The organism is Heyndrickxia sp. FSL K6-6286 (assembly GCF_038630395.1).
Lineage (GTDB): Bacteria > Bacillota > Bacilli > Bacillales > Bacillaceae_C > Heyndrickxia > Heyndrickxia oleronia.
The window spans coordinates 1,270,757-1,328,427 of record NZ_CP152029.1 but is presented as its reverse complement, the minus strand read 5'-3'; the positions used below and the strand labels follow the sequence as shown (position 1 = coordinate 1,328,427).

The 57,671-nt window shown below is 35.2% G+C and carries 49 protein-coding genes (1 of these 49 cut by a window edge); 3 read left to right on the top strand and 46 right to left on the bottom strand.

The window, feature by feature from the left end; translation table 11 throughout:
- The 9 genes from rapZ to hprK form a co-directional block, all read right to left on the bottom strand.
- On the bottom strand, positions 1–742 hold the 5' portion of the coding sequence (gene rapZ, locus MHI39_RS06540) for an RNase adapter RapZ (RefSeq protein ID WP_058002865.1). It extends 137 nt beyond the left edge of the window; 742 of the gene's 879 nt are visible here — the first part of the coding sequence; its start codon is at positions 740–742; its stop codon lies beyond the left edge, outside the window.
- 36 nt (positions 743–778) lie between these two features.
- Positions 779–1,237: an 8-oxo-dGTP diphosphatase gene (locus MHI39_RS06535; protein ID WP_058002866.1), complete on the bottom strand. Its 459-nt coding sequence runs from the start codon at positions 1,235–1,237 to the stop codon at positions 779–781.
- Positions 1,238–1,504: 267 nt separating this feature from the next.
- The gene (gene trxB, locus MHI39_RS06530; protein ID WP_058002867.1) at positions 1,505–2,458 is read right to left on the bottom strand and encodes a thioredoxin-disulfide reductase; all 954 of its coding nucleotides are present in this window, start codon (positions 2,456–2,458) and stop codon (positions 1,505–1,507) included.
- A 151-nt stretch (positions 2,459–2,609) separates the two neighbouring features.
- Positions 2,610–4,124 (bottom strand): tetratricopeptide repeat protein, encoded by a 1,515-nt coding sequence (locus MHI39_RS06525; protein ID WP_259549363.1) that lies wholly within the window; start codon positions 4,122–4,124, stop codon positions 2,610–2,612.
- A gap of 149 nt (positions 4,125–4,273) precedes the next feature.
- A complete protein-coding gene (locus tag MHI39_RS06520; RefSeq protein WP_259549362.1) occupies positions 4,274–4,798 on the bottom strand; it encodes an acyltransferase in 525 nt (174 codons plus the stop codon).
- Complete coding sequence (gene ppaX, locus MHI39_RS06515) at positions 4,798–5,448, bottom strand: pyrophosphatase PpaX (RefSeq protein ID WP_280616627.1); 651 nt, start codon at positions 5,446–5,448, stop codon at positions 4,798–4,800. Before ppaX ends, MHI39_RS06520 begins: the two co-directional genes overlap by 1 nt.
- A gap of 303 nt (positions 5,449–5,751) precedes the next feature.
- On the bottom strand, positions 5,752–6,699 hold the full coding sequence (locus MHI39_RS06510; protein WP_259549359.1) for a nucleoside recognition domain-containing protein: 948 nt from the start codon (positions 6,697–6,699) through the stop codon (positions 5,752–5,754).
- Between the two features lie 24 nt (positions 6,700–6,723).
- Positions 6,724–7,533 (bottom strand): prolipoprotein diacylglyceryl transferase, encoded by an 810-nt coding sequence (gene lgt / locus MHI39_RS06505; protein ID WP_058002872.1) that lies wholly within the window; start codon positions 7,531–7,533, stop codon positions 6,724–6,726.
- Positions 7,534–7,568: 35 nt separating this feature from the next.
- A complete protein-coding gene (hprK, locus tag MHI39_RS06500) occupies positions 7,569–8,507 on the bottom strand; it encodes an HPr(Ser) kinase/phosphatase (protein WP_071977027.1) in 939 nt (312 codons plus the stop codon).
- A 377-nt stretch (positions 8,508–8,884) separates the two neighbouring features.
- Here hprK and MHI39_RS06495 point away from each other — a divergent pair, with 377 nt between their 5' ends.
- Complete coding sequence (locus MHI39_RS06495; RefSeq protein WP_259549356.1) at positions 8,885–9,580, top strand: N-acetylmuramoyl-L-alanine amidase; 696 nt, start codon at positions 8,885–8,887, stop codon at positions 9,578–9,580.
- A 135-nt stretch (positions 9,581–9,715) separates the two neighbouring features.
- On the opposite strand, the gene MHI39_RS06490 is transcribed toward MHI39_RS06495, so the two are convergent.
- From MHI39_RS06490 to allC, 21 genes are all read right to left on the bottom strand, one after another.
- A complete protein-coding gene (locus MHI39_RS06490; RefSeq protein ID WP_342540923.1) occupies positions 9,716–10,069 on the bottom strand; it encodes a phage holin family protein in 354 nt (117 codons plus the stop codon).
- A 176-nt stretch (positions 10,070–10,245) separates the two neighbouring features.
- A complete protein-coding gene (locus tag MHI39_RS06485) occupies positions 10,246–11,379 on the bottom strand; it encodes a DUF4097 domain-containing protein (protein ID WP_259549354.1) in 1,134 nt (377 codons plus the stop codon).
- A gap of 20 nt (positions 11,380–11,399) precedes the next feature.
- Complete coding sequence (locus MHI39_RS06480; protein WP_280616626.1) at positions 11,400–11,714, bottom strand: DUF4870 domain-containing protein; 315 nt, start codon at positions 11,712–11,714, stop codon at positions 11,400–11,402.
- Positions 11,715–11,941: 227 nt separating this feature from the next.
- Positions 11,942–12,742, bottom strand: a complete 801-nt coding sequence (gene tagH, locus MHI39_RS06475) for a teichoic acids export ABC transporter ATP-binding subunit TagH (protein WP_212944581.1) — start codon at positions 12,740–12,742, stop codon at positions 11,942–11,944.
- Between the two features lie 20 nt (positions 12,743–12,762).
- Complete coding sequence (locus MHI39_RS06470) at positions 12,763–13,593, bottom strand: ABC transporter permease (RefSeq protein WP_058002879.1); 831 nt, start codon at positions 13,591–13,593, stop codon at positions 12,763–12,765.
- Between the two features lie 146 nt (positions 13,594–13,739).
- A complete protein-coding gene (locus MHI39_RS06465) occupies positions 13,740–15,857 on the bottom strand; it encodes a CDP-glycerol glycerophosphotransferase family protein (protein WP_342540920.1) in 2,118 nt (705 codons plus the stop codon).
- Between the two features lie 92 nt (positions 15,858–15,949).
- A complete protein-coding gene (locus MHI39_RS06460; RefSeq protein ID WP_236036465.1) occupies positions 15,950–17,047 on the bottom strand; it encodes a CDP-glycerol glycerophosphotransferase family protein in 1,098 nt (365 codons plus the stop codon).
- 67 nt (positions 17,048–17,114) lie between these two features.
- Positions 17,115–17,513, bottom strand: a complete 399-nt coding sequence (tagD, locus tag MHI39_RS06455) for a glycerol-3-phosphate cytidylyltransferase (protein WP_058002882.1) — start codon at positions 17,511–17,513, stop codon at positions 17,115–17,117.
- Between the two features lie 647 nt (positions 17,514–18,160).
- The gene (gene uvrA / locus MHI39_RS06450) at positions 18,161–21,028 is read right to left on the bottom strand and encodes an excinuclease ABC subunit UvrA (RefSeq protein ID WP_342540918.1); all 2,868 of its coding nucleotides are present in this window, start codon (positions 21,026–21,028) and stop codon (positions 18,161–18,163) included.
- A 7-nt stretch (positions 21,029–21,035) separates the two neighbouring features.
- Positions 21,036–23,015 (bottom strand): excinuclease ABC subunit UvrB, encoded by a 1,980-nt coding sequence (uvrB, locus tag MHI39_RS06445; protein WP_071977035.1) that lies wholly within the window; start codon positions 23,013–23,015, stop codon positions 21,036–21,038.
- 372 nt (positions 23,016–23,387) lie between these two features.
- On the bottom strand, positions 23,388–23,645 hold the full coding sequence (locus MHI39_RS06440) for a CsbA family protein (RefSeq protein ID WP_058002885.1): 258 nt from the start codon (positions 23,643–23,645) through the stop codon (positions 23,388–23,390).
- A gap of 83 nt (positions 23,646–23,728) precedes the next feature.
- A complete protein-coding gene (locus MHI39_RS06435) occupies positions 23,729–24,373 on the bottom strand; it encodes an HD domain-containing protein (protein ID WP_058002997.1) in 645 nt (214 codons plus the stop codon).
- A 164-nt stretch (positions 24,374–24,537) separates the two neighbouring features.
- Entirely contained in the window at positions 24,538–25,794 is a 1,257-nt protein-coding gene (locus tag MHI39_RS06430; protein WP_071977037.1) for an MFS transporter, read from the bottom strand.
- A gap of 594 nt (positions 25,795–26,388) precedes the next feature.
- Positions 26,389–26,769, bottom strand: coding sequence for a Rid family detoxifying hydrolase (locus tag MHI39_RS06425; protein ID WP_058002887.1), 381 nt, complete (start codon positions 26,767–26,769; stop codon positions 26,389–26,391).
- Between the two features lie 92 nt (positions 26,770–26,861).
- Complete coding sequence (gene arcC / locus MHI39_RS06420) at positions 26,862–27,800, bottom strand: carbamate kinase (protein WP_058002888.1); 939 nt, start codon at positions 27,798–27,800, stop codon at positions 26,862–26,864.
- A 103-nt stretch (positions 27,801–27,903) separates the two neighbouring features.
- Positions 27,904–29,178, bottom strand: a complete 1,275-nt coding sequence (locus MHI39_RS06415; RefSeq protein ID WP_058002889.1) for a DUF1116 domain-containing protein — start codon at positions 29,176–29,178, stop codon at positions 27,904–27,906.
- Positions 29,179–29,238: 60 nt separating this feature from the next.
- On the bottom strand, positions 29,239–30,987 hold the full coding sequence (fdrA, locus tag MHI39_RS06410) for an acyl-CoA synthetase FdrA (RefSeq protein WP_058002890.1): 1,749 nt from the start codon (positions 30,985–30,987) through the stop codon (positions 29,239–29,241).
- A gap of 103 nt (positions 30,988–31,090) precedes the next feature.
- Complete coding sequence (gene allD, locus MHI39_RS06405; protein ID WP_342540917.1) at positions 31,091–32,140, bottom strand: ureidoglycolate dehydrogenase; 1,050 nt, start codon at positions 32,138–32,140, stop codon at positions 31,091–31,093.
- Positions 32,141–32,190: 50 nt separating this feature from the next.
- Positions 32,191–33,240 carry an ureidoglycolate dehydrogenase gene (allD, locus tag MHI39_RS06400; protein WP_058002892.1) on the bottom strand — a complete coding sequence of 350 codons (1,050 nt, stop codon included), beginning with the start codon at positions 33,238–33,240 and terminating at the stop codon, positions 32,191–32,193.
- A gap of 25 nt (positions 33,241–33,265) precedes the next feature.
- Complete coding sequence (allE, locus tag MHI39_RS06395; protein WP_058002893.1) at positions 33,266–34,030, bottom strand: (S)-ureidoglycine aminohydrolase; 765 nt, start codon at positions 34,028–34,030, stop codon at positions 33,266–33,268.
- A gap of 44 nt (positions 34,031–34,074) precedes the next feature.
- Positions 34,075–35,337, bottom strand: coding sequence for an allantoate deiminase (allC, locus tag MHI39_RS06390; protein ID WP_216384709.1), 1,263 nt, complete (start codon positions 35,335–35,337; stop codon positions 34,075–34,077).
- 395 nt (positions 35,338–35,732) lie between these two features.
- Here allC and MHI39_RS06385 point away from each other — a divergent pair, with 395 nt between their 5' ends.
- The gene (locus MHI39_RS06385; protein WP_278891604.1) at positions 35,733–36,608 is read left to right on the top strand and encodes an alpha/beta hydrolase; all 876 of its coding nucleotides are present in this window, start codon (positions 35,733–35,735) and stop codon (positions 36,606–36,608) included.
- Between the two features lie 214 nt (positions 36,609–36,822).
- Here MHI39_RS06385 and MHI39_RS06380 read toward each other — a convergent pair whose 3' ends face one another.
- Positions 36,823–38,094, bottom strand: coding sequence for a uracil/xanthine transporter (locus tag MHI39_RS06380; protein WP_342541426.1), 1,272 nt, complete (start codon positions 38,092–38,094; stop codon positions 36,823–36,825).
- Between the two features lie 102 nt (positions 38,095–38,196).
- Entirely contained in the window at positions 38,197–39,093 is an 897-nt protein-coding gene (locus MHI39_RS06375; protein WP_342540916.1) for a DUF2877 domain-containing protein, read from the bottom strand.
- 280 nt (positions 39,094–39,373) lie between these two features.
- Between MHI39_RS06375 and MHI39_RS06370 the strand changes: the two genes are divergently transcribed.
- The gene (locus tag MHI39_RS06370; RefSeq protein WP_058002897.1) at positions 39,374–41,017 is read left to right on the top strand and encodes a PucR family transcriptional regulator; all 1,644 of its coding nucleotides are present in this window, start codon (positions 39,374–39,376) and stop codon (positions 41,015–41,017) included.
- A 73-nt stretch (positions 41,018–41,090) separates the two neighbouring features.
- Here MHI39_RS06370 and MHI39_RS06365 read toward each other — a convergent pair whose 3' ends face one another.
- From MHI39_RS06365 to MHI39_RS06300, 14 genes are all read right to left on the bottom strand, one after another.
- Entirely contained in the window at positions 41,091–42,425 is a 1,335-nt protein-coding gene (locus tag MHI39_RS06365) for an allantoinase (RefSeq protein WP_058002898.1), read from the bottom strand.
- A 130-nt stretch (positions 42,426–42,555) separates the two neighbouring features.
- Complete coding sequence (allB, locus tag MHI39_RS06360; RefSeq protein ID WP_342540915.1) at positions 42,556–43,911, bottom strand: allantoinase AllB; 1,356 nt, start codon at positions 43,909–43,911, stop codon at positions 42,556–42,558.
- A 227-nt stretch (positions 43,912–44,138) separates the two neighbouring features.
- Positions 44,139–45,536 (bottom strand): NCS1 family transporter, encoded by a 1,398-nt coding sequence (locus tag MHI39_RS06355; RefSeq protein WP_071977042.1) that lies wholly within the window; start codon positions 45,534–45,536, stop codon positions 44,139–44,141.
- A gap of 539 nt (positions 45,537–46,075) precedes the next feature.
- Positions 46,076–48,157, bottom strand: coding sequence for a heavy metal translocating P-type ATPase (locus MHI39_RS06350; RefSeq protein ID WP_278891597.1), 2,082 nt, complete (start codon positions 48,155–48,157; stop codon positions 46,076–46,078).
- 124 nt (positions 48,158–48,281) lie between these two features.
- Positions 48,282–48,611: a metalloregulator ArsR/SmtB family transcription factor gene (locus MHI39_RS06345; protein WP_058002902.1), complete on the bottom strand. Its 330-nt coding sequence runs from the start codon at positions 48,609–48,611 to the stop codon at positions 48,282–48,284.
- A gap of 353 nt (positions 48,612–48,964) precedes the next feature.
- The gene (gene phoU, locus MHI39_RS06340; protein ID WP_342540914.1) at positions 48,965–49,621 is read right to left on the bottom strand and encodes a phosphate signaling complex protein PhoU; all 657 of its coding nucleotides are present in this window, start codon (positions 49,619–49,621) and stop codon (positions 48,965–48,967) included.
- A 28-nt stretch (positions 49,622–49,649) separates the two neighbouring features.
- Positions 49,650–50,435 (bottom strand): phosphate ABC transporter ATP-binding protein PstB, encoded by a 786-nt coding sequence (gene pstB / locus MHI39_RS06335; protein ID WP_278891595.1) that lies wholly within the window; start codon positions 50,433–50,435, stop codon positions 49,650–49,652.
- Between the two features lie 71 nt (positions 50,436–50,506).
- Entirely contained in the window at positions 50,507–51,334 is an 828-nt protein-coding gene (gene pstB, locus MHI39_RS06330) for a phosphate ABC transporter ATP-binding protein PstB (protein WP_259549333.1), read from the bottom strand.
- Between the two features lie 17 nt (positions 51,335–51,351).
- Positions 51,352–52,236, bottom strand: a complete 885-nt coding sequence (gene pstA / locus MHI39_RS06325) for a phosphate ABC transporter permease PstA (protein WP_058002905.1) — start codon at positions 52,234–52,236, stop codon at positions 51,352–51,354.
- The gene (gene pstC, locus MHI39_RS06320) at positions 52,236–53,183 is read right to left on the bottom strand and encodes a phosphate ABC transporter permease subunit PstC (RefSeq protein ID WP_058002906.1); all 948 of its coding nucleotides are present in this window, start codon (positions 53,181–53,183) and stop codon (positions 52,236–52,238) included. The genes pstA and pstC overlap by 1 nt, the downstream gene beginning before the upstream one ends.
- 189 nt (positions 53,184–53,372) lie before the next feature.
- Positions 53,373–54,284, bottom strand: a complete 912-nt coding sequence (locus MHI39_RS06315) for a phosphate ABC transporter substrate-binding protein PstS family protein (RefSeq protein ID WP_058002907.1) — start codon at positions 54,282–54,284, stop codon at positions 53,373–53,375.
- A 198-nt stretch (positions 54,285–54,482) separates the two neighbouring features.
- Positions 54,483–55,052, bottom strand: coding sequence for a GNAT family N-acetyltransferase (locus MHI39_RS06310; RefSeq protein WP_251345357.1), 570 nt, complete (start codon positions 55,050–55,052; stop codon positions 54,483–54,485).
- 122 nt (positions 55,053–55,174) lie between these two features.
- Positions 55,175–56,947, bottom strand: a complete 1,773-nt coding sequence (locus MHI39_RS06305; protein WP_342540913.1) for an ATP-binding protein — start codon at positions 56,945–56,947, stop codon at positions 55,175–55,177.
- The gene (locus tag MHI39_RS06300; protein WP_259549330.1) at positions 56,940–57,647 is read right to left on the bottom strand and encodes a response regulator transcription factor; all 708 of its coding nucleotides are present in this window, start codon (positions 57,645–57,647) and stop codon (positions 56,940–56,942) included. Before MHI39_RS06300 ends, MHI39_RS06305 begins: the two co-directional genes overlap by 8 nt.
- Between the last annotated feature and the right edge of the window lie 24 nt (positions 57,648–57,671).

Below are 57,671 nucleotides of genomic sequence, written 5' to 3'. Positions count from 1 at the left end.
CTAACTGGCTTTTTCCCTCACGTTTATAATGTGGGAGCATAAATGTAAGTAAATCAATCACTTTTTCTAAAAACTTACTTGTTTCATTCCATTTTAAAACATAGTCATATACATCTTTATCTAATCCTGTTTTTGGACGCATGTTTTCTATATAATATGGATTTGGTAAGAAGCGGACATCAAATACTAGATCCGCATCAATTGGAAGACCATGCTTAAATCCAAATGACATGACATTAACAGTAAATGTCGATTGTTTGTTGATGGAAAACTCTGTTAGAATTTTTTCCCGCAACTCCTTGGGTTTAATCCCTGAAGTATTAAAGATAATTTGTGCTCGACCCTTAAGCTCCTCTAACAACGTCCGTTCCTGTTTAATACCTTCTAAAGGCAAGCCAGTTTGAGATAAGGGATGTAACCGTCTTGTTTCTTTATATCTTCTAACCAATACAGAATCATCTGCATCTAAAAAGAGTATACGTGGAGAAACCCAAGAAGTTTCAGCTAAATCATCTAATGCTTTAAATAAATGATCAAAAAATTCACGCCCGCGTAAATCCATTACAAGCGCGACCTTATTCATTTGATTATTCGCATCCTTCATCAATTCCAAAAACTTTGGTAGCAGTGTCGGTGGCAAGTTATCAACACAAAAAAAGCCAAGATCTTCAAAGCTTTGAATAGCTACTGTCTTGCCAGCGCCAGACATCCCGGTTATGATCACTAATTGAACACTGCTCATAAATTTCTCCCCCTATATCAAATGGTAATAAAAAAATTAACTAGGATCTAATCGATAAGATAGTAATTCAAACTCTGAAGTGTAAGTAAAATTACCATAAATTATTCCATTTCCATGAATTAAGTAATCTAAAATATGGTGATCCCCCTCCGCCATTGATAATTGATTGATTTCATCAATGGAGTGCCACTCAAGAATTCCTTCTTCAGACTGCTCTAAAGGAGTTCCATCACCATCTGTTGCTTTAAATGAGAACATCATCCATTCCGAGATAATATCATTTCCTTCTTTTATATTAATTGTAAAAATCCCTTTTAGTGAGGGCTGTTTTATATAAATTCCTGTTTCTTCTCGAAACTCCCGAATAACTGATTCACGAATGGTTTCTCCTTGTTCCATCTTGCCTCCTGGAGCAACCCACCAATTTCGACGAGGTTTTTGCAGAAGCAAAATTTTATTGTCCTTTATATATAAGCAATTCGTTACACGTTGCAAATTAATCACCTCGTTACTCATCATAAATATGTAGTCATTTATCCATATATCTACTCATTATATTATACTATCTTTCCCGATGGCTAACAATGAAAGACCCCATGATGAATATGCTACATCATACGAATGTTTAGAACGTTTCCTGTGCAAAAAAAAGCACAGGCATCACCTGTGCTAAAAGGGGTATTATTAAAAAAAGGGGGTCAATTTCAACTATCTATATCTTAACCCATGATTATTTCAACGGCATTACAGAAATATGACTTTTTAGTTATTTTTCACATGAAGCTTTTCTTTTAATTCTTCTACATAAACCTGTGCATTCTGTGCTGCGATACTGCCATCACCTGTTGCAGTAACAATTTGTCGTAATGTTTTTTCCCTAACATCCCCAGCAGCAAAAATTCCAGGGATTTTTGTCACCATATTTTCGTCCGTTACAATATAGCCTGCTTCATTTGTAATTCCTAAGCTTGCAAATGGTTTCGTTAGTGGAACCATTCCAATGTAAATAAACACACCATCTGTTTTAAATTCTTGTTCTTCTCCGTTTTCAGTAGAAATTAATGTAACAGAGCTTACTTTCCCATTTTCTTCATGAATTTCTTTCAAAGTATGATTCCAAATGAAATCAACCTTTTCATTTGCAAATGCTCTATCTTGAAGAATTTTTTGAGCTCGAAGCTGATCACGTCGGTGAATAATGGTAACTTTGCTTGCAAAGCGAGTTAAATAAACTCCTTCTTCAACAGCTGAATCTCCTCCACCAATAACGACTAATTCTTTATTTTTAAAGAATGCACCGTCACAAACAGCACAATAAGAAACTCCACGTCCGCCTAGTTCCTTCTCGCCCGGAACACCTACTTTTTTATACTCAGCACCTGTAGCAATAATAATGGCTCTCGCCTTATATTCCTTTGAACCAGCATTAATGGTTTTGTATTCTTCTCCATCAATTATTTCCTTAATATCACCATAGGCATATTCTGCTCCAAATTTCTTCGCATGCTCGAACATTTTATTAGAAAGATCTGGTCCAAGAATATGGTCATATCCTGGATAGTTCTCAACTTCCTCGGTATTTGCCATTTGTCCTCCTGGAATTCCACGTTCAATCATTAAGGTAGACAAATTAGCACGAGATGTATAAACAGCTGCGGTCATTCCAGCAGGACCCGCACCAACAATTATAACATCATAAATTTTTTCCTCTGACACAATCAACACTCCTTTTACAAATGACAATAACTTAGTAGATGTAGGCAATGACCTAGTCATAAAAGTTACACGTCTATCCACATAGATGGTGATAGCATTCCCTAACTACTTATATCCTATAAGACAATGACGTTTCCGTCCATACATCTGCTTACTGGTAATAAGATCTGATAACTTTTGTATACTTTTGTAAAGTAGATGTTGATATTTTATATTTATTCGAGATTTCTGCTTGTGATTTTTTCTCATTTTTCAACTGGTGCCAAACATATTCTGTTGCAGCAGCAAATGCTTGTTGGTTAGAAAACTCTTGTCCTCTTTTAACCCCTTCAAGGAATATAGAAAACCACATTAGGAATAATCCAGATGATACTGCACTAATTGGGTGATGGTTTTCATAGAGGATATTTGCAACATGATGTGCTTTAGATATTACTCCATCTGGATCAAATTGATCTTTTAGTTCGGAATCAAGTACATTGGCTAAATAAACCTTTTCCGTTAAAGAAAACTCTTCTAATGATTTAAAGTCAGGATGTCCGATCATCTCTTCTTTCCGCTTAGATTTGGATAAAATAAAAATCCCAAATAAACGTTCTTCCATATACTCACTACGCAATTTTTTTATGGTAGAAGTAACATGATCCTCAAAACCTACATCAATTTTTGCCAGGTCATTCCACGGTTCTTGTCCTGCTTTTTCAGGATTTATTTCCACTACTTGTTTCCATGCATTCTTTGCCGTTTGTTCATGGCCAGTATAATGGGCTGACTGGGCCAACCAATAATAGTAACTAGAATCACCATCAAATCCGATTTTTTTCAACTTATTAAGCCATTGATAGGCCTGTTGATATCTTCCGATTAATGCAAATGTTGCACCAAGCTTGTACTGATGCTCTATTAGTATTGGTTGAACTTTTTCTAGCCCTTTGAGCAAATCATCCAATTCAATATCTCTTCGTTGGTGATAAAGAAAAACTGCCAAATTGCAAATCCCATGTAAATTACCAGGATTTTTAACAAGGAGATCATCCAAGACTTTGGCAGCCATCTCCATTTCGCCAAGATAGAAATAGCCTAAAGCTAAATTATTATATGCCGACCAAAAATCTGGGAACTCTTGAATAACTCCCTTAAGAATTTCAACTGCTTTTTGAAAATTGCCTGATTCTAATAGTTGCCGTGCTTTATCTTGCTTTAGAATCAATTCATCTTTTATAAGAAAAGAATCTTCGCCATCCTCGTCTTCAGTTCCAATTATATATAGTAAATCTTCCGCATCTTCAACAAAATCACCGTATGGATCGGCTTCTAAATAAGCAGTCACATGTTTATGAGCTTCATTAAATAGCCCAAGCTCTGCATAGTTATTTGCTAAAAAATATAAACACTCTGCCATGCTTGGATCCAACTCATCAATAATACGTTTAAATAATTCATTAGACTGTTGATATTCTTCTAACTGCATATAGACCAATCCAAGCTGACAGGCAATCATCGGTTCGTAAGGATCTAAATGGACCGCACGCTCCAAATATTTTTTCGCTCCTGCCAAATCATGGCGATTAAATGCGTTTAATCCTTTATTAAAATAATATTCTCCTGTCGGTATAAATGACAGGACTACTCCATTCTCCTGTCTAACCTTTGAGTCTTTTGCCATGATAGTCCCTCACAAATCGTACATAGTTAACTTCTGTAGTATAACATATAAACTAAAAATGATTAACAGGTAAACTGATTAAGTATAATGACAAAACGTTTCTTTCTCCCTTAGATCAAGAAAACCAAGGAGGATTCCTTTTTAAAAGGTTATCCACCCTGGTTTTCATTTTTTTGACGTTCTATCATTTCTTCTTTTGTATAAATAATCCTCATCGGATTGCCACCAACAAATGAGCCTGAAGGGACATCTTTGTGAACAAGTGTCCCTGCGGAAACGATCGCTCCGTCCCCAATAATAACTCCAGGTAATATCGTTGTATTGGCACCAATCATTACTTCACTGCCTATTTTCACTTCACCTAGACGATATTCTTTTATTAAGTATTCATGGGCAAGAATCGTTGTGTTATAGCCAATTACAGTATTTTTGCCCACTGATATTTTTTCAGGAAACATAACATCCAACATGACCATTAATGCAAATGAAGTTTGCTCTCCTATTTTCATTCCCAGGAAGTTTCGATATAGCCAATTTTTCACTGATAGAAATGGTGTATACCTTGCAAGTTGGATGATAATAAAATTCTTCACTACTTTCAAGAAAGGAACCGTCTTATATACATGCCATAGTGAATTAGCACCAGTAACAGGGTAACGGGTTGTCCGTCTCATTAAGCAGTCACTCCGAGAATCTTCAACAGATCGGCCATTTCGTCTAAAATATAATCCGGTTTAAAGCTCTCAATATACTCTCGTCCCTTTACAGACCAGGCAACACCAACAGAGGCAGTTCCAGCATTCTTCCCTGCTTCAATATCATGATAATTATCTCCAACCATCATTGCCTCCTGTGGTGTAGAGTTTAATAATTTTAAAGCTTTTTCAATTGGTTCTGGATGTGGTTTTTCATGCTCTACTTCATCTAATGAGATGATCACTTTAAAAAACGGATCGAGTTTCATTAGCTTCAATCCCTTAATAACGGTATCTCTTTTTTTAGTAGATACAATCCCCAATTTATACCCCTTTTCATCCAAGGTTTTAATCGTCTCAAACACACCTTTAAATTCTTTAACCAATGAATCATGATGTTCAATATTATAGGTACGATATTTTTGAATCATCTCTTCTGTTCGATCTTTGTCTATAGATGAAAAGGTAACAAACAGTGACGGTCCAATAAAAGGAAGAACATCTTCCCTTTTATAACGGTCTGGATAGTAACTATTTAATGTATGTAAAAATGAAGCAATGATTAATTCATTTGTATCAATTAATGTTCCGTCTAAATCAAATAGAATAGTTGTAATATGACTGTTCATAAAAATAATCCTTTCATTTTACTGAACTAAAATAAAGTACTGACGAGTAAAACGATCTAAAATTTTACAGACATTCGTTACATTATTTTAAAAGGCTCCATTCTCAAACCTTGTTATTTAGGTACAGTTTTAACTTATAAAGAAGGTTGAAAGTCTGTCCAATCACTTCATTCCACTGAGAAAAGAGCTTGTAAGCCTTCAACCTTTTATACTAGTAACTATACTATACAAAATCAGCCTATTATAACAATAGGTTTTTCAATAATTAGCGTACCGAATGTCCTACTATTTTTCTCTTCTATTTTAGCTTTCAAGTGCACTAGAAGATTTATTTTTCGCGATCACCCTACGATTCCAAATGAATCCGATAATGACAGTTAAAAGAATCGCAGTAACCAATCGAATAAGTAATAATGGTAGTACAGGAATCCCTAATGGAACAAAAATTAATGTATCCTCTACCACTGCATGACAGCCAACTAAAAAAATAAATGCAAGTGTAATATCTTTTTTGCTGACACCATCTTCTTTAACCGCTTGTATCATTACGCCTGCTCCATAGGCCAAGCCAAATAACAAACCCGCAGCTAGCGTAGTGGAAGTGTTTTCCCTCATTCCCAACATGCGAGTAAATGGAGACATCATTTTCGAAAACCATTGTAAAACCTTTAAATCCTTCAAGAGCTGGATTCCTACCATAAGTGGAATAACAATAATTGCTAGTTGATAAACACCTAATGCGGCTTTTTCTAAGGCATGTAACCCAATCTCCAAAATACCCGATAGCTGTTTCTCCTGCGGTGCTATCATTCCATAATGAGCAGTTTGTTGCCCTCCATGCCAGACAAGATTAATAATCATAGCTGAAATAAACGCTAATCCGACCCTAACAAGAATCATAATCCATACTTTTACTCCAACCTTTACGGCAACACTTGATTCAATTAGTAGATTATGAGCAAAGGAAAGCATCACAGCAATTGTAAATACTTCCTTTACTGTAAGATCCACCGATAAAATCCCAGCTATTCCAGCATAAAGATTCAGAAAGTTTCCTAGAACAAGAGGAATCGCTGCATCACCCGACAATCCAAAAATCCCCATCAAAGGCGATATTAGTTGAATAATCCAGGGTAGTACCGGGGTGTACTGTAAAATGGCAACGATTAATGTGACTGGAAAAATAATTTTCCCCAATGTCCAAGTTGTTTTAAGTCCTGACAATAAACCAGTTTTGAACGTTTGAACCATTAGCTTCTCTCCAGTGCCTAGTATTTAATCACGATAATGTTCTTTCGCCATACCCGTCACCCTTCTACCAATCCATAGAACAAGGGCAATAGCAATTAAAACGATGGAAATAACTTGGGCAATTCTCAAACTGCTTGTTAGCATTAGACTATCAGTACGCATCCCTTCAATAAAGAAACGGCCAATCGAATACCAGATTACATAGCTTAAGAAAAGCTCACCTCTTCTTAAATTTACTTTTCTGAGCATGATAAGTAGAATAAATCCCACAATATTCCAAATGGATTCATATAAAAAGGTTGGATGATAGTAAGTTCCATCAATATACATTTGGTTTATGATAAAATCGGGAAGATGTAAATTTTCAAGAAATGCTCGAGAAACTTCCCCACCATGGGCTTCCTGATTCATAAAATTACCCCAGCGACCAATTGCTTGACCTAAAATTATACTTGGTGCTGCAATATCTGCTAGCTTCCAAAACGAAACATTTTTTATTCTTGAAAAAATAATTGTCGTCAATATTGCCCCAATCAAAGCACCATGTATGGCTATTCCACCATTCCATATTTTAATAATATCTCCAGGGTGCTGTGAATAATAACTCCATTCAAACAAAACATAATAAATTCTCGCGCAAATAATTGATATAGGAATGGCCCAAATCAATAGATCAGCAAAAGTATCCTTATTTAAGCCGCGTCTTTCTGATTCTTTCATTACTAAATAAAGGCCAAGTGCTATTCCAATACCTATTATAATTCCATACCAATGAACCTCAAGCCCCCCCAGACGGAGGGCAATCGGATTTAATGGCTTGATAGTTGACTCCATATGTAAATCTCCTTCCCTGGTACTTGATACTCCTATTACATTTCTTCACGATCCCCTTCATCAATAATCACATCGGCAAGACGATCAGTAAATTGCTGAGCTGCATTTACGCCCATTCGTTTCAAGCGAAAATTCATCGCTGCCACTTCAATAATAATGGCCAAGTTCCTTCCTGGACGTACTGGAACCGTTAGCTTTGTAATTTCTGTATCGATTATTTTCATTTTCTCCTCATCAAGACCTAATCGATCATAATGCTTACTCTGATCCCAAAGCTCAAGATTAACAACTAAAGTAATTCGTTTATGACTTCTTACTGCCCCAGCACCAAACAATGTCATTACATTAATTATTCCAAGTCCTCTAATCTCCAATAAATGCTCAATCAAGTCAGGAGCATTTCCTACAAGTGTATCGGTATCTTCTTGACGAATTTCAACGCAATCATCAGCTACAAGGCGATGGCCTCTTTTTACAAGTTCTAAAGCAGCTTCACTTTTACCTACACCACTTTTTCCTGTAATTAATACACCAACCCCATATATATCAACGAGTACGCCATGAACAGCAGTAGTCGGAGCAAGTTTAAATTCAAGATAATTGGTTAAATGACTAGAAAAGCGCGTTGTTTTCTGTGGAGTGCGCATCAGAGGAACAGAGTATTCTTCAGATGCTTCAATCAATTCTTCGGGAATTTCCATCCCTCTTGAGATAATTATTCCTGGAGTAATATCATTACATAATTTCTCGAGGCGAATCCGTCGATCTTCTGGATCTAATTTTTGACAAAATGTAATTTCCGTCATCCCAAGGAGTTGGATTCGATCTGCAGGATAATAATTAAAAAAACCTGCCAATTCTAAACCCGGACGTGAGATATCACTAGTTGTAATCGGACGATGGATACCTTCTTCCCCACTAATTATCTCTAAATCAAATTTTTTTATAATATCCTCAACACGAACTTTTGCCAAAATGGCTCCTCCTTAATAAAGTGAAATAAAAAGAAAAGCGTCTTACTCAGCTCTGACGAGTAAAAAGGAAAAGCTAAGGATTTCTGTACGTTGATTTCCTTATAATGAGGCTATTTGACCTCGAGCGGCTAGACGATAGAGCTGGATAGGACTGCATGAATAGTTGAAACTGTATTGAATTTTTTACTTTTTCATCTTATCAAGAAAAAACACATCAAACAGTTTTCTTTATTTTAGCATTATCAGCCAACACAACACCACCCTAAATACATGATCATAAAAACAATGGTGTCGAAATAGACGAATGAAACATATATATAGGTAAATTATGAAAGGTTATGGGGAAAAGGAAAATTAGACACAGGGAGGAGACTATGATGAAGATTATGCTAGATGCTGGACATGGTCCAAATACTCCAGGAAAAAGAAGTCCTGATCAATTTAAAGAATTCACTTTTACCAGTTCAGTAGCTGATCACGCAAAAACTTTACTAGAAGCTTATGAAAATGTCACGATTTACTTTGCCCATTCTAAAAATGAGGATATCCCTTTAAAAGAAAGGACAGACAAAGCTAATCGACTGAATGTAAATTGTTATGTTGCCATCCACGCAAATGCTTTTGGAAATGGTACAACGTGGAATGATGCAAACGGAATAGAAACCTATGTTTATTTGTCAAAACCGAAAGAAGCATTGGAGTTAGCAGAGCGGGTACAAAAAAACCTCGTAATTGCAACTGGTTTGACTAATCGGGGAGTCAAGTTAGCAGATTTTCACGTCCTACGAGAAACAAATATGACTTCTATTCTTGCAGAATGTGGATTTTACACAAATAAAAATGAGTTACAACTAATCAAAACAGACTCCTATCAAAAAACATGTGCTGAAGCAATAGTCAAAGGAATTGTCGACCAATATAAATTAAAAAAGAAAAACAAAACAACATCAAATCAAAAAAATAAAACCTTATACAAGGTTCAAATAGGAGCGTATTCAAATAAAAGGAATGCGGAAAAAATCGTAAAGGCTCTTCAAGAAAAAGGATACGATCCGATTATTGTTAATGATTAAAATATTGAAGCACAGTAAATCCAATTATTAGTTTTAAACTTATATCTAGATAGAAACAAGGTTCGAAAAGTGCGTTTATTAAAAAAGGAGATGTCTTCTAAAAGTCACCCCTTTTAAAGACATCTCCCTCCATTATCAACGATCATTTTTATCAAAGACAGCTTTTTGAATAATAAGATTCGCAACAGACATAATGACGGCCACTATAAACGCCGTTCCAAAACCATCAAAATCAAATGAGTCACCCATAATTCTATCTGTCATTAATAATGTAAATGTATTTATGACAAACAGAAAAATTCCAAGCGTGAGAATTGTAATAGGAAACGTTAAAATAATTAAAATTGGTCGAACAAGAATATTTAGGATGGATAAAATAAAACTAGCAATGATTGCAGAACCAAAGCTTGAAACTTCAAATCCATCAAAATACCCTGCCATCGCAACAAATAAAAGGGCATTAATTAAAATACCTATTAACCATTCCATCGAACAACAACCTTTTCTTTTCTATGACTTTTTGGATTATATTTACATGCTTGTACATGCACTTAGTATTATTCTATGCTAGAAAAATAGATTTATAAATAAAATTTTTAGTGGGAAGTGTCAAAAATGTAAAGGGGGCTGACCCCTTATTAGACCCTCCCCCTCACTTAATGATTTTATTCCTTCTCTTCTTTCGTTTCTTCTAATTCATTCTTTTGCACATACACTGTACCCGTTCTTGTCTCAGCAAAAAGATGAAGTGGTTTTTCCGTAAGACCTGAACGTTTAAACCTTAATTGCTTCAACATCACCTCTTTTTTCTCCTCTAATACATCCATATTCTCTAATTGTACTTTTACATTCCCTAAGTTGGATTTACATTGTCCTTCAATCATTAAATCATCAGAAACATAAACATGAATATTTCCTGATACGGCTTTCATATGCAGAGTATCTGTTTCATTATTATTTAAGACACAGCTTAGATTCCCATTTAATGTTTGCAGATCGACCATGTGGTATTTTCCTTCAACATCTATACTTCCATGCATCGTTTCAGCTGTTAATCGATTTGCCTTTGACTCTTGAATTAAAATTTTACCATTTGCTGTTTCCATATCAACTTTATCCGTTTCCACCTGTTTAAGATGGATTTTACCATTAGCCGTTTTTGCACGTAGATCCGTTACATCTAATGATTCACCTAAAACATTACCGTTAAAAGCACGAATAGACGCTTTCTCATAAGTTGATCGTGGTACATAAACAACGGTATCTACTTTCATCCATTTAGATTGTGTCGAGAATCGTAATAAACCATTTTCAAGATAGAAAGAGCTATTATCTATAAAGAAAACTCTTGCCTCATCACGGTTATCCTTTCGATAAACCTTCGCTTGGCATTCTACGCGAATGTCTGGTTGATCCCATGCTTTGACTTCCACATGTCCATTCGCAACATCGATATCAATAGTTGAAACTGTTGCATTTGCTTGTTGAAAAACATGTGGAAACTCAACCGATTGATTAAACTGAAGATCAATGTCCTTAATCTTTTTCATTGCAGAATTAACAAAATCCATAATTTTATCTTTCGCTTCATTAAACTGAGAGGAAAACTTTTCCTCGGAACTTTCATTTGTATTTTGAGCCTGCTCTTCAAAATACGTTGTATGTTCTATTTTTTCCGATTCCTTCTGATCCTCTGTCTGTCTCTTGTTTTGGATTGAGTCTAATAGAACCAGAGCTTCTTCCGTTGTTAACTTTCCTTCCTTAACCATCTCAATAATTCGCTTTCTATTCTCTTGCATAAACCATTCCTCCTTAGTCATTAAAGTAATACCTTAACACCTCGATAAATATTCCAAATTACAATAAATAAACTGATGACTCCAAATAGCAGAAAGATACCAATAAAAAATACAGGAAACCCTCCGATTGATAAAACCCCTATATCAAATAACACTGACAATATAACGATTGGAATAAAAATTACCGGAATAATATGCGAAATGATCGCACTCACTGCATGCCTTTTGACTTCTTTTTCATTACTGACAAAATAGACAATAAGGGGAAATATAAAACCCGCAAAAAAAAGACTAAAATAACATAAAGCAGCAAGTACTTTATTTGTAGAATCCATATTTACCAACTCCAATATTCATGTGACTATTATAAATACGATTATATGCTGCTTTAGTTTCATTAACTTATTCTTTTTTCATTTTCACATGAAAGCTATAAATATTCCTCAGTCTTAAGTTGGAGTTTCCGTAGGTTTATTAATTGATTTTTATAGAGATAAAGACAAAATGGAGTAGTTCATTTAGGTTCAACCTCCTAAATAAACTACTCCATCCATATGATCATTTATTTCGCAGCTAGTTTGCTTCGCTTCTCCAATACTAATTGCTTAAAATTCCTTTGCTCTTCTTTCGTCATTGCTTTGTATTCTTTTAGAAATTTTTCATATTGCGGAATGATTTCTTTAATTGTTCCGTATGCCTTTACTTCACCTGCTTCAAGCCAGAGAGCCTTTTGACAAAACTTTTTCACCTGTCCTATTGAATGGCTGATGAAAAAAATTGTTTTTCCTTTTTCCTTAAACTCATTCATTTTATCTAAACATTTATCAGCGAAGGTTTGATCACCTACTGATAATGCTTCATCAATCACAAGAATATCCGGGTCAATATTAACTGAAATAGCAAATCCTAGTCGCGATTTCATTCCACTTGAATAGCTTTTTACTGGTTGGTCGATAAATTTACCGATATCCGCAAAGTCAATTATTTCTGGCATTAATGCTCGGATCTCTTTTTTATTAAATCCAAGCATTAAACATTTGAGTTCAATATTTTCTCGCCCTGTCAGTTGATTATTTAAACCAGAATTAATTGCAATTAGGGATGCTTGACCAACAATTTCAATTTTTCCAGAGGTAGGGGGAATAACACCAGTAATCAAATTAGATAAGGTCGATTTCCCCGCTCCATTCACACCAATAACTCCTATGACATCCCCTCGATCAGCTGTAAAGCTGATATTTTGCAGGGCATAGAAATTTTCACCATAACCATCTGGAAAGAGAATATCCAATAGTTTCTCTGAATTTTTTTTATACATTTTGTATTTTTTCACAACATGTTCAAAAACTACGGAATGACTCATTGCTCCATCCCCTTTTTCAATTATAGAAAATCAACAAAACGATCTCTAAATTTAATGTGTAAAATCGAACCTATGAATAGAAGAATAAATATAACCACCCAGAAATAAAGTGTATATTGCCAATGATCAATAGGGTACCAAGATAAACCTAGTATTGAAGCACGATATCCCTCTACTAAATAGTAGATTGGATTAAGCTTCATAATTGTTTGTATGATCGCTGGTTGCATATGATAAGGTGGCCATAGTATTGGCGATAAATAAATTAAAATTCGTACCGTTGACGTAATAAGCATTTGAAAATCTCTTACAATTGTTGTTAATGTTGATGTAATGAGTGATAGGGTAACTAAAAAAATAACTGTTGCTATTATAAAATACGGTAGCTGTACATAATGAATATTAATAGGGTACCCAAGAAATTGAAACATTACAAGGATGACTCCAAGTAGCATTAAATGTTGATAAAACTTAGCAAATATCACATACGTAGGAATTACGCTCATAGGAAAACTCATTTTTGAAATCATTTTAATTCGGGTATAAATGGACTTTGAACCCTGAGTGATTGCCTGATTGACAAAAAACCATACAACAATCCCTGATAACATCCACGGAAAATAGGGAATCCATTCATCTCCCATTTCCACGTTTCCACGACCGTTACTATGAAAAATACCAAATCCAAATACAAACCAGTAAATGGATATTTGAATCATTGGATTAATAATTTCCCACATTATTCCTAAATAATGATTACGATTCGCACTTTTTAATTCATACACAGACAAACGTCTAACTAAATAAAAGCTTTTTATTTGTTCTTTAATAATAGTGATTATCGAACGCATAAAATAATCCTTCCTACAAATGGTATTAAATCTAAATAAAAGTTCAATCTCTTTTCTGTTCATCATTCTTTACTTAGTGGTTCTATATGTAAAAAACGAATCGAAAAGAGATCGATTTCGATTCGTCGTCTATCTATTATAGCATGTTATTTTCCAAATACCGTTTCAACTACTTTTTTCGAGGACTGCCCGCTTTCTAAGTAGCAAAACTTCTGGTAAAAAGGTTCAAATGATGGAGGAAGTGTAAAGCCTTCTGTTTCAACCTTTTTAATTTCAGCAATGACTTCCTCGGTCGTTTTTACAAGTGGACCTGGTGCATTCTGTTCAAAATCAAAATAAAACCCACGGAGTTTATCCCGATAAGACTCTATATCATAGACATAAAAAATCATCGGTCGTCTCAAATTGCCATAATCAAAAAATACAGAGGAATAATCAGTAATTAATAAATCCGCAATTAAATATAATTCCCGTATATCTTCATGATTAGAAAAATCAAAAGCAAACCCTTCATAAGGTGACAAATCGAAATTTTCCGCTACTAAATAATGCATACGTAAAATAACGACATACTCTTCCCCAAGTTCATTTCTTAATAATGATAAATCGAGATCTAAATCAAATTTATATTTTCCTTTGCCGTAAAACTGATCATCTCGCCAGGTCGGTGCATATAAAAGAACTTTTCTATCCAATGGAATACCGAAACGCTTTTTCAAATCAATCATTGTTTCTTTATTATTACTGTTCAGTAAAAAGTCATTTCTCGGATAGCCTGATTCTATCATTACTTTATCAAATTGAAAGGCTCTCCGGAAAATTTCGGATGAATATTCATTTGGTGAAACAAGGTAATCCCAATTGCTCGCTTCTTTAATAAAGTTTGCCTTGTATTTTTGTGTAGACGTACCTGGCATATGCACTTCATCCATATCCGATGCCAAACGTTTAAGTGGTGTTCCATGCCATGTTTGTAAGTAAACGGTGTTTCTTGGCTTAGGTATCCATAATGGCATACGGCTATTCGTTACCCAGTATTTCGCTTGCGCGAGAGTAAAGAGCCATTTTACCGAAAATCTTCTTATATACTGAAGATCTCTTCCCTCAAAATTATGAACAAACTTTTTATTTACACTCCAATACATTTTATAATGTGGATATTTCCCCTGTAAGTACTCATATAGAGCACGTGGATTATCGCTATATTGTTTTCCTAAAAAGCTTTCAAATACAATAACATTCTTTTTTCTCGGAAGATAGCCAATCCATTTAAAAGCTGTTTGATACATTTTCTTTGTAAGAGGATGACGGCGTATTTGAATGATCTTCCTTCTAATCTTTGATTTGATTTCTTGCTTCAGCTGATAATCCCCAATGGATATAGTCAAATACTTTGCTTTTTTGGAACGGCTTAATCGAATTTTTTTCTTCGCATGATCTGTTTTAATAATATTTAGTTGAGCTGCATATTTTTTCTCAGAAACAGGATATTTTAACGGATTACTTAGAAAGACTTGTGAACGGTTTTCTCCATAATATGTATACTCCACATAGATTTTTAAGGACTGATTCGTGTGAAAATGTCCAAAAAACTTCTTTAGGTCAATATCAATGTTAAAGCCCGCATGATCAAAGTTCCAATCATCATGTCCGTATTTTTCTGTTAAGTCCTTTCTCTCAACCGATTCAGGGACTAAATTTGTTTCAAATTCATCATCATTGCTTTTAATAACTATTTTCTTTTCTAGTTTTTCTACTAATCTATCTTTATCTGGATAGATGGCAAATCCACTAAGAGAGAGGATTCCTTGTTCTGATAATTCTGTATGGTCAACATGTGTGATCATTTCTAAATCAGTAAGTTTAATAGACACATTTCCTTTATTAGTTGTGTAGGGAATAAACACTCTTTCTTGTTCAGAATCTACTGAAAAGAGAGCTTCAAGCTCAGAATAATCACTGTGAACTCTAAATTTTTCCTGCTGCCCCTCAGCTAGTGTTCCAACATATAAATCCCAATACAAATCGCCAGTGAAGATTTCTTCTTTTCTAATACTTCCCACAACTAGTACAAACTGATCCTGTTCACTTATTTTACGTAAGGGAAAACTTTTCACTTGGTCAGTTTGTCTTTCGATTAAAAGTAAATAGCATTCCTGCATCGTTGCCATTTTTTCAACAGGGACAAGTATTTGTACAACCAATTGATCATCAGCATATCCTAGTTGTTTGAGTGTACATTTAAGAGAACCTTGTACATTCATAAATGATGTATACTCCTCTCATAGCTGCGGTAAATTCTTTAACTTTAATTAAATATCAATATTCATCATCTGTTCTACAAAATAGTGAATAGTTAACCTAATTTCCTACAAAGATAATCAACTAAATTTTTACTGGAATAGCCTTCAGAATATTTATTCCATATATTTGAAAACTCTTTGACTCTATTTAAGTCAAATTTATTTTCTTTAATGACATATACCATTTGTTCTGTATTAAAAACGACTGGTCCAGGGACCAAGTCCTCATATTTTCCCCATAAGCCTCTTTCAATTTCATATTGTTCTAAATCGAAAGGATAAAATATCATTGGTTTTCCCAACAATGAAAACTCATATGGGATTGATGAATAGTCAGTAATTAAATAATCAGTAATTAACAGAATATCATTTACATCTTTATAATAAGAAAAATCATATATAAATCCCTTATATAAGTCATAGTCAAAATCTAGCTTTTCCTGTACAGTTGGATGAAGTTTAATTAAAATGACATATTCTTCTCCAAGAGAATGATATAAATAATTGATATCCAAAATTTTTTCAAAGTGTTTTACATTTCCATCTCTAAAGGTTGGAGCATATAAAATAACCTTTTTATTTTTTAAAAAGGGATGAGAATGCATCCATTCTTTTTTTCTTTTTTCTTGTTCATTTATTTGATAAAAAAAGTCAGTACGAGGAATACCCGTACGTATAATATGATCCTCAGTTAACTTAAAAGCCTCCATAAAAATACTAGCCATTAAATCAGAACCTACGACTATTTTATGAAACTGCTGATAAACCTTAGTAAATCTTCTATTAGCAGAATTTGTACGGCTTTTAATTGAATGATCCCTAAACCCAAAAGTTTTAATTGCCCCCGCTGCATGCCATAATTGGATACACTGTGCCTCATCTTTAAATTTCACAGTAGATAAGAATGCAAAATAATTATCAATAATAATAAATTTTGATGTAGCTAAATGATAAATACCTTTCGCCATTTTAAAGACATTTTGATTTTTTAGTAGCAGGGCATCTCCATCTATACGTTCTTTCACATCTTCATAGCATGATGGTTCACATAAAAAAACGATCTTTAAGGGGACCTTCCTTCTTTTTAGTTCTTCATAAATAAATAAGCTATTTTGACTAAAAGAAACGATAAAGGTTATTTTCTGTTTCAACGGTAACCATTTAAAAAGATTAAATTGGAATTTAAAAAAAATTAAGTACAACCAGATTAATACTTCCCTAACCATTTTTGATAGAAAATAAATCCTTTTTTATTTTGGTTGTAGATATTCCTAATGTTCGTGGTAAATAAACTACCTCACAATGCTCGTTTAAAAAATCAAATTTTCCTTTCCAATCGTCTCCCATAACAAATACATCAACATCATGTGTGCGGACATCTTGCACCTTTTGTTCCCACATGTTTTCTGGAATAACCTCATCCACATAACGAATTGATTCCAAAATTAATTTACGATTTTCATATGAATGGTAAGATTTTTTACTTTTCACATCGTTGAATTCATCTGTAGATAACCCTACGATTAAATAATCTCCTAAATCTTTTGCTCTTTTCAATAAGTTGATATGCCCCCAATGAAGCAAATCAAAGGTTCCATATGTGATGACTTTCCTCATACACGTAACATCTCCCTACTAGTTCGGGCAAATTTTTTTAATGCTCTTCTCTAATACTCTATTACTAATTAACTAACTTCTTACTTTAATTTTAAGTTACTATTTCCCACTGATTTAAGTTTAGCGTGTTGTTCATTCTCCAAATCAGCTAAAATTAGACCTCAAGCCATTTTAAAGAAGCAAGATGCCTTTTACAAAGTGCCTGAATAAAGCAAACATTTCTATTAAACTAGGTAAATCTAAATAGGAAAACTTATTCATTATTATAAATCGAAATGGATTTCCATACAAACTTTATATATTCAATAATTATGCACATTCTTTACTGATTAATATTAACAATGAAAGTATGTCCAAAACATTAAAAATAGATTTCATTTTGATTACATTCCGTCCTTTTTTGACACTGCAATGTTACACAATATTGTACCCCCCAAAAAAAAAGATGACATTTAGTCATCTTTTTTAAATATGGCTGTTTTCTATAGTTTATAGCTTTTGTAAGAGCCCAATTGCCGGCTTTTACACCCAAAAAAGGATGAAGAGGTCCTTTGAAGTTCGCAGCTCGTTTCTCAGTAAAATGAAAAATGGAGCGATCTTCAAACGTTAGTTATTAGTTAAAACTTTCCTTAAATGAGAAAAGTGACTTAAATATTTACAGTTTCATTAATTTTTTTCTTCATTCTTAGTTGATCTCTATCGAGGATTGGTTTTAAATATTTTCCTGTATAAGATTCAGGATTTTCAGCGATTTTTTCAGGTGTTCCCGTTCCTACAATGGTACCACCTTTTGCTCCTCCTTCAGGTCCAAGATCAATTAAGTAATCAGCTGTTTTAATAACATCTAAGTTATGTTCAATAACTAGTACGGTATCTCCATTATCTACAAGTCGTTGTAGTACTTCTAATAATCTGGAAATGTCATCAACATGTAATCCTGTCGTTGGTTCATCTAAAATGTAGAGTGATTTTCCGTTTGATCGACGATGTAGTTCTGAAGCTAATTTCACACGTTGAGCTTCTCCACCAGACAATGTGGTAGCTGGTTGGCCAAGTTGAATATAACCTAGTCCTACATCTAAAATAGTCTGTAACTTACGTTTAATTTTCGGGATATTTTCAAAAAACTCAACCGAATCTTCTACAGTCATATTTAATATATCTGCAATATTTTTACCTTTATATTTCACTTCTAATGTTTCTCGATTATAACGTTTACCATGACAGACCTCACATGGAACATACACATCTGGCAGGAAGTGCATTTCAATTTTAATGATCCCATCTCCACGGCATGCTTCGCAGCGACCGCCTTTTACATTAAAACTAAATCTTCCTTTTTTATAACCTCGAATTTTTGCCTCATTTGTTGCGGCAAAGACATCACGGATATCATCAAATACCCCTGTATAGGTGGCAGGGTTTGACCTTGGAGTTCGACCGATTGGGGATTGATCAATATCAATTACCTTTTCCAAATAATCGATTCCTTTAATCTCCTTGTGTTCTCCTGGTTTTGATTTTGCACGATTCAGCTTTTGTGCTAAAGTCTTATGCAAAACCTCATTAACAAGTGTACTTTTTCCTGAACCGGAAACTCCTGTAACAGCAACAAAACTACCTAATGGAAATTTTACACTTATATTTTTTAAATTATTTTCCTTGGCACCTTTAATCTCAATAAATCGTCCATCTGGCTTACGTCTTTCAATAGGCAATGGAATAAATTTTTTGCCGGATAAATATTGACCAGTTAAAGAATGAGGATCATTCATCACTTCTTCTGGTGTACCTGCAGAAACAATTTCCCCACCATGTACACCTGCTCCTGGACCAATATCAATTAAATAATCGGCTGCTAGCATCGTATCCTCATCATGCTCAACTACGATTAACGTATTTCCTATATCCCTCATATTTTGAAGTGTTTGTATTAAACGATCATTATCCCTTTGATGTAAGCCAATTGAAGGTTCATCCAAAATATAAAGAACACCAGTCAATCTTGAACCAATTTGCGTAGCCAAACGAATTCGTTGCGCTTCACCGCCCGATAATGTTCCAGCAGCTCTTGATAAAGTGAGGTAATCAAGCCCCACATTGATTAAGAACCCCAGACGCTCACGTATTTCACGGAGAACGAGATTGGCAATTGTACGTTCCTTTTCTGTTAGATCCAACTCTGTAAATAATTTATCTGCATTCTCAATCGATAGCTCAGTCATTTCACCGATATGCATATTATTTATTTTCACAGCAAGGGTTTCCTCTTTCAATCGGTACCCTTTACATTTTGGACACGCTTGGTGGCCCATATATTTTTCCATTTGCTCACGTATAAAATCCGAGCTTGTTTCGCGGTAGCGTCTCTCTACATTTCGAACCACACCCTCGAATTTCACATTGCCTTCACGAATCTGACCAAAATCATTTTCATAACGGAAGTAAATGGATTCCTCTCCCGCGCCATATAATATTTTATTCAATTGATGTTCTGGAAGATCTTTTACCGGCACATCCATATCAATTCCAAAGTGATTACATACCGCTTCTAGAAGTTGGGGATAATATTGCGAACTAACCGGTTCCCAAGGCGCAATGGCATGCTCCTTCAATGAAAGCTCGGGATTTGGAATAATTAACTCACGTTCCACCTCTAATTTTGTTCCAAGTCCATCACAATCTGGGCAAGCACCGAATGGACTATTAAAAGAAAACATTCGTGGCTCTAATTTATCTACGGAAAAGCCACAATGTGGACATGCTAAGTGCTCACTGAATAATAATTCCTCTTCTCCAATCACATCAATGATAACTTTTCCATCAGCCAATTTTAGAGCAGTCTCAAGGGAATCTGCTAAGCGAGAGGCTATTTCCTCTTTTATGACAATCCGATCAATAACGACTTCAATGGAATGTTTTTTATTTTTCTCAAGTGAAATTTCTTCCCCTAAATCAAGCATTTCACCGTCAACCCTTACACGAACAAACCCTTGCTTTTTAATATCTTCGAGCACCTTTACATGGGCTCCTTTTCGTCCAGAAACGATTGGAGCAAGGACTTGAAGCTTTGTTCTTTGCGGATATTCCATAATTCGATCTACCATTTGTTCAATGGTTTGTGAACTTATTTCTATCCCGTGAATCGGACATATCGGTCTCCCAATTCTTGCAAAGAGTAATCGTAAATAATCATATATTTCAGTAACCGTTCCAACCGTGGAACGAGGGTTCCTGCTTGTTGTTTTTTGATCGATGGAAATGGCAGGAGATAAGCCCTCAATGATATCGACATCAGGCTTATCCATTTGTCCTAGAAACTGTCTAGCATAAGCGGATAATGATTCGACATATCTTCTCTGCCCTTCTGCATAGATCGTATCGAATGCTAAAGAGGATTTCCCAGACCCCGATAAACCGGTTAAAACGACTAATTGATCTCTAGGTATAGTGACATCAATATTTTTTAGATTGTGTGCCCTTGCCCCTTGAACAATAATTTTATCTTGTGCCATATATGTTTCATCCTTCCGCTTTCAGTTCTAATAATGTATCACGAAGTTGTGCTGCTCGTTCAAAGTCGAGGGCTTTTGCCGCTTCCTTCATGTCATGCTCCAACTGCTCGATAAGTTTTTCTTTCTCTTTTTTTGTTAATTTTGGCGTTTTGGCTGTTGCGACATATTCTTCTTGATCCTCTGCTGCTCGTGTTGCCCGAATAACATCACGGATATCCTTCTGGATTGTTTGTGGTGTTATACCGTGTCGAAGATTATACTCTTCTTGTACTGCTCGACGACGTTTTGTTTCTTCAATCGCTTTTGCCATCGAATCCGTTATCTTGTCAGCATACATAATAACTTGACCATTGGAATTACGTGCAGCACGGCCAATTGTTTGGATAAGTGAACGCTCTGAGCGCAGAAATCCTTCTTTATCCGCATCTAATATGGTTACTAATGAAACTTCTGGAATATCCAAGCCTTCGCGCAGCAGATTTATTCCAACTAGAACATCATATTTTCCTAGTCGAAGCTCACGAATAATTTCAATTCTCTCTAATGTCTTCACTTCTGAATGAAGATACTGAACCTTTATACCAACTTCCTTTAAATAGTCTGTTAAGTCCTCAGACATCTTTTTCGTTAATGTCGTAATAAGTACTCTTTCATTACGTTTTACTCTCTCATTTATTTCACCTAATAAATCATCAATCTGTCCTTCGATTGGACGTACCTCAATTGTCGGATCAAGTAAACCTGTTGGACGAATGATTTGTTCAACCATTTCAGGAGTATGATCCAATTCATAGGGACCTGGTGTAGCAGAAACATATACAATTTGATTTACATGTGACTCAAATTCTTCAAACCTTAAAGGTCGATTGTCTAATGCAGAAGGCAAACGAAATCCATGATCAACAAGAACCTGTTTTCTCGCCTGGTCACCATTATACATTCCACGAATTTGTGGAAGGGTTACATGAGATTCATCTACAACAATTAAGAAATCCTCAGGGAAATAGTCTAGTAGCGTATAAGGTGTAGAGCCAGCAGGGCGAAGTGTTAGATGACGTGAATAGTTTTCAATGCCAGAACAAAACCCCATTTCACGCATCATTTCTAAATCATAGTTCGTACGCTGCTCAAGTCTCTGGGCTTCTAGTAATCGATTATTTTCCCTTAATTCCTTTAAGCGCACTTCTAATTCCTTTTCAATGTTCTCAATTGCAACCCGCATTTTCTCTTCTCTTGTGACGAAGTGGGATGCTGGGAAGATGGCTACATGTTCACGTTCTCCAATAATCTCACCTGTTAAGGCATCCACTTCACGAATCCGATCTATTTCATCTCCGAAAAATTCTACTCGAATACAATGTTCATCTTTTGAAGCTGGGAAAATTTCTACTACATCGCCTCTAACCCGGAATGTACCTCGCTGAAACTCAATATCATTCCTTGCAAACTGAATATCTACAAGTTTACGAAGAAGCTGATTGCGTTCGACTTCCATCCCGGTCCGAAGGGAAAGGACCATTTCTCGATATTCCTCTGGATTACCTAAACCATAGATACAGGAAACACTCGCAATAATAATGACATCTTTTCGTTCAAATAGTGAAGAGGTAGCTGAGTGGCGTAATTTATCAATTTCATCATTAATACTTGAGTCTTTTTCAATATAGGTATCCGTTTGTGGGACATACGCTTCCGGTTGGAAGTAATCGTAGTAGCTCACAAAATATTCAACTGCATTATTTGGAAAGAATTCTTTAAACTCACTATATAATTGTCCTGCTAATGTCTTATTATGAGCAATAATTAATGTTGGCTTATTTACTTCTTGTATCACATTAGAAATCGTAAATGTTTTTCCAGTTCCAGTTGCCCCTAATAGGGTCTGATGCTTTTTACCATTATGTATGCCTTCAACAATTTTTCGAATGGCTTCTGGTTGGTCCCCTTGAGGCTTATACTTAGAAACTAATTCAAACTGATCGTTCAATCCTATTCCTCCCATCCTCTTTCCCATAAATCTCCGTATTATTTATACTATTTATTTTACCACAAACAGGTGTTTCTTAACCAGAAAAAAGCGAACAAATTTTCGGTCCGAGAGTTACCACCAATGATAAAATCCTCTTTTTAAATGAAAATAAAGGCTTCGTATAGTTTGTTAGTTTTGTAAAAGCCTAACTGCAGGCTTTTACTCCCAATAAAGATTATAGCGGTTCTTTGGAGATTGCAGCTCTTCTCAGTAAAATGAAACGTGTAACGATCCTCAGTTGATATTTATTTAGTTATAACTTTACTTAAATAGCAAGTATGTTTGAAAAAAGATCCAAAATAAAAAAACGTCTAACAATGAGATCATTAATTAAACGTTTTTACTTTCTGTTTTTTTGCCCTTATTTTTATTTCGATTCACCATTCTATTGGCATAGTAAAAGCCAATAGTTAATGATGCAGCATCAATAATAAACAATGCCCATGTATGTGTGTAGCCTTTATAGACAGAGGCAACAATTAAGGCAACAGTCAAAATCAAGCCGACAAAATGATTATAAGTGACCCTGGTAAAAAAAACGACGAGAATACCAGGTAAAAAGATAGCTGCAATGATTTTATCTAACACATTCTTTCACCTCTAAGGTTAAAAAATCCTACCTCTATTTTTTTATAAATCGTAAAAAAATACAAGAGGTAGGAAGCAATTTCTTAAGACTCTAAGTTGGCTTTAATCAATTTTTTAGTAACCTCATTTAATTCACTATGCTTAATGAATTTTTCATCAAGCATATCTGGTAGTATTTCTTGAAGAAAATATTTAACACTTTCCATTTCTTTAAACTGAAGAATGGTTAATAGTGACTCTTCATAAATCTCTTGAAAGAGTGGTTCTGGATTTCCTTTTTGTATTTCTCCAAAGGATTCATAAAGTAAGTCCACTTTATCGGCGACAGATAGAATTTTCCCTTCTAATGTGTCATCCTTACCTTCTTTAAATCGCTCAAGATAGATGTGTTGATATTCTTTTGGAAATTCCTTGAGGATAAAATTTTGGGTCATTTTTTCTTCAACTTGACTAAATAAGTCTCTTAACTCTGCAGATGCATATTTAACAGGCGTTTTTATATCCCCAGTGAAAAGTTCGTTATAGTCATGATTAAGAGCTTTTTCATAGAGAGCCTGCCAATTCACTTGGCTACCTTTTTGCGCCTCTACTGTCCCTAAGAACTGCGCAATCTTTGTAACTTTAAAAGAATGGCTCGCTACAGAATGTTCTTGAAATTTAAATTTACCAGGACAACGATAAATTTTTTCTAAATCAGATAAGCTTTTAAAATATTGATGTACTCCCATATGATCACCTTTTTTCATGCTATCTTAGCTCCTACACCTATTAAAGGAGCATATGTTGTATTTATATTTCGTGAGATTGTATCATAATTTCATAGCTAACTGCAAATCTAAAGGTTCATATTCGAAGCCTAACTTATAAATATTAGTTGAACATCAATACTGTTTTAAACACGGACATTTTTCTTTCCCTCTTTAAAAAACATCATAATGACAAGTCCTAAAATAAGAATGATTACTGCAGAGTAAAAGCCCGAAGCCATACTACCTGTTAGATCTGCGAGCAGACCTGTAAAAAATGGTGCAATGACTGAAGAAAGCATACCCATAAAGTTATACAGACTAAATGCCACACCATAATTCTTTTGTTTAACATTCTCTGAAACAGCAGCGATTAGGAGTGGATCAAGGGCTATTTTACCAAATAATCCATAGATCACTAATGCAATAATTAGAAGCGGAACACTCTTAACATATACCGTTGCCCATAATGCGATGGCTGCAATCGGAATCAAAATAAATGCAAATGGCTTCTTCTTCCCCCATTTATCAGTTAAATAACTAAAAAGCAAAGCACCAGGTATAGCAGTTAATGGTACTAAAGCTGAAATCAGCCCCACTTGACTACCGGCAAATCCCCTTTCAGTTAATAAAAATTTAGGAAGCCATGTTACTACAACAGTAAAACCATAGATTGAGCAAAACAGAACTAGAAAGACGACCAATAGATTACGATTCTTTAATAATGAAAGAACCGATACCTTCTCTTCAGATTCAGCAGTCCCTATTGGAGAGGATTCTTTCATATCCTTTTTCTCTTTAACCATTAGTGAAATAAAAATACCGATGAGAACGGTTAGTACTCCAAAAATATAAAAAGGAATTCTCCAGCTCATCCCCATATCCAATACTAATGTACTTGACAGAATAAAGCCCAATGCAATTCCTATCCCTGATCCGCTATTGATGATAGCACTTCCCACTGTTCTATTTTTTGCAGGAATTGCTTCAGAGGATAAGGCAAATTGTGGACCATAATAAGTGGCAGAGGCTAGTCCCGCTACTGCCCTAGCAACTAAAAACCCGGTAAAACCAGCCATTAATCCAGAGATGCCCGTCAATACCCCATATAAAATAAAACCAATTACAAGAAGCTTCTTCCTGCCAAATTTATCACTAAAAGAGCCAGCTGGTATTTGTGCTATTGTATATGTTAAAAAGAAAATACTATTTACCAATCCTAATTGTGAATTGTTCAGATGGTACTCAAGACCAATATTGTCCAAAATAGGATTTAAAAAATACTTATTCGCGTTTATAAACATCCAACCTAATGAAAAGGCAAGTACTACTTTCCACCAATATGGTATTTTAAACTTTGTTTTAATATAATCATCTTTTTTTCTTAATACTTCTGTATCCATATTTAGTTCCCCCTTTGAATGTCCTATCACCCTTTATTATAATTGCATATATATCTATATTTTGAATTAAAAGGAAATGAATTACATTAGCTAAATTGGACAATATTACGGAGAAACAGTTGTTAGATATGTTTGTTTATTCTGAGTTTTTATCACTTATAAACAAATAATTGTTTATAATAACTAATTTTTAAGAAATTCTACTAAACCTAGTTATTAAAACTTCTAGAAGAAAAATGGTCTATTTGAAGAGGCTCTTTTCTCAAATATTGTTACTATTTATGTAAAGTTTTAATTAAAAACTGCATGTTTCATTTCACTGAGAAATAAAAAAACTGCCTAACACTATTTAGTGTTAAAAGCAGCTTCTGTGGAATTATATATGATTAAGATTTCTAAACTTAACTGTTTTCGTATAGTTTGTTGCTTTTGTAAAAGCCCAACTGACGGCTTTTACACCCAATAACGATTGAGCGATTCTTATAAAATTTGTACCTCTTTTCTTAATGAAAATAAAAGGTGTAACGATCTTCAGTCGAGGCTATTTCTTAAAATTCACTTTACTAGACAACAATGTGTAGAAAAGAGCCTTACTTATGATCTTTTTGCAATCATTTCAATTTCAACATCTGCTCCTAAAGGAAGTGCTAATACTGCAACACAGGTTCTTGCAGGAAATGGCTTTGAAAACTGTTTTTCATATACTTCATTCATTGCAGAAAAGTTTTTCATATCGGTTAAATATACATTAACTTTTACAACATCATCTAGAGTTAGATTTGCCTCTTTTAACACCGCTAATAAATTTTTAAAGCATTGCTCTGTTTGCTCTGCAATATCACTTGGCTTGTTCTCTGTTGAGGCCGTGTTCATTGCCGTTTGTCCGGATAAAAATATGTAATCTCCAGCATCTACCGCGTGTGAATAAGGACCTGAAGCAACTGTCCCCTTTGCTTGAATTGCCTTTCTCATCATCCTCTTCCTCCTCATTATGTATTAAAAAGGCTGTTACTGTGTAACAGCCTTTTATTTATTTACTGCATAATGCCTTAATTATAACATTTTAATTATAATGTGACACGTGTACCAGTTTTACCTTCTAATGCATCTTGAAGCTTATCCATTGATGTAATAATTACGTTTTTGCCACCTTTTTTCAAGAAAAGAATAGCAGCTTCGATTTTTGGACCCATGCTTCCTTTTGGAAAATGTCCTTCATCCATATAACGAATTGCTTCATCAATTGTCATTTCAAATAAATTTTGTTGTTGAGGTGTACCAAAATGAATCGCAACTTGCTCAACACCTGTTAAAATGAATAAATAATCTGCATTGATTTCTGCAGCTAATAATGCACTTGCAAAGTCTTTGTCGATAACTGCATCTGTACCCTTAAGAGCTCCATTTTCTTCAATGACAGGAATACCGCCACCACCTGCAGTAATAACAGTAATTTCTTTGTCAAGTAAAGCTTCAATTGCTTCTTTTTCAACAATGTGAATTGGTTTTGGAGAAGGAACAACACGTCTATATCCACGACCACTGTCCTCAACAAAAGTAATTTCTTCTGTTTCAAGAATCTTATCCATTTCTTCTTTTGTATAGAATGGGCCAATCGGCTTTGTAGGGTTATTGAATGCAGGATCATCCTTAGACACTACAGATTGTGTAACAACAGTTGCAACAGTTTTATTGATGTTACGTTCTTTCATTTTATTTCTAAAAGCTTGTTGAATTAAATAACCTAAATTACCTTGAGTCTCTGCATCTAAAACATCAAGTGGATATTCAGGGATCACAGATTTAGCCATTTCTGTTTTGATTAATGAATTTCCAACCTGTGGACCATTACCATGAGTGATAACAACTGTATTTCCTTGTTCAATTAAACCAAGAACAGGTTCACAGCTTTCATTAATATTTTTTTGTTGTTCTTCAAGAGTACCTTTTTGGCCTTCTTTAATAATGGCATTTCCTCCGATGGCTAGTACAATCTTTTTACTCATAAATGCATCTCCTTGTATAATCATTTGTTGTAATAATCACAATTTTCAGTCTTTATCGTAGGGAGAGGAGCTCAAAAAGCTTCCTCCCTTTTGGAAAATTTTATTATTCTGCTTCAATTAAACCTAATTTTACTGCATATGCATCAATTGCTTTTTCAAAGCAAGCTAATGGCGCGCGTACTGTACCTGCACCGATTTGGCCAACTCCAGCTTCTTTATGTGCAATACCAGTGTTGATAATTGGTTCAATACCAGTTTCAACAACTTTTCTTGCATCGATTCCAAGACAAGAACCTTGGAAATCCCAAGTTGGGATAGAGAAGTTAGGGTTATGGTCGATACAAATTTCCATCATATCATTACTTGTGCTAACTGCATCATCCATACCACCAGCACCTACGAAACGTGTAACACCAGGAGCAGCGATCATCGCCATCGCACCAACACCGAAAGTTTCAGTGATCGCACTGTCACCCATGTCACGGCAAGCCATATCTTGATCGTATCCAGTAAAGAATAAGCCTTGAGGTGTATTAACAGGAGCTGTGAACCATTGATCACCCATACCTGCAATACGAATACCAAATTCGTAACCGTTACGGCACATTGCTGTTACAACCGTACCATGCTGAATTTGTCTTGCTGTATCCATAATTGCTTTACTTGTAGCCATTGCAATATTTAAGAAGAATTGGTCAGTATCAGCTAAGAATTGGATAACATCTTGTTTATCTTTTTCAGTTGCATCCGTTTTTAAAATGTATGGAGCGATGTCTTTAAGGAAAATAAGTGATCCAGCAATGTTACGTTGGTGGAATTCATCACCCATTGTGATTGCTTTAGCGATCATAACGTTAATATTTAATCCGTCACCTTTAACTTTAAGTGCTTTAGAAAGTGTTGGACCAAGAACATCTCTAAACCATCCAAGACGGTTGATTACTTCCTCGGAGTATGCTCCGAAACGAAGAACTGCCCCAATACCTTCATTCATTGTGCAGTATGCTTGATTATCGCCGTCACGATTTTCTACAACAAGAACTGGCATATTTCCTGATGTAATTCCACCCATTGGACCAACAGCATTTACATGGTGGCAAGGAATGAATTCAATTTCTCCATTTTTAAGCATCTCAAATGCTTCGTCTGCATTTGAAGCCCAGCCTTCAAATAATGTAGCACCTACGCAAGATCCTTGCATTGGGCTTGTCATGTTTTCCCATTTAATTGGCGGTCCTGCATGAAGTAATACTTTTCCATTTAATTCTTTAATAACAGATTTAGCCGGAACTACATCCACTAAAAATGGTGCGCCTGATACAACTTTATCAATAACCGCTCTATTTGCTTCATCAATTGTTTTAAATTGTCCGTACATTTTGCTTCCTCCTGATTTCAATGTTTGTGTAAAATCGCTTTTTTTCAATCAAATTAAAAATTAACGAAGTACACTTAACACTTTGCGTAATCTTGAATTACCTCCAGCAACTGGGCGCCAGTCGTATTGAACAACTTTACCACCATTTGCTGTAATGGATTCAGTAAATTTCTTTAATCCAACGTTAATTACTCTAGGTTTTTCAGTTAAAAATTGTTCAATTGCTTCAGAAACTGTAATTTCTACTTTTTCAACAGCTTCTTTAACAGGTACGACTTTTTTATCTTTTTCTTCTATTTGAATATTAAGCATAGCTAGAGCTGTGCGAATTGCTTGGTTATTACTGTCTCTTAAGATGACACCTGCTTCTTCAAGCTTAGCTTTTTGTTCATCCAAACCTTGTGGATCGATGTCTGTACCACAAACAGTTCCTACGAAGTAAATGTTTTTGCCTTTTGCTTTTGCATCTTCTTGGATTTTTTTGATGCCAGGGATTAATGCACCGGCCATATCTTCATGAGAACCGTAACCAAGAACTACATCAAATAAGATAATAGCAGTTGAATCATCTTGTGCTGCTTTTTGGAAGAATTTAATTCTTGTATCAGGGTCGATCATTGGATGTGGTTTACCTTGTGTATAGATATCATCACCTAAGTCAGCTACTTCAAAACCGTTTGCTTTTAATAGGTATCCATCTTCATGATGATCGCTAGATTCAAGGTTTAAACCTCTGCTGATAAGAGTTGCAGCTTCATATCCAAGAGTACCACCAGAATATAGTCCTTTAATTGTTTTTTGTTCTGGTTTTAAATCTACAGCTGGTACTTCAATGTTAGTTGTATAGTAGTTTGGTTTCACTGCATTTCCTTTAGCAAGATCTACAGAGATTGCTGCTGTTTCTTCTAATGTATTTGCATAGTAGATATTTCCTTCGTGATCATGTGGCTCTTCTCCAAGGAAAATAGCAACAACTGGTTTAGATACACTTTGAAGTAATTGAACAACCTCATCACGAACTTCTTTTGCAGGTGGCTTAGAAATAAGAGTAATGATTTCTGTTTGTTTGTGTGCCGCTAATGCTCTGATAGCATCTAACATTGTAATCGCACCAATTTTTTCTGAAAGGTCACGACCACCAGTTCCGATTGCGTGGCTAACACCACCGCCTAAACGATCAATTTCTTTTGTAACTTCTTGAATACCAGTACCTGAAGCTCCAACAACTCCAATTTTTCCTTGTTTAACAACGTTTGCGAAAGCTAAAGGAACACCAGAAACAATTTCAGTACCACAGTCAGGACCCATTACAAGTAAACCTTTTTCATGAGCTTTTTCTTTAATACGGCGCTCGTCTTCAATTGATACGTTATCACTGAAAATAAGAACGTGTAGATCATTATCTAATGCTTTTTCTGCTTCTTCAGCAGCATATTGACCAGGAGTTGAAATGATGGCAATGTTAGCATTTGGTAATTCTTTAAGTGCCTTATTCCATGTATTTACAGTTTCGAAATCTTGCTTGCTGCTGCTGATTGCTTGGTTATTTAAATAGTTGTCTACTTCTTCAAGTAATACTTGAATTGTATCTTCAGAATCAGTATCAACTACGATACACATATCATTAGCTGCTGCCTTTTCAAGTTCTTCTGTGTGAAGACCCGCATTTTTAAAGATATCTTTATTCGCAGGTGTTCCCATCATAATTTGTACTTTGTTTACGCCATCCATTGTTGAAATTTTATTTGTAAGAAGCATAAGATTCACTGAATCTTGATATGAATTCTCTTTAATGATCGTTTGAAGCATTATTTCATGCACCTCTTCTTATATTTTTTACTTTAATAATGGAATTAACTCCATAGGAAAAGGGTGGCTACCATAGCAGACCCCCCTTTATTTTTTTCACCTTTTATTTAGCGAAAGGGCTTTTGTGATCATACACATTGTTGTGAATAACATCAGAAATTAAATACTCGTAAATATGGTCAACAATCTCAATACCGTTCTCTTCATAGGCCTTTTCTCTTTCAGCACTTCTTTGTCCAGTATAGGAGACCTGTTTAAAGCCAGAGGCAGGTTTAATATTATTTAAATCCTTCATCGTAGTTGAGATTCCTTCTTGAAAACTTTCAAGACCCACGAAGTATTCAGGGTTAATGACAATATGAAGCTGTCCAAGGTTTCTGTATTCTGTTAAATCGTGATACATAGATGAAACCTTATTTCCAAATGGAAGTCCTAATAAAATACCAGATAATACGTCGACCATCATCATCAGTCCATAACCTTTTGGTCCAGCAATTGGCAGTAAGGCATTTACTTTAAATGGATCGGTTGTCGGTTCTCCGTTACTGTCAACAGCCCATGTATCGGGAATAGGTTCATTTTTCGAACGGGCATGAAGAACTTTCCCCCATGCTTGTACTGTTGTAGCCATATCAAAAGTAATATGCTTTCCGTCCTTACCAGGAGCAGCAAAGGCAATCGGATTCGTACCATAGTATGGTTCGGCTCCACCGAAAGGAACAACCATAGGATCAGACTGACATACAGAAATACCGATTAAATTCTCATTTGCAGCTTGTTGTACAAAATAAGAAAGTGCTCCACTATGTCCAATTCTTTTTACTCCTACAATAGCCACTCCGTTTTCCTTTGCCATTTTTATCGCTTCATCCATTGCTAACTTTGCAGCAACATGACCTACACCATTATCTCCATCAAAAATTGCCGTACTTGGACCCGTTTTTTCAAAATGAAAATTCGGTTTATTATTTAATCCACCCTTTGCAATTCTTTCTGCATAATACTCCACTCTCATTGCTCCATGGGAATGAACGCCTCGTGCATCGGCATGGACAAGGACATCGGCTACTCCATCGGCATGTTCAGTTGAAAGTCCTGCTTTATGAAGTTTATTAGCAATTAGTTCCTTTAATTTTTCCTTAGATAACCTCATATTCATTCACCCCTGTTCAAATAGGAAAAAGCTGATTTTTAATTTACGATTTATTTTGCAAATGCACCTTTATGATCATACTGATTGTTATGAACAACATCAGACTTTAAATAGTCAATGATATCATCAACAATTTCGATACCATTTTTACTATATTCTTCAATAATTACGTCATTGTTTTGACCTGGGTAAAGAACCTTAGAGAAACCAGGAGCTGGTTTAATTTGATTTAAGTCTTCCATTGATTGAGAAACATTGTCCTTAAAGTTTTTTATTCCAGTAAAGAACTCAGGATTAATTACAATGTGAAGTTGACCTAATTTGCGATATTCGGATAAGTTCTCATACATAGAAGAAACTTTATTTCCAAATGGTAAGCCAAGAAGAATTCCAGATAATACGTCTACCATCATTGCTAGGCCATATCCTTTTGGACCAGCAATTGGTAATAAGGCATTCACATTAAATGGATCCGTTGTCGGTTCGCCATTTTTATCTACTGCCCATGTATCAGGAATTTCTACATTTTTTGAACGAGCATGTAGAATTTTCCCCCAAGCCTGAACAGTTGTTGCCATATCAAGAGTAAGGCTTTTATCATCATTTCCAGGTGCTGCAAAGGCAATTGGATTTGTACCATAATAAGGTTCCGCACCACCGAATGGAACAACCATTGGATCAGATTGGCATACAGAAAAACCAATTACATTTTCTTTTGAAGCTTGATGAGTAAAGTAAGAAATAGCACCACTATGTGAAATATCTCGTACCCCTACAATCGCCACTCCATTTTCCTTTGCCATAGCAATTGCTTCATCCATAGCTAATTTAGCTGCAACATGTCCTGAACCACCATCGCCATGAAAAATACCTGTACTCGGGCCAGTTTTTTCAAATTTGAAATCAGGATTTGTATTAATTCCACCTTTTGCAATTCTTTCTGCATAGTACTCTACACGCATTGCTCCGTGGGAATGAATACCTCTTTCATCCGCGAATGCTAAAACATCTGCTGTTAATGCTGCATGATCTTCTTTAAGACCAGCTTTTTGAAGTTTATTTTTTATTAAACTTTTTAATTCATCTTTAGTTACTCTCAAACTGAGACACCTCTTCGTTTAATTTTTAAAGGTCCGCATCACGATTGCAGTCTTTAGAGTAAACATATGTTAATGGCTCTCTACCAACTGCATAAGCTGCTTGATGAACATATGGTCCCATAAAAATGTAATCGCCTTTTTTAACTGGAATCCATTCATTATCAAGGTTATACATACCTTCACCAGATAGTAGATATGCACCATGTTCTTGAACATGTGTTTCGATAAATGGATGGCTTGCAGCAGGATCAAAAGATAGAATATGGAAATTCATATCGAAATCTAGTTCCATAGGTAATAGATCTTTAATATGAACATTATGCATATCATCATAATCTCTGTATTCGATATTGTTAGCATGACCAGAAACAACCCATGGCTTGCGTCCTTCTAGTGGTTTATATTTTTGTTTATATAAGAATAAACGAGAATCACCAGCTTCAAGGTTTTCTAAGTACATTTTTACTCCAGGTGGGCAATATACATAGCCGCTTTCTTCAAGAACGAATTCCTCTTCACCAGCTGTTACTTTTACTTTTCCACCAAGGATATAAACAAATGATTCTACATTATCTTGTCCACAGAATCCTTCACTGTTTTTTCCACCTTCGTGCATAGTGATAATATAATCAACAAAGCTTGCACCAAGTTTTGGTGATCCTAAAATAGACATTGAGCAGTTTTCAAAACCAGGAACAACATTATTTACTAAACCTTCTGGTGCAATTAATGCATATAAGCCATGTTTAATAATTGATCTGCTTGAAAGTAAATCCTTTGGATAACCCATTTGTAACATTCTCCTTTGTTTTCGCTATTTTGATTAAATTACTTCTATTCTTTATATCCTAATTCATATAATGAACCAATTAATGCCTTTACACCTTCAGCTAAATCAGCTGGATGTGTATATTCAGCAGGATTATGACTAATCCCTTTAACACTTGGTACGAATAACATTGCTGTTGGAACAAACGGTGCAAAAATTTGTGAATCATGACCTGCACCACTGTGCATTACCTTATAAGTCAAACCATTTTCCTTACACTGTTTTTCCATCACTTCAACAATTTTCTCATCCATTGGAACAGGATCTGCGTCCATCCACATATCGATTTTTGTATCAACTTCGTGATTTTTAGAAATCTCATTCATACGATCAGTAATCTGTTTTGTGAATGAAATAATCGCATCTTTATCCGTATGACGAACATCTATTGTAAAAATTGCTTTTCCAGGTACAACATTAACAATGTTAGGTTGTGCTTCAATTTTACCTACCGTTGCAACAAGAGGATCGCCAACTTCTTTTGCCATGGAAATAATATCAAAGATCATTTGACTTGCAGCAAACACAGCATCTTTTCTATATCCCATTGGAGTTGTTCCTGCATGGTTAGCTTCCCCTGTTACTTCAATAGTAAAACGACGTTGTCCAACAATATTATTAACAACAGCGACAGGAATCTTTTCTGTTTCAAGAACGCTACCTTGTTCAACATGAATTTCAACAAATGCTTTCAAATCTTGACGTGCAGGTTTTGTTTCATCTCTGAAACCAAAACCTGCTTCCTTCATGGCTTCGACAAATGGAACACCATCAAAGTCTGCAATCGTTTCAACATCTTCGCGTTTCGCTAATCCAACGATGTTTTTAGATCCCCAGAATGCATAAGGGAATCTGCTTCCTTCTTCTTCAGCCATTGAAACAACTTCAATATTACGTAATGGTTGACCATATGTTTCTTTCAAGTATTTTAACGCTAAAATACCGGCAATAATTCCATATTGCCCATCATATTTCCCACCATTTTTTACTGTGTCAACATGTGACCCTGTAAGAATTGTCTCATTCGTATTTTTACCTTTTAATGTACCAAACAAATTTCCAATTTCATCAAATCGAGCTTCTAGCCCTTCATTCTCTATCCATTCTTTTAGAGCATGTTGAGCTTCTACCCATTCCTTGGAATAAAGAAGACGCGAAACGCCACCATCTGGATCCTTACCAAACTCCCCAAGCCAATTCAATTTAGCTTCTGCATCTGCGGCAAGTGTATCTAGCTGAGGAACTGTTCCGTTTGTTCCGTCTGTCATTCTCATTCATCCCTTTCCTTGTAATATATGTTGGTTAAATTTGCTAGAACATATCAATGTTCGTATTAAAAAAAATCAGTAAAAAACAATGACTTTGCATAGAAACATTTTCATTGTTTTAAGGAATTAGTAAGTAAGTATTCTTTGTTTTTCATGTATAAACTATACAAGGGAGAAATCATGTATAAATCTGATTAAAACCTTATTCAAGCTTACTCATTTCTTTATTAACCTCATATCTATTGTAAGCGTATCATACCTTTGTAGTCTTTATACGATATAGATAAAGTTTATTTATCATTTTGTACATAATAAACAAATGGTACAAATCAATTTTATTATACAATATGAGTAAATAGTTTTTATTCAACCGAGAAAGGAAGATCATCTATAGTATGAACAAAACAACAGTTATATACAAAAGCACCACCCAATTTGAGCTGAAGGGTGATTTCTATACAGCTTCACAAGAAAATCGTCCTGTCATTGTTTATATCCATGGAGGAGGACTTTTTTGGGGTTCAAGAGAAGATTTAAAAAAAGAACAGATTGACTTTTATCATCAAGCTGATTTCAATATTTTCTCCATTGATTACCGTTTAGCACCTGAGACAAAACTTGCTGAGATTCAACAAGATGTAGCAGATGCACTTTCATGGCTTGAAAATGAGGGAATAGAAAAATTTAATTATGATCCAAATAAAATTGCAGTGATCGGTGGTTCTGCTGGCGGGTATTTAGCTTTATTAGCAGGAACATTCAAAAACAAGCCTAAAGCAATTGTTTCTTTATATGGGTATGGCGATATCACTGGAGAATGGGCTACAAAACCAAGTCCACATTATCAAAAAATGACCCCTGTTCCAAAAGAGCTTGCACAAATGCTTGTTTCAAATACCGTTATCTCAGAGGGACCTATCCAAAAGCGTTATGCGATTTATATGTATGCTAGACAAAAGGGGACCTGGATAGAAGATATAAGCGGTGTTCATGTTATCCCAGGTGGAAGCTTAGATGAACTTAAACCCTATTGTCCTCTTTATTATTCAGATAGCGATTTCCCTCCTACCTTATTGTTGCATGGCACTAAGGATGAGGACGTTCCGTATGAACAATCTGTATTAATGTCCAAAAAATTAAGTAACTCAGGCGGTTCATGCAAACTTATTACAATCCCTGATGGAAAGCATGTATTTGATGAGGATTGGGACAATCCTGTTGTTCAAAAAGCCTTTGAAGAAATCATTTCTTTTTTAAATTCTCATTTATAAAAAGGATGTTTTCCATATAGTGTTGCTTTTTTTAAAATCCTTACTGGCGGCTGTTACACTTAAGAATGCTTTTAGTAGCGTTTCTATTTGAGTATTTTTTCTCAGTGAAAAATGGAGTTAACAGTCTTCAACCTACTGTGATTAAAAGAGCAAAAAAATAAAGGCCATCTCATAATAGTCAATTATGAGATGGCCTTTTCATATATCTAAATATCTATGATGCCATATTTTCACTTTCTGATTGGATCTTTTCAGTTTTTCCGTAGCGATCCCATTTAAATAAATTCTCTAGAATAAGTGATAATATAATCCCTACCATTAATCCACTACTTAAAAGTGGACGGATAAAACTAGGTATTGTTTCAAAATAGGATGCAGGTAATGTCATAATAACAATTCCCACAAATAATGGAACAGCAGAACGATAGACATTTAATGTATTAAATTCAATCTGTTTAAAAAATGCAAAGGATGAGTTTAATAAAAGTAAATAAGAAACAAATAATACCGCACTACCTATGCTCAATGGCAACTGTGAAAAGAAATGTCCCACAGGCGGAATTAATCCCATTACTAAAAACATAAATCCACCTAGTACAAAAGGAATTCTTTTGATAATCCCTGTTTGACTTAAAAATCCAATTGATGACACATATGGTGAGTAAGGCACAAGACCGAATACACCTGCAATAGCTGTGAAAATACCTGTTATTGTAAATGATGTTCGATATTGAGTTTTTGTTGTTTCAGATTTGTACATTTCATCTGTACCCTTTAACGCACCAAATGTATTCGCCGTATTCAATAAACCAGCTAAAACAGTTGTAATAATGATCCCTGTATTCCATGTTGGTTTTCCTAATGGGAATAAATCTAAACTAAATGATGATGCCTCACTTACAGCCGCTTCAGATTTAAAAATAAGAACATAAGCAATCCAACCAATAATAATACCGATTAATAAACCATATTTTCTTATCGCTGGTGGAGCTTTAATACTAACAATAATAACAATAATTGCAATAATAATAGATAATAATGAAATAGATAAATCAATATGTGCACCTTGTGCTTGATTACCAAAAGGAATACCTAGCATTCCTTTTAAGAAGATACCGATCAACTGACAACCAAAAAGAAACATAAATACACCCATAACAGCAGGTTTAAATAAATTTGAAATATGCGGACCTATACCCGTTAATCCAATTATCATCGTCAACACTGCTGAAATGATAATACCAACCGTTAAACTTCCACCCAACTCAGTTAATGACATTCCTTGTGCAATAGCTGTATTACATAAGGTTAGGATTACTCCCCACCAAAGACCAGACTGTCCTTCCATGATTGCTCTTTTATGTCCTAGAAATGCCTGAACAATACACGCAAGACCGGTCACTATGAATGAAAGCTGTAATAGATTAACAATCTTTCCACCAGGTAAGTCAAAAGCCGCTCCTACTGTAATAGGTATGACAACAATGTTAGTAAAAATGAAAAAGAGCCATTGTAAGCCTGATATCCAATTGGATGATTTTAATAATTCTTTTATGATAATCGCCTTCTTTACTTAAAATTTAAAGGCTCATTTCAAAACTAAAGCCTTAATTCCTAATAAAATTCCTAGTAAGGTGTCTGCACCTGATGTATGACCAATTTTTTTCATTTCCTCAACAGCTTGGAAAAATTCAATATCACTTCGCGAATCCATCCCTTTACACATCTGGATAAGATGAGTATGAAATTTAGCATTTGTAGCATATAATAAATACTCATATGCAATATGCGTCGTCCTTTGTCTACCTTTAGCTACTAAATAGCTTTTCAATCGTTCTTGAAACTCACCTTTTGATCCATTAAATGCTGAAAGAAATGCACACACACCTGTTAATACATCGTCCCCACTCGGTGTAAGTCCAAGACCCCTCCCCATCCAATAATCAAATACGGATTCATATTCAGTGGATATCTCACCTTGAACAAGCTGGATTAAACGATTCACTTCATTTATAAATTTACTGCTAGTAACTACTTGCGTTGAGGATAGTAAGTATTGGTTTAGTTCTTGTTTTTCATCAGGGGTTTGTGCCAGACCAGTTTGCCAGTCTGATTGTAGAAATAAATCTGCAATATATCGAAAATGATCAATTATGATGGAATGATTTGTTAAGCGGTCAGAAAACGAATGCTTTGTCCACTTAACTTGCTTCATATCAAGTACTGCTTCATTTGAAAAAATGAGCTTTCCAGATGCATGATCCCAACGGACAATCTGTCCATTCTGGATTTGTCTAATCAGCTGTTGTGCATCCATTCGACTTAAGCCAATACCGAAAGGCGCTAATCCATTTTCATAGACACCAACATGTACAAGGCTTTTATCAAACGCGATGTTAAAACTATTGGTAAATACACTATGGATACTACCCTGAGGATTTTGTTCAAGGATTTTATAAACTTCATTGCTCGAAAAATACGCCATCCATTCCATCCTTATCAACACTTCCTTTCCTCATTATCCATTTACCCAATAACAGTAGTATAACATCAAAATAACGAAGCACTAAAACAACATCCGCTTCGTTTTTCCGTTTACACTATCCTTCTAAGATTCTTTAATCCCAGTGTAGTTTTTTTGGTGAAAAAAGTCATTGTTTAAAATGACTAAATTATCACTTGCATTTTAGCTATATTAAACGTATGATAAGTAAGTTAAGCTAGAATTAATTTTGTACAAACTTTAATGTATTTGAGGGATATTCATGAAAACAATGAATGATTTATTTATCTTAGAAGGTATGAAAGAATCAATTGTTTTAGCAGGTCATAGAGGACTTACCCGAAATGTACAGTTTGTTAATATATCAGATACACCTGACATCATTAAGTTTTTAAATAAAGATCACTTACTGTTAACTACTGGCTATGCTTTTAAAGACGATACACAAAAGCTATGCGAGTTAATTAGACAAATGCATGCATTAAATTGTTCTGGAATAGTCATTAAGATCAATCGTTTCTTAAAGACTTTGCCAGCAGAGGTGAAATTACTAGCCGATGATTTGGCTTTTCCGATTATTGATTTGCATACAGACCATTCATTAGGTGAGGTCTCACGTCATATTTTGAATTATTTAAATGACCATGAAGCAGAGCAACTTTATTATGCTTTACATGTTCAAAAGGAATTTTCAGATATGATGATTAAAGGATATAGTTTAAATGCTCTTGTTGAACAATTAGGTCATTTTTTATTACGTCCAACTCTTTTGCTTAATCATCGTGGCGAAAAGATTGCACAAAGTCATGATTTCCGCAAAGAATCGATGAAGATAATTGAGCAAGAAATAATCGAGATAATTAAAAAGGATTTAGATGCAGCTCGTGAAGGAAATACGTATGCTATTCCTTCTAAGGAAAATCAATCCATCTCAACATTTCCTGTGCAAACAAAGCGTCAGGATAATAGCATGCTAGTAATCATAGATTCTCTAACCTTGCCATATCCTTCTTCACAAATGGCCATTGAACAAGCTGGGAATGTGGTTTCATTCACAATTATTAAGGAACAGGCTATTGAAGAAAACTCAAGATTATTGAAGAATAACTTTTTCGCCGATTTAATCGAAATGAGAATTCAATCAGATGAGGAAATCATTAGTCGTGGAAATTTTTATGGCTTACAAGAGGATCTGAATAATATATGTATTATTTGTACCGTTGATCCAAAAGGTGAAAATTACGAAACTCTACAACTTTATGAAAAAAAGGTTGGTGAGCTTTATCATAGTATTTACGATAAGCTTGAAGATGAAATTATCGATGCACAAGTAAATGCAACATTATTTACTAAAGAAAAGTACTTTGTTATGATTGTGCAATTTCCTGATATTACCGAGACTGAAATGAAGCATATAACAAAATTTGTTGAAACGGCTCAAAGTCATTTACAAGGAGATTATTCTATTTCATTCGGTGTAAGTAATGCTGTTCACTCTCTAAGGGACATTCCAACTGCTTATCATGAGGCGGTTGAAGCAATTATGAACGGATATGATCTAAACATGTTCGGGTTCATAAACTTCTACCGAACAAGAGAACTTGAGGAATTGCTAAAAATTATTCCGAAGAAGGATTTAAAGGCTCTCTATGAAAATACATTAAAATCATTGGCCTATCCTAAAACAAAGGAAGATCAAGAATTGGTAAAAACCATTCAAGTATATCTTGACTGCCAATGTGAAATTTCGGAAACATCAAGAAAATTATTTATTCACCGTAATACAGTAAAATATCGAATTGAAAAAACAGAAGCTTTACTTAACTGTTCTTTCCGTGACCCTGCCTATTCACTTCGGATTCGAGTCGCTTTAATCATAGGTTCCATTCTCGAAGAATCCGAATGAGTAACTTATACCTTCTAAAACGAAGAGAGGTAGGCTGAGTATTGATTATTCAGCCTACCTCTCTTTTTACATGTTATTTTTCAGCAATAATTTTTCCATTTTCAAACACAATTTGTCCATTCACAATTGTTGTTTTTACTTTTCCTTGATATGTTTTTCCAACATAAGGTGAATGTTGATGACGATAGAATAGATCTTCTTTCTTTAATTCAAAGCTTTCGTTTAAATTCACAATTGTTATATCTGCATCATAATTAGGTGCAATGGTACCTTTATTTTCAAGTTTAAATAATTTTGCAGGATTTGTCGCTGTCAATTCAACAATTTTTTCTAAAGGAAGGTTACGTTTAAAATGGCCTTCAGTCAATAAGATATTTAAAGTAGATTGTGCACCTGAAATTCCGCCCCATCCTTCAAAAAAGTTGCCTTCTATTTCTTTCATTGATGCGGGTGCTGGTGAATGGTCGGAGCCAATGACAGTAATTTCCCCATTAGCTACAGCAGCCCATAAATCTTCAACCTCATCTTCATCTCTTAATGGTGGACAGCATTTTGCTACCCCACCTTTTTCTTCCAAATCTTTTACTGTAAGAGATAAATAATGCGGACAAGTTTCTACTGTCACATCTACACCTCTTAGTTGTGCCTCTTTAATAACTTGTACAACTTTTCTGCTGCTTGCATGAACAATATGAAGCTTACAGCCAGTTGCCTCAGCATAAGAAATTATTCTTCTAACTGCCTCAATTTCAGAAATAATTGGTCTTGATTCAACAAAATCTCTTGCTGATGTCTTTCCTTGGCTTTGCTTCTCTTGAGCAAGTTGATCACAAATTACTGTACTCTCAGCATGAACAGCTAAAAGGGAACCAAATGAAGCGATCTCTTTCATTCCTTTATATAGTGTTTCATCATCCGCATTATCAAAATCTGCAATTCCACTCGGTGACATAAATGCTTTAAAACCAATTACACCATTTTCGTGAAGTTCCTTCAAATCTGCAATATTTTGTGGAACAAGTCCACCCCAGAAACGAGGATTAACAATTGACTTTTCTTTAGCAGCTGCTCTTTTCAATTCTAAGTTTTCTTTATTAATTGTTGGTGGTGTACTATTTAATGGCATATCAAAGAATGTTGTTACTCCCCCAGCTGCCAAACTTTTACTTCCAGTTTCCAATCCTTCCCATTCTGTTCGACCAGGTTCATTAAAATGAACATGTGAATCAATTAGGCCCGGGAAAACATGGAGACCTTCCGCCTCAATAACTTTCTCTGCTGTTCCTTCGATTGACTTACCGATTGAAACCTCCGCAATTTTACCATCCTTAATAGCGATATCACCTTGAGCATTTGACTCTGCTGTCACAATAGTACCGTTTTTTATTAATAAATCGAATGTAGCCATTTCCTTTTTCCTCCTTGCTTATTTCTTGAGCAGTCAATCATTTAAATTAAACCGCTCCAATCCATGAATAAGGGACTGCATAAAAAGCTAAGGGGTCAGACTTATTAAAAGACTAACCCTTAGACAATTATTATTTTGCTGACATTAGCTTACCAATTGGTTCACCAACGATTCCTTCTTCTAAATCAAAAACTACATGTCCACGAACAATCGTTTTAGTCACGCGGCAGTCGATTTTTCTGCCTTCATAAGCACTATGCTTATTTTTATAATATAGATCTTCTCTTTTTACTGTATAAGACTGATTAGGATCGAGTAGGATAATATCTGCATCCTTCGAAACAGCAATCTCACCTTTATTCGGTATGTTGAAACGTTTAGATGGATTTGTTGCAATAAGATCAACAAATTTTTGAACTTCTAGGCCACGCTGTTTCACTGCCAAATCAAACATTAAGTCAACATTATTTTGAGCTCCACTAATTCCGCCCCATGCTTCAAAAATATTTCCTTGCTTCAAATCTTCTGTACATGGAGAGTGGTCTGAAGTTAACCAATCAATATTTCCATTAAGAAGCTCGTCCCATAATTTTGCTTGATCCTTTGCTTTTCTCAATGGTGGTTGACATTTTGCTCTAGGACCGATTTCTTCAACCATTTCAGCAGTCATCGAGAAATAATGTGGACATGATTCAAGAGTAACGTCCACTCCTTCAGCACGTGCTTTTAGAATCGCCTGAACGGCTTCAGAAGTGCTGATATGCACTAAATGTAATTTACAGCCAGTTTCTTTTGCAAATAGTAAGGCACGTTGCACAGCTTCAACTTCTGTAAATATTGGTCTAGAGTTAACGTAATCCATTGCAGTTGTTCTTCCCTCACGGACCATTTCCTCCGCAAGTTTAGAAGTTACAGATGGATTCTCTGCATGAATACAAAGTATTTGATCTAACTCTGCTAACTTTTGCATTCCTTTATATAAAGTATAATCATCAACATTTGTAAAGTCTCCAGGAATATCACTTGTTATATCAGATAAGAAGCATTTAAAAGCAAGAACACCTGCATCATCTAGCTCTTGTAACTTATCTAAATTATCAGGAACAAGTCCACCATAAAAACCGTAGTCTACATAGTTCTGATTTACTGCTGCCTCAAGTTTTAAATCCAAAGCTTCCTTATTAATAGTAGCTGGAAGTGCATTAAGTGGCATTTCAACATAACTTGTTGTACCACCAGCAGCAAGTGCTTTTGATCCAGTCTCAAACCCTTCCCATTCTGTACGACCAGGTTCACTGATATGTACATGAGTATCAATCATTCCAGGCATTACATATTGCCCACTTGCATCAATAATCTCCTTTGCATCCTCTGTAATTTGTTCAGCTATGCAAGAGATTTTTTCATTTTTAACACCAATGTCTACTTTACGTACACCATCGCGAAAAACTACATTTCCATTTTTAATAATTAAATCGTATGACATAATTATCTCTCCTTCCTATTTATCATCATTTATTCTTTCCCTAAGTCATTTTGTTTTAGTTTCTTTCTTTAAAGAAAGCTCTTTTCTAATTTTTTTGGAATTGAAATTAATTAGAAATTAGAGCCTTGGATATAAGTGACTAAAGAAAAAAGATTGCATTGTCGTGATGATAAAAACCATCCACTACAATGCAATCTCTTACTTATAGATTTGATTTTCATCAATCATTATTTCTCAAATATCGTACCTTTTTTAAACTTAGAATTTTTAAATGTAAACTTCATTAATAAGATGTAGGCAATTGCTGCGACCACTGCACCAACAATCCAAGCTAAATCCACTTCTATGAAGGCTGCTGCTGCACCAATGAACATCGCAATTAATGCACATGGATTAAATCCAGCAAATTGACCATCCGGCTTATAAATTTCTGCTACATCCACTTTTTGTTTTCTCAAAATATAATATTCCACTAATAAAATTGCAACTACTGGTCCTAAAAATGCAGAATAGATCAGTACGAATAGGTTTAAGCCTTCTGCTGATGAATCCTTTACAAGTTCCCAAGGGAAGGCAACTAATGCAAGCAAACCAGTAATGATAGCTGCAGGCTTATATTTCAATTTAGTAAGCAATGTAATAACATATGCTGGAGGAATAATATTGGCAACCATATTTGTTGCAATAACTCCAATTACGATAAAGATTGATACAAAAACTGTAATATATGAATTATCAACGATAATTGCTAATGCTTTTGCAGGGTTAGTTACTCCTGTTGCTGAAGCAAGCATTGCACCAATTGTGAGTACAAAACCATAGGCTACAAAAATAGAAACAAAGTATAAAGTTCCACGTTTTCCATTACTAATACCCGTTTTCAATTCTCTTGAGTAATCTGCTGCACTTAAGAAAATCGCAGCATAGTTTCCAAGGAATACCATAATAAATCCGAAGAATGGTAAGCCCCATGATCCTTTTGTATGAACCCATGTATCAGCAATTGCATCTCTATGTGAAGTTAAAAGAATAATAAACACGTATACAAGTGCTAACATGATAATAATTGAAGCAAGTGATTCTACCCATTTAATGGCATGGAAGCCAAATAGTGAAAGAACAATTTGTAATAACACCAACGCTACAAAGCAAATAGCAACATGATCAAAGCTACCATCTGTAGCAATCTTTGCAATTTCATTTAATGCTGTAGCACCAATCCAACTTTGTATTCCATACCAAACGATGGCCGGTATACCACGTAAAAGGGATGAAATGATTGTTCCTTTAATACCAAAGGACATTCTAAGTTGAGCAACATATGGGATACCTGTTTTGTATCCAAGTCTGTCATTTAAAGCAAAAATAGTTGAAATAATAGCGATTGCGATAATACCTGCTAAAAATGTCTGATAAATATTAAGTGTTGCAATTCCGGCTACAACTAAGCTGGCACCTAGAGTCATATTCCCTAAGTTTACTCCATCACCAATCCACATAAATGCATAAGAGATTGGACCTACCGTTCGTTCGTTATTTTTTTTCGGATACAACGATTCATCTACACCTGGAGCGTGTTCGATCTGTATCTCATTTGAATCATAATTATCTAACTTCGTAGACATTATACACCCTACCCCATTTCTTAATTTTTTCTAACGTGCATTGGCTGACCACCAGTCAATGGTTGTCCATCTAAAAACAATAGATAATAGTATTATGTCCTTTTCTATATGTTTAAGCTCCCGATTTTCCAATGCTTATTTAGGATATTTTGGCAAAATATTTACTTTTTGCCTAAAGAGTTTATTTTTCTTCATTCTTGCTGTAAAATGATATACTCCTTTCAAATTTCTTATTAAGTAAACATTTAAGTAATCGAGACCAATACTTAAATTTCTTGACCAATTCCCTTTAATATTTAACAAAAAGAGAAATTTGTCGAAAAAGCGTTTACAGCTCATATAGTTTATTATACCTACATGGTCCATTCAGGTCGTTATTTCATTTAAACAAAAAAGAACAAAACAGTTAGCTAGCATGCATAAACAACTTTTTTATTTTGTGCTTTTTGTACAAGAAGTTGTCGAATTTACCTATGAATTTTCTTCTCCAATAAAAAAAACGCCTTAATAATGTCGAATTAAGGCGATTTTTCTAAAACTTATGCATGATGTTTTTGACGAATCAAAACTGTCAAACTGATTAGTGTCACTAAAACAGTTGCTCCCATATCAGAAAGAATGGCAATCCATAAGGTTAACCATCCTGGAATAGTTAACAATAAGGCGATTAATTTTAATCCTAAGGCCAATGATATATTTAATTTAATGATGCGATTAACTCGCTTAGAAATTCTAATTGCAGAAGGAAGCTTACCTAAATGGTCTTGCATTAGTACGATATCTGCTGTTTCGATTGCACTATCCGTTCCTTTCCCCATGGCAATTCCTAAATCCGCAGATGCAAGTGCTGGAGCATCATTAATTCCATCCCCTACCATAGCTACTTTTCCACTTTGAGTGAGCTCTTTAACTTTGGCTACTTTTTCATCTGGCAAAAGTCCAGCAAAGTAATTCGTTAATCCAATTTGTTTGGCCACTTTTTCTGCCGTTTTTTCATGATCACCTGTTAACATAACCGTATGTTTAATTCCTAATTGCTGGAGCTCATCTATAATTACTTTACTTTCCCCACGTATTTCATCCGAAATTCCCATTATTCCAAGAACTTTTTCTTCATTTGCAACCGCCACTAATGTATAGCCGTGATTTTTCATCTCAGAAATTTCTTGCTTTATTTGCTCGGTAAGCGCAGATTGCGGGATTCCTTTTTCATTACCGACAAAATAAATACTCCCATTTACATTAGCAACGATCCCCTTGCCTGATAATGTGTTTACATCAGATACCTCATAAATAGGGGACGAAACTTCCTCAACCTTTTTCATAACCGCTTTTGCTAAAGGATGTGATGAAGCATTTTCTACTGAACCAGCCACTGTAAAAAATTTTTCATCATATTGCTTTATTGCTTCAACTATTGGTTGCCCTTTTGTTAATGTACCTGTCTTATCAAAGGCAATAGTATTGATCTTTCCCAATTGTTCAAGGAACACTCCACCTTTAATTAGAATCCCATTTCTTGCATTGCGAGTAATTCCCGAGACAATTGCAATAGGTGAGGATAAAACTAGTGCACAAGGACATCCAACAATTAACACGGCTAATCCTTGATAAAACCATTTCCCCCAATCTCCTCCTACAAATAGAGGTGGAATTACCATAACTATAATCGCAATTAAAATAATGATAGGCGTGTAATATTTAGCGAAATGATTGATAAACTGCTCAGTAGGTGTCTTTGTTTCTTGTGCTTCTTCCACCAAATGTAAAATTTTCGCTAATGAGGAATCTTCGTAAGACTTTGTAATAGTAATTTTAAGAATTCCTTCATTATTAATACTTCCACCATATACTGCTTGGTTTATCGATTTTTCAACCGGTAGAGATTCCCCCGTAATTGCCGCTTCATTGACGGAGCTTTTCCCTTCAAGGACAACACCATCTGATGGGATCTTTTCTCCTGGCTTCACTAATACAGTATCACCTGCCCTCAATGATTCAATAGAGACAATTCTTTCTCTTCCCGCCTCGATTAGGAGAGCTTCTTTAGGTGCCACCTTAAGCAAGGATGCCATAGAATTTCTTGCCTTTTCCATTCCCAACCCTTCGAGGAATTCATTAATACCGAATAATATCGCAACGAGGGTTCCTTCTTTCCATTCCCCGATACTGAAGGCACCTATTAATGCTATCGTCATTAATGTATCAATATTAAATTTTAATCTGAATAAGTTCTTAACCCCTTGAATAAATGTTTGGTACCCACTAATTGCCGCAGCAATAATAAATAGTGCAATCGCTGCCCCCTCACTTGCTTTACCTACAAACATAGCCAAAAAATATAGAACAGCTGAAACGATAATAAATAATTTTAATAAACGATTAGAATGGGCATGGGAGTGTGCATGATCATGGCCATCATGATCATCCTTTTGAATTGCTGCTCCATCAGTTGCAAGGATCCTTTCAACTTGTGCTAGTGAAATTTCATCATTAACAATAAGCTTGCTTGTATTATATAAAACCTTTGCATCCTCTCCATGCTCAAGCTTGTGTATCTCTTCCTCCATTTCCCTCGCACAATTGGCACAGGAAAGGCCTTGTAATTTATATTCTGCCATTATTATTCCCCCTACCTTTACCACTTGCCATCATGGCTTGTAATTTGTCTAATTCGGCAGCTAGGCTTATAAATCACTACTATTTGAGTATTAAACGGACATCACTTTCTTATACCCTATCGCATTAATGATGTCTTGCGTGGTTTATAGTCTGTTTAAGAATGTCCATCACATGGTTATCATCATGGGAATAGTACAACGTCGTTCCTTCTCTTCTATATTTCACTAACCTTAAATTTTTTAAAAATCGTAGTTGATGAGATACAGTGGTTTGGAGTAAGGAAAGCTTTTCTGCAATTTCATTTACTGAATGCTCCTTATCTGAAAGTAAATGTAGAATCCTTATACGCGTTGGCTCTGACAATGCCTTAAAGGTTTGTGAAACAATAAATAATGTCTCCTCATCAAGCTCATCATGATCTTGTTCAAACGGAATTTGATTATCTTGCTCCATGCTATCACTCCTATTATATGTCTTATATGCGCATATGTTCATATATTATATTTTTAATTTTACTAAAAATTAATTTTCGAATCAAGGGGGTTTTTATCATTAGAATTAATATGGGTTTTTTATGGGTAACTTCTAATTTAGAGTATGAATTTGTCCTTCATCACGTTCCTAAAGGACAGTTGGGTGATTAGTTTATTCTATTTTGTCCTTGAAGCTTATGAAGGACATTTTCCTCTTTAGATTTCCTAAACCTGTTCTTCTAGCAAAAAACCTTCCAAATCATTCAAAGCTGAACTAAGCTACCCAACAAGAAACTAAAACAAAAAAACAGACGATTCATCGTCTGTCCGTACTTATTTATTCAAATCAACTAGCTGGCCGGTTTTTAAATAAACAATCCACTCACAAACATTTGTTACATAATCACCGATTCTTTCCAAATGTTGAGCTACTAAAAGAAAATGAATGGCTTGATGAATTCTTTCCTTGTCTTGTTGCATAATTTCCACCAATTCCAAAAAGATCATTGAAAAATATTTATCAATTTGATCATCCTTTTTGGATACTTCAATGGCCGCCTCCCGATCCAAAGCGATATAGGCGTCTAAGCTTTCACGAACAATTTCTTTGACTAACTCTGCCATTTTCGGGATATCTATTAATGGTTTGAGATACGTTTCGTTTTTTAACCGAATTGTGGCTTTGGCAATACTAACTGCATGATCAGCCATTCGTTCTAAATCCGTTGCTACTTTTAACATAGTAGCAATTCGTCTTAAATCCGTTCCAACTGGTTGTTGTAGTGCAATGAATTCAAAACATTTCGTTTCAATTTCAATTTCATATTCATTGATTTGCTTATCGTCAAGAACAACCTCTAAGGCCAATTCTACATTTTTATCAACTAAAGATTTTACACTTTTGTAGATAGCCTCTTCCACAAGTAATCCCATTGCCATTAATGTCTCATGGAGTTCTGTTAAGCGATCTTCAAACACACGTCTAACCACACTGCTGCCCCCTTTATTCCGTGATTTATTAACCAAATCTCCCTGAAATATAATCCTCTGTTTCTTTCTTTTTTGGATTAGTGAAAATCGAATGTGTTTGATCAAATTCGATAATCTCACCGTTTAAGAAAAAGGCCGTATCATCTGAAACACGCGCTGCCTGTTGCATACTATGTGTCACAATGATAATTGTATATTGCTGCTTTAATTCAATAATTAATTGTTCAATTTTAGATGTAGAAATAGGATCAAGTGCAGATGCTGGTTCATCCATTAAGATCACATCTGGTTGTATCGCAAGAACACGAGCAATTACAAGTCTTTGCTGCTGTCCACCGGATAACCCCATAGCGGATTTGTGTAATCGATCCTTTACTTCATCCCATAAGGCAGCCTGTCGTAAGCTTTTTTCTACTATTTCATCCTGTATTCCTTTTTTCTTTATACCATGTATTCGAAGTCCGTATGCAACATTATCATAAATAGACATAGGAAAAGGATTGGGGCGTTGAAACACCATCCCTACTTGTTTACGAAGTTCCACCACATCCATAGTAGGACTGTATATGTCTTGATTGTTATATGAAAGTTGACCTTCTACACGAAATTTTGGAACTAAATCATTCATTCGGTTTAATGTCCGTAAAAAAGTAGATTTTCCGCATCCCGAAGGACCAATTAATGCCGTCACAGTATTCTTTTTCATATCAATAGTAATATCTTTTAGTGCTTGAAACTGATCATAATATACATTTAATGAATGACTCCGAATGATTGTACTTGTTGCTTCTAGTTGCTCGGTTGAAATTGCCATGCTTTCATTCACCTGCTTTACAGTTTAGTTTGATTTAAGACTCATCTTTTTTACTAGTACGAATCCCCAACTCATCCGAAATTTCCAGTCACATAATCTTCTGTTTGCTTCTCTTGAGGATTCGTAAAGATTTGTTTCGTCTCGTTGTATTCAACTAAATCCCCCATATAGAAAAATGCTGTTTGATCAGAGATTCTCGCTGCTTGTTGCATATTATGGGTCACAATGACAACGGTATAATCTTTTTTCAAATCAATGATGAGCTCTTCAATTTTACTAGTCGAGATAGGATCTAAAGCTGAAGCAGGTTCGTCAAGCAATAGGACATCAGGTTCCATAGCTATTGCCCGTGCAATACAAAGTCTTTGCTGCTGTCCACCAGATAAAGCTAATGCTGATTTATTTAAGCGATCCTTCACTTCATCCCAAAGGGCTGCTTTTCGTAAGCTTTTTTCAACAATTTCCTGCAATACTTTTTTGTTTTTCTCTCCATGTTGTTTCGGTCCAAACGCCACATTATCAAAGATAGATTTGGCAAACGGATTGGGACGTTGAAACACCATTCCAATGTTTTTTCTAATCTCAAATACATTCACATTGGATTGATTGATATCAAAATCTTTATAGATGATCTTTCCTTCTACACGACAACCCTCAATTTCATCATTCATTCGATTTAAGCTCCGCAAATACGTAGATTTCCCACAACCAGATGGTCCTATAAATGCAGTCACTTGATTTTTATAAATTGGCATAGATATATTCTTTAAGGCTAAATGATTACCGTAGTATACATGTAAATCCTTTGTTTCAAGTGCTGTTACTTTTTTTGTCTTCAATTTATGACTACTCACAGCAATCGCCGTCTTATTCTGCTTTCTTTCCATTGTCGCTTCCATTCTCATCACTCCTTCGATTAAGAGGCAGTCATTCGTTTATAAATGAATTTGCCGATCCAGCGTGCACTTATATTAAAAACTAATATCAATAAAACCAATAAGGCTGAAGTACCGCTTGAAACTTCTTTTACATCAGGCATAAGTCCTTCAGAATTAATTTTCCATATATGCACAGCTAGGGTTTCAGCCGGTCTCATAGGATTAAGCGGTGATGTTGGACTGAATGGATTCCAATTTGAAAAGTCGAGAATTGGTGTACTCATTCCCGCCGTATAAATAAGTGCAGCTGCCTCACCGAACACCCTTCCAGAAGCAAGAATAATTCCTGTAACAATGCCTGGAATAGCAGCTGGAAGAAGAATTTTTTTGATAGTTTCCCATTTCGATATTCCTAATGCTAATCCTGCTTCCCTTTGTGCGTCTGGAACTCCCTGCAAGGAGGTTTCTACAACGCGAACCATTAATGGTAAATTGAAAATGGTTAATACTAAGGCACCCGTTAAGATCGAGAATCCCCATCCCATATAGATAACGAAAAATAAGAATCCAAACAACCCTACAACGATAGAAGGAAGAGAAGATAAAACCTCGATAACCGTTCGCAGAATATCTGTAAATATATTTTTCTTTGCATATTCTGACATATAAATCCCAGCACCTAATGCTAATGGAACACTGATAATCATTGTTAGAACTAACAAGTAAAAGGAGTTAAATAATTGTGGTCCAATTCCTCCTCCTGCACGAAATGATTGTGGAGGTGAGGTAATAAATTTCCAGCTAATATGACTAACACCATTTACAAGAATATACCCAAATAATCCTGCAAGAAGTAAGACGATAAAACCAGCAATTGCATAAAATATAATGGTAGCTAATCGATCCGCTCGTTTTGCATTCATTAATAGACCCTCCTACGACCTAAGATGCGAATAATAATGATAAAGATGAGTGACATTAGTAAGAGGACTAATGCTAATGACCATAGAGCATTGTTTTCTGCTTTTCCCATTACTGTATAGCCCATGCCCATCGTTAAAATACTTGTTAAGGTCGAAGCGGGCTCTACTAATGAACTAGGTATAACGGTAGAATTTCCAATGACCATTTGAACAGCTAATGCTTCACCAAATGCACGAGCCATTCCGAAGACGATAGCTGTCAATAAACCAGGTAAGGAAGTTTTTAGAATTACACGATAAATCGTTTGCCATCTTGTCGCGCCTAATGCTAATGATGCCTCCCTAATTTGCATAGGAACCGCCTCAATTGCATCAACGGAAAGACTCGTTATCGTTGGTAATATCATAATCGTTAACACGATTGTTCCTGCTGCAATTCCAAATCCACTCCCGCCAATATTTTCACGGAGAAAAGGGACCACCACACTTAATCCAACAAATCCATACACAACTGATGGGATTCCGACAAGTAGTTCAATTACAGGCTGTAAAATTTTTTTACCGAATTTTGGAGAGATTTCCGTCATGAAAACTGCGGCACCAATGGCAAGCGGAGCACAAATGATCGCTGCTAGTAATGTCACAGCAAAAGAACCAAAAATAAGAGGTAGTGCACCAACGATTGGTCTTCCTAAATCATCTAAAGTACTAGGCTTCCATTGCATTCCTGTAAAAAAATCAATAATACTTGCTTTATTAACTGTAAATGTACTAAAGCCCTTTGAAGCGACGAAATATAAAATGGAAACCGCAATGATAATCATAATTGAAACAGAAGTTAATGTTATCATTCGGCCACGCTGCTCTGTCCATATCTTAGTTGATGAATTCCATTGCTTTTCCGTCATTTTTATATCCTTTAATTCCAAGATACTTTCCCCTTTCAATAAGAAAAGCTCAAGCGCTTTGCTCAGCCCCCACGAGCAAATAATTCGAGAAAAACCTCAAAAGTCTATACGCTGGAGCTTGCTATTTAAAACTTTAATGTTTTCCCCTCAATCAAATGAATGAATGAAACTGGGGAGTCTAGAGAATTTCATCCCTTATTAAACGCCCCAGTTTTTTAAACTTATCCCTTATTTATTCGTAATCTTTCCTTCAGCATCACGTTCTACCTTCATCCCTGTAACAGGAATATAACCAAGTTCTGTGATTAAGGAAGATTGAATTTCATCACTTAAAATGAAATCTAAAAATTCTTTTGTTAACCCTGTAGGATCGCCATTTGTGTACATATGCTCATATGCCCAAATTTTCCATTCATTTGTTTCTACATTTGTTGCTGTAGGTTCTACTCCATCTACTTTTAATGGTGTAATAGAATCATTGAAATAAGAGAATGCTAGATAGCTTATTGCTCCAGGTGTTTCACTAACAATTTTTTGTACTGTACCTGATGAGTCTTGTTCTTGTGCTTGTGCAGGTGTCGCACCATCTAATGCAGTTGCTTCAAATACAGCTCTTGTTCCTGAACCCTCTGCACGATTGATTAACACAATTTCTTGGTCTTTTCCGCCAACATCTTTCCAGTTTTTAATTTTCCCTGTAAAAATATCAATTAACTGTTGCTTTGTAATATCTTCTACACCTGCATCTTTATTCACAACAGGTCCCATTCCAACTACTGCTACTTTATGATCAACTAATTTACTTGCATCTATTCCATCTTTTTCTTCAGCAAAAATATCAGAGTTACCGATATCCACTGCACCTTCACTAATTTGACTGAGTCCTGTTCCACTTCCTCCACCTTGTACATTAATTGTGGAACCTGAATGTTTGCTCATAAACTGATTCGCAGCTTCATCAACTAGTGGTTGTAATGCACTAGATCCAACTGCTGTAATAGAACCTTTAGTGGTTTCTTCTTTTTTATTTCCACCTTCAGCATTTGCTTTTGAATCTGTTTCACTTCCACTACCACATCCTGCTGCGACGATCGCAAACACTAGTAACATACTAAATAAAGCTATGATTCTTTTTCTCATTCAAAAGTGCCCCCTAGTTTTTTTAGGTAATTGATCTTACATGTTTAAGATAATACTAGGGTATTAAGCGGGTATTAATGAAATGTTAAGATATTGTAAAGAGGGTTAGCGAAGAATAAAAAAGGCGTTGGAACTGGACATACTTATCTTTAGAAACTGTATCGAATTTTATACATTCCTATCTAAAAAAAACACATCTTAATCAGATGTGCTTGGTTGATTCTTATAATAGATTAAAAAGTCAGTCCATTGATGATCCTCATATGAAAACTCTTTTCTTACACATTCAAAAAGAAATCCTGTGCGTTCAGCTAATCGGATAGATGGATGATTATCCACATTGATATGCAGTTCGATTCTATGAAAATTCAATTTAGAAAAAAACAAGTCCGTTGCAGCAGACACACTTTCTATCGCATATCCGTTTTTCCAAAATTGATTGTGAATAGAGTATCCCATCATAGCCCACTGAAACTCTCTTCTCATAATGGTCGTTATCTCTACCTTTCCAACATTGACTCCATCTTCTTTGCGAAAAACTCCAAGGATATAGGTTTCATCTTTATTAGCCATCTCCTCAAATCCCTCTATCCAGTTCGTAAACCAAGCTTCTGTCGAGGTTTCCATATCAGACGGACGACCATCATCATATTTATATTGGGACGGCAGTCTTTGGTCGAACTGTGTATACCAATTTGAATAGTCTTCCTTTTTAAACGGGCGAAGAATGAGTCTATTCGTTTCGGTAAACAAAATTGATTCCTGCATCATCTCTCCTCCTAGATTTTTACGGATAAATTGAAAATATCGCGGATATCTTGAAATATTCGCGGATATATTAAAAAATCCGCGGATATTTTTTATATTCCGCGGATTTCATTCAAAGTCCTCTAATATTGTTTTTTGGGAAGAATAATAGTAAACTCTGTACCTTTCCCTTCTTCACTATCTACTTCAATCGCACCATTATGTGATTCTACTAAATGTTTAACAATTGCTAGTCCGAGTCCTGTCCCACCCGAATTTCGAGATCTTGCTTTATCTACACGATAAAAACGCTCAAATATACGTGGTAAATCCTCTTTTGCTATCCCAATTCCCGAATCTTTTACATGAATTTTAATATTCTCTTCCTCATCATCCAATTTAATTTCAATGGACCCTTTCTCAGGTGTATAAGTAATTGCATTAGCAATTAAGTTCAAAATGATTTGGCGGAGACGATCTTTTTCTGCATCAATGATTACCGAATCCTCTTCTGGAAGGGTGATCGTTAGCTGCTTTTTATTAAGTTCCTCTTGGATCGTTTCTACCGTTTCATAGATAACCTTGATGACATCTAGTGGCTCAGGATGGAATGGAATCTGGTGTTGCTCGATTTTAGATAGATGTAGAATATCAGTAATCAAACGATGAAGTCGTTCACTTTCATCGTGAATAATTGTTAAAAATGATTTCGTTACCTCAGGATCATGCATGGCACCATCAAGTAATGTTTCGGAAAATCCTTTTAGAGAAGTTATTGGAGTTTTTAGTTCATGCGAAACATTGGCAACAAACTCACTTCTTATTTTTTCAAGTCTACGAATTTCCGTAATATCATGAAGCACAGTAATAACCCCTTTAATATCACCATTAACTCCAACATATGGAGCAATATGTGTATCAAGAATTCTTTCTGTTGGGAAATACATATGTACCTCATCATGTATACTCGTTACTTCTTTCAATGAGCGGTCAATTAACTGACTAAGTCCAAAGCTTTTCCCTGCTTCAATATGTAGCTTTCCTGTCAATTGTTCAGCACTTGTACCAATAATTTTCTCCATTGCGGGATTGACTAATGCAATTCGACCTGTTGGTTGAATAAGCATGACGCCACTCACCATATTTTCTAAAACCCCTGTTAGTTTTTGTTGATTCTCCCTAATTTCCTCCATTTGGTGCTGTAAACTTTTTGCAAGAGTATTGATCGCGATTGCTAATTGATCAAGTTCGCCTTTTGTTTTTGCACGGACCCTACTACTATAATCCTTTTCCGTCAAACGACTAGCTACTTGAATAATATCCTCAATAGGTCTCGTTATCCCTTTAGATAGACGAATGGCAATAAAAGTTGCCAAAATTAGTGTAATTCCTAGTGCTATCCCAAGACTTACCCATAGTTTTTGGATTGCATGGTCAATATTTTGTAAGGTAAAAGCAACTCTGATCACCCCAATAATCTGATGCTGATCTTTTATTGGAGTAGCGACATACATCATATTATAGCCAAGGGTCTGGCTATAGCGAATTGACTCTGCCTTCTGTTTATGACCTTTTATCAGTTGCTTGAACTCTGGACGATTCGCATGATTCTCCATATTTTCAGGATTGTCTTCTGAATCTGCAAGCACCTTTCCATCGATATCAATGACTGTAATTCTCGGTTGATTTTCTGCATAAAAACTTTCAATCTTTTTTTGTAAACTGTTCGTATCTTCGTTTAAAGAGTTCGTATTAATAAATTCGGAAACAATATGTGCATCTTGAAATAATTGATTTCGCGTCATATCCATATATGTATTTTTCATCATATCGGCAATAAAAAAACCGATAGCAATAAGAACTAAAAATAAAAGGATAAAAAATCGAAGGGAAATTTTCAGCCACAGCTTATTCATTTTTGGGTCCTTCCATTTTATAGCCAAACCCACGAATCGTTTTAATATATTGTGGCTGTTTCGTATCCTCTTCTATTTTTTCACGGAGATGACTGATATGAACATCAACAATTCTAGTATCCCCAGCATAATCATAATTCCACACGGAATCTAAAAGTTGATCACGACTTAATACCTTCCCCCGATGACTGGACAAATAATGTAATAATTCAAATTCTTTAGGAGTTAATTCTAGTTTTTCTTTATTGAAATAGGCTTCAAATTGTTCAGGGAACACCTCTAGGTTTCCAATTGTTAGTGACTTATCTTCCTGCGAACTTGTTTCCCCAGCATCCTGGGTCCGCCTTAATATCGCTTTCACTCTTGCAATGACTTCTCTAGGACTGAATGGTTTTGTTAAATAATCATCCGCTCCCAATTCCAGACCTAAGATTTTATCAAATTCATCATCTTTGGCTGTCAGCATTAAGATTGGTGTATTAATTTTATCTTGACGTAGTCTTTTACAAATTTCCATCCCATCCATTTGAGGCAGCATGAGATCTAAGACAATTATATCAGGTGATTGATTAGAGGCCCTTTCATAGCCTTCTCTCCCATCAGAAGCTGTCATTACAGAAAAACCGGCTTGTTCCAAGTTGAATTTTAATAGTGTTACAATTGATGGTTCATCATCTACGACTAATATCTTCTTCACCATAATTTCTCCTTCCAAAACCAACCC

Bases quoted from the DNA above. Each gene is read 5' to 3' on its own strand.
- MHI39_RS06525 (WP_259549363.1), bottom strand. From the start codon at position 4,124: ATGGCAAAAGACTCAAAGGTTAGACAGGAGAATGGAGTAGTCCTGTCA.
- MHI39_RS06520 (WP_259549362.1), bottom strand. From the start codon at position 4,798: ATGAGACGGACAACCCGTTACCCTGTTACTGGTGCTAATTCACTATGG.
- ppaX (WP_280616627.1), bottom strand. From the start codon at position 5,448: ATGAACAGTCATATTACAACTATTCTATTTGATTTAGACGGAACATTA.
- MHI39_RS06510 (WP_259549359.1), bottom strand. From the start codon at position 6,699: ATGGTTCAAACGTTCAAAACTGGTTTATTGTCAGGACTTAAAACAACT.
- lgt (WP_058002872.1), bottom strand. From the start codon at position 7,533: ATGGAGTCAACTATCAAGCCATTAAATCCGATTGCCCTCCGTCTGGGG.
- MHI39_RS06495 (WP_259549356.1), top strand. From the start codon at position 8,885: ATGAAGATTATGCTAGATGCTGGACATGGTCCAAATACTCCAGGAAAA.
- MHI39_RS06490 (WP_342540923.1), bottom strand. From the start codon at position 10,069: ATGGAATGGTTAATAGGTATTTTAATTAATGCCCTTTTATTTGTTGCG.
- MHI39_RS06485 (WP_259549354.1), bottom strand. From the start codon at position 11,379: ATGCAAGAGAATAGAAAGCGAATTATTGAGATGGTTAAGGAAGGAAAG.
- MHI39_RS06480 (WP_280616626.1), bottom strand. From the start codon at position 11,714: ATGGATTCTACAAATAAAGTACTTGCTGCTTTATGTTATTTTAGTCTT.
- tagH (WP_212944581.1), bottom strand. From the start codon at position 12,742: ATGAGTCATTCCGTAGTTTTTGAACATGTTGTGAAAAAATACAAAATG.
- MHI39_RS06470 (WP_058002879.1), bottom strand. From the start codon at position 13,593: ATGCGTTCGATAATCACTATTATTAAAGAACAAATAAAAAGCTTTTAT.
- MHI39_RS06465 (WP_342540920.1), bottom strand. From the start codon at position 15,857: ATGAATGTACAAGGTTCTCTTAAATGTACACTCAAACAACTAGGATAT.
- tagD (WP_058002882.1), bottom strand. From the start codon at position 17,513: ATGAGGAAAGTCATCACATATGGAACCTTTGATTTGCTTCATTGGGGG.
- uvrA (WP_342540918.1), bottom strand. From the start codon at position 21,028: ATGGCACAAGATAAAATTATTGTTCAAGGGGCAAGGGCACACAATCTA.
- MHI39_RS06435 (WP_058002997.1), bottom strand. From the start codon at position 24,373: ATGGGAGTACATCAATATTTTAAAAGCTTATCTGATTTAGAAAAAATT.
- MHI39_RS06430 (WP_071977037.1), bottom strand. From the start codon at position 25,794: ATGGATACAGAAGTATTAAGAAAAAAAGATGATTATATTAAAACAAAG.
- MHI39_RS06425 (WP_058002887.1), bottom strand. From the start codon at position 26,769: ATGATGAGAAAGGCAATTCAAGCAAAGGGGACAGTTGCTTCAGGTCCT.
- arcC (WP_058002888.1), bottom strand. From the start codon at position 27,800: ATGAGTAAAAAGATTGTACTAGCCATCGGAGGAAATGCCATTATTAAA.
- MHI39_RS06415 (WP_058002889.1), bottom strand. From the start codon at position 29,178: ATGTACGGACAATTTAAAACAATTGATGAAGCAAATAGAGCGGTTATT.
- fdrA (WP_058002890.1), bottom strand. From the start codon at position 30,987: ATGCTTCAAACGATCATTAAAGAGAATTCATATCAAGATTCAGTGAAT.
- allD (WP_342540917.1), bottom strand. From the start codon at position 32,140: ATGAGGTTATCTAAGGAAAAATTAAAGGAACTAATTGCTAATAAACTT.
- allE (WP_058002893.1), bottom strand. From the start codon at position 34,030: ATGGGTTATCCAAAGGATTTACTTTCAAGCAGATCAATTATTAAACAT.
- allC (WP_216384709.1), bottom strand. From the start codon at position 35,337: ATGACAGACGGAACAAACGGAACAGTTCCTCAGCTAGATACACTTGCC.
- MHI39_RS06385 (WP_278891604.1), top strand. From the start codon at position 35,733: ATGAACAAAACAACAGTTATATACAAAAGCACCACCCAATTTGAGCTG.
- MHI39_RS06375 (WP_342540916.1), bottom strand. From the start codon at position 39,093: ATGGCGTATTTTTCGAGCAATGAAGTTTATAAAATCCTTGAACAAAAT.
- MHI39_RS06370 (WP_058002897.1), top strand. From the start codon at position 39,374: ATGAAAACAATGAATGATTTATTTATCTTAGAAGGTATGAAAGAATCA.
- MHI39_RS06365 (WP_058002898.1), bottom strand. From the start codon at position 42,425: ATGGCTACATTCGATTTATTAATAAAAAACGGTACTATTGTGACAGCA.
- allB (WP_342540915.1), bottom strand. From the start codon at position 43,911: ATGTCATACGATTTAATTATTAAAAATGGAAATGTAGTTTTTCGCGAT.
- MHI39_RS06355 (WP_071977042.1), bottom strand. From the start codon at position 45,536: ATGTCTACGAAGTTAGATAATTATGATTCAAATGAGATACAGATCGAA.
- MHI39_RS06350 (WP_278891597.1), bottom strand. From the start codon at position 48,157: ATGGCAGAATATAAATTACAAGGCCTTTCCTGTGCCAATTGTGCGAGG.
- MHI39_RS06345 (WP_058002902.1), bottom strand. From the start codon at position 48,611: ATGGAGCAAGATAATCAAATTCCGTTTGAACAAGATCATGATGAGCTT.
- pstB (WP_278891595.1), bottom strand. From the start codon at position 50,435: ATGGCAATTTCAACCGAGCAACTAGAAGCAACAAGTACAATCATTCGG.
- pstB (WP_259549333.1), bottom strand. From the start codon at position 51,334: ATGGAAGCGACAATGGAAAGAAAGCAGAATAAGACGGCGATTGCTGTG.
- pstA (WP_058002905.1), bottom strand. From the start codon at position 52,236: ATGAATGCAAAACGAGCGGATCGATTAGCTACCATTATATTTTATGCA.
- MHI39_RS06315 (WP_058002907.1), bottom strand. From the start codon at position 54,284: ATGAGAAAAAGAATCATAGCTTTATTTAGTATGTTACTAGTGTTTGCG.
- MHI39_RS06310 (WP_251345357.1), bottom strand. From the start codon at position 55,052: ATGCAGGAATCAATTTTGTTTACCGAAACGAATAGACTCATTCTTCGC.
- MHI39_RS06305 (WP_342540913.1), bottom strand. From the start codon at position 56,947: ATGAATAAGCTGTGGCTGAAAATTTCCCTTCGATTTTTTATCCTTTTA.
- MHI39_RS06300 (WP_259549330.1), bottom strand. From the start codon at position 57,647: ATGGTGAAGAAGATATTAGTCGTAGATGATGAACCATCAATTGTAACA.